55 protein-coding genes (1 of these 55 running past the window's edge) are annotated in these 56035 nt (G+C 63.7%); 26 read left to right on the forward strand and 29 right to left on the reverse strand.

All coding sequences use genetic code 11. From position 1 onward, the window contains the following. Positions 1-176: 176 nt before the first annotated feature. The 3 genes from AC0L2J_RS01260 to AC0L2J_RS01270 form a co-directional block, all read right to left on the reverse strand. Entirely contained in the window at positions 177-524 is a 348-nt protein-coding gene (locus AC0L2J_RS01260) for a hypothetical protein (protein ID WP_473386682.1), read from the reverse strand. Between the two features lie 159 nt (positions 525-683). Further along, positions 684-920: a hypothetical protein gene (locus AC0L2J_RS01265; protein ID WP_063993509.1), complete on the reverse strand. Its 237-nt coding sequence runs from the start codon at positions 918-920 to the stop codon at positions 684-686. A gap of 200 nt (positions 921-1120) precedes the next feature. Further along, the gene (locus tag AC0L2J_RS01270) at positions 1121-1927 is read right to left on the reverse strand and encodes a hypothetical protein (RefSeq protein ID WP_007607015.1); all 807 of its coding nucleotides are present in this window, start codon (positions 1925-1927) and stop codon (positions 1121-1123) included. Between the two features lie 228 nt (positions 1928-2155). Here AC0L2J_RS01270 and AC0L2J_RS01275 point away from each other — a divergent pair, with 228 nt between their 5' ends. Beyond that, positions 2156-2449 (forward strand): antibiotic biosynthesis monooxygenase, encoded by a 294-nt coding sequence (locus AC0L2J_RS01275; protein ID WP_007607017.1) that lies wholly within the window; start codon positions 2156-2158, stop codon positions 2447-2449. A gap of 207 nt (positions 2450-2656) precedes the next feature. On the opposite strand, the gene AC0L2J_RS01280 is transcribed toward AC0L2J_RS01275, so the two are convergent. Next, positions 2657-4102: a helix-turn-helix domain-containing protein gene (locus tag AC0L2J_RS01280; RefSeq protein ID WP_007595129.1), complete on the reverse strand. Its 1446-nt coding sequence runs from the start codon at positions 4100-4102 to the stop codon at positions 2657-2659. A gap of 231 nt (positions 4103-4333) precedes the next feature. On the opposite strand from AC0L2J_RS01280, the gene AC0L2J_RS01285 reads away from it, so the two are divergent. The 3 genes from AC0L2J_RS01285 (at position 4334) to AC0L2J_RS01295 (ending at position 6954) form a co-directional block, all read left to right on the forward strand. Continuing rightward, positions 4334-5965 carry an isocitrate lyase gene (locus AC0L2J_RS01285; protein WP_473249330.1) on the forward strand — a complete coding sequence of 544 codons (1632 nt, stop codon included), beginning with the start codon at positions 4334-4336 and terminating at the stop codon, positions 5963-5965. A 30-nt stretch (positions 5966-5995) separates the two neighbouring features. After that, positions 5996-6202 carry a DUF4170 domain-containing protein gene (locus AC0L2J_RS01290; RefSeq protein WP_007595122.1) on the forward strand — a complete coding sequence of 69 codons (207 nt, stop codon included), beginning with the start codon at positions 5996-5998 and terminating at the stop codon, positions 6200-6202. 197 nt (positions 6203-6399) lie between these two features. After that, positions 6400-6954 (forward strand): hypothetical protein, encoded by a 555-nt coding sequence (locus AC0L2J_RS01295; RefSeq protein WP_473386685.1) that lies wholly within the window; start codon positions 6400-6402, stop codon positions 6952-6954. Between the two features lie 32 nt (positions 6955-6986). On the opposite strand, the gene AC0L2J_RS01300 is transcribed toward AC0L2J_RS01295, so the two are convergent. Further along, the gene (locus AC0L2J_RS01300; RefSeq protein WP_473386687.1) at positions 6987-7868 is read right to left on the reverse strand and encodes a metallophosphoesterase family protein; all 882 of its coding nucleotides are present in this window, start codon (positions 7866-7868) and stop codon (positions 6987-6989) included. Between the two features lie 80 nt (positions 7869-7948). Here AC0L2J_RS01300 and AC0L2J_RS01305 point away from each other — a divergent pair, with 80 nt between their 5' ends. From AC0L2J_RS01305 to AC0L2J_RS01325, 5 genes are all read left to right on the forward strand, one after another. After that, on the forward strand, positions 7949-8440 hold the full coding sequence (locus AC0L2J_RS01305; protein ID WP_007607028.1) for an NUDIX domain-containing protein: 492 nt from the start codon (positions 7949-7951) through the stop codon (positions 8438-8440). 62 nt (positions 8441-8502) lie between these two features. Next, positions 8503-9450 carry a glycosyltransferase family 2 protein gene (locus tag AC0L2J_RS01310; RefSeq protein ID WP_473386690.1) on the forward strand — a complete coding sequence of 316 codons (948 nt, stop codon included), beginning with the start codon at positions 8503-8505 and terminating at the stop codon, positions 9448-9450. 67 nt (positions 9451-9517) lie between these two features. Beyond that, the gene (locus tag AC0L2J_RS01315; protein WP_473249335.1) at positions 9518-10033 is read left to right on the forward strand and encodes a GNAT family N-acetyltransferase; all 516 of its coding nucleotides are present in this window, start codon (positions 9518-9520) and stop codon (positions 10031-10033) included. Between the two features lie 37 nt (positions 10034-10070). Then, positions 10071-10748: a methyltransferase domain-containing protein gene (locus tag AC0L2J_RS01320; RefSeq protein ID WP_473386693.1), complete on the forward strand. Its 678-nt coding sequence runs from the start codon at positions 10071-10073 to the stop codon at positions 10746-10748. A 31-nt stretch (positions 10749-10779) separates the two neighbouring features. Further along, positions 10780-11937 carry a hypothetical protein gene (locus tag AC0L2J_RS01325; RefSeq protein ID WP_231171094.1) on the forward strand — a complete coding sequence of 386 codons (1158 nt, stop codon included), beginning with the start codon at positions 10780-10782 and terminating at the stop codon, positions 11935-11937. Positions 11938-11959: 22 nt separating this feature from the next. Here the strand turns inward: AC0L2J_RS01325 and AC0L2J_RS01330 are convergent, their stop codons facing one another. The 7 genes from AC0L2J_RS01330 to AC0L2J_RS01360 all read right to left on the reverse strand — a co-directional run bounded on the left by AC0L2J_RS01330 (position 11960) and on the right by AC0L2J_RS01360 (position 23039). Next, complete coding sequence (locus tag AC0L2J_RS01330; RefSeq protein WP_473386696.1) at positions 11960-14347, reverse strand: TonB-dependent receptor; 2388 nt, start codon at positions 14345-14347, stop codon at positions 11960-11962. 148 nt (positions 14348-14495) lie between these two features. Then, positions 14496-14900: a DUF2946 domain-containing protein gene (locus AC0L2J_RS01335; RefSeq protein WP_473386881.1), complete on the reverse strand. Its 405-nt coding sequence runs from the start codon at positions 14898-14900 to the stop codon at positions 14496-14498. 224 nt (positions 14901-15124) lie between these two features. After that, complete coding sequence (locus AC0L2J_RS01340; RefSeq protein WP_473386698.1) at positions 15125-16171, reverse strand: alpha/beta fold hydrolase; 1047 nt, start codon at positions 16169-16171, stop codon at positions 15125-15127. 44 nt (positions 16172-16215) lie between these two features. Beyond that, a complete protein-coding gene (locus AC0L2J_RS01345; protein WP_473386700.1) occupies positions 16216-18279 on the reverse strand; it encodes a hypothetical protein in 2064 nt (687 codons plus the stop codon). A gap of 7 nt (positions 18280-18286) precedes the next feature. Further along, positions 18287-21100: a DUF4159 domain-containing protein gene (locus tag AC0L2J_RS01350; protein WP_473386701.1), complete on the reverse strand. Its 2814-nt coding sequence runs from the start codon at positions 21098-21100 to the stop codon at positions 18287-18289. After that, a complete protein-coding gene (locus AC0L2J_RS01355) occupies positions 21097-22041 on the reverse strand; it encodes a DUF58 domain-containing protein (protein ID WP_473386703.1) in 945 nt (314 codons plus the stop codon). The genes AC0L2J_RS01350 and AC0L2J_RS01355 overlap by 4 nt, the downstream gene beginning before the upstream one ends. Beyond that, positions 22041-23039, reverse strand: coding sequence for an AAA family ATPase (locus AC0L2J_RS01360; RefSeq protein ID WP_473386704.1), 999 nt, complete (start codon positions 23037-23039; stop codon positions 22041-22043). The genes AC0L2J_RS01355 and AC0L2J_RS01360 overlap by 1 nt, the downstream gene beginning before the upstream one ends. A 280-nt stretch (positions 23040-23319) precedes the next feature. On the opposite strand from AC0L2J_RS01360, the gene AC0L2J_RS01365 reads away from it, so the two are divergent. From AC0L2J_RS01365 to AC0L2J_RS01385, 5 genes are read left to right on the forward strand one after another with little or no spacing between them, the layout of a single operon-like run. Continuing rightward, on the forward strand, positions 23320-23931 hold the full coding sequence (locus tag AC0L2J_RS01365; protein ID WP_007607043.1) for a DUF1285 domain-containing protein: 612 nt from the start codon (positions 23320-23322) through the stop codon (positions 23929-23931). Then, positions 23928-24599 carry a CoA pyrophosphatase gene (locus AC0L2J_RS01370; protein ID WP_007607044.1) on the forward strand — a complete coding sequence of 224 codons (672 nt, stop codon included), beginning with the start codon at positions 23928-23930 and terminating at the stop codon, positions 24597-24599. Before AC0L2J_RS01365 ends, AC0L2J_RS01370 begins: the two co-directional genes overlap by 4 nt. Continuing rightward, positions 24596-24859 (forward strand): DUF6111 family protein, encoded by a 264-nt coding sequence (locus AC0L2J_RS01375; RefSeq protein ID WP_473386707.1) that lies wholly within the window; start codon positions 24596-24598, stop codon positions 24857-24859. Before AC0L2J_RS01370 ends, AC0L2J_RS01375 begins: the two co-directional genes overlap by 4 nt. A gap of 9 nt (positions 24860-24868) precedes the next feature. Then, entirely contained in the window at positions 24869-26125 is a 1257-nt protein-coding gene (locus AC0L2J_RS01380; RefSeq protein ID WP_473386709.1) for a CCA tRNA nucleotidyltransferase, read from the forward strand. Next, on the forward strand, positions 26122-26889 hold the full coding sequence (locus AC0L2J_RS01385) for a sulfite exporter TauE/SafE family protein (protein ID WP_473386711.1): 768 nt from the start codon (positions 26122-26124) through the stop codon (positions 26887-26889). The genes AC0L2J_RS01380 and AC0L2J_RS01385 overlap by 4 nt, the downstream gene beginning before the upstream one ends. A gap of 35 nt (positions 26890-26924) precedes the next feature. Here the strand turns inward: AC0L2J_RS01385 and AC0L2J_RS01390 are convergent, their stop codons facing one another. Beyond that, a complete protein-coding gene (locus AC0L2J_RS01390; RefSeq protein ID WP_063993495.1) occupies positions 26925-27260 on the reverse strand; it encodes a nuclear transport factor 2 family protein in 336 nt (111 codons plus the stop codon). 129 nt (positions 27261-27389) lie between these two features. Here AC0L2J_RS01390 and AC0L2J_RS01395 point away from each other — a divergent pair, with 129 nt between their 5' ends. Continuing rightward, positions 27390-30956, forward strand: a complete 3567-nt coding sequence (locus AC0L2J_RS01395) for a LuxR C-terminal-related transcriptional regulator (RefSeq protein ID WP_473386713.1) — start codon at positions 27390-27392, stop codon at positions 30954-30956. A gap of 71 nt (positions 30957-31027) precedes the next feature. On the opposite strand, the gene AC0L2J_RS01400 is transcribed toward AC0L2J_RS01395, so the two are convergent. After that, positions 31028-31984 carry an AraC-like ligand-binding domain-containing protein gene (locus AC0L2J_RS01400; protein WP_156526791.1) on the reverse strand — a complete coding sequence of 319 codons (957 nt, stop codon included), beginning with the start codon at positions 31982-31984 and terminating at the stop codon, positions 31028-31030. A 188-nt stretch (positions 31985-32172) separates the two neighbouring features. On the opposite strand from AC0L2J_RS01400, the gene AC0L2J_RS01405 reads away from it, so the two are divergent. The 4 genes from AC0L2J_RS01405 to AC0L2J_RS01420 all read left to right on the forward strand — a co-directional run bounded on the left by AC0L2J_RS01405 (position 32173) and on the right by AC0L2J_RS01420 (position 35682). Beyond that, complete coding sequence (locus tag AC0L2J_RS01405; RefSeq protein ID WP_473386715.1) at positions 32173-32574, forward strand: hypothetical protein; 402 nt, start codon at positions 32173-32175, stop codon at positions 32572-32574. Further along, positions 32571-33167 carry a TetR-like C-terminal domain-containing protein gene (locus tag AC0L2J_RS01410; protein WP_007607062.1) on the forward strand — a complete coding sequence of 199 codons (597 nt, stop codon included), beginning with the start codon at positions 32571-32573 and terminating at the stop codon, positions 33165-33167. The genes AC0L2J_RS01405 and AC0L2J_RS01410 overlap by 4 nt, the downstream gene beginning before the upstream one ends. Positions 33168-33537: 370 nt before the next feature. After that, complete coding sequence (locus AC0L2J_RS01415) at positions 33538-34560, forward strand: L-dopachrome tautomerase-related protein (protein ID WP_473386718.1); 1023 nt, start codon at positions 33538-33540, stop codon at positions 34558-34560. A 39-nt stretch (positions 34561-34599) separates the two neighbouring features. Further along, on the forward strand, positions 34600-35682 hold the full coding sequence (locus tag AC0L2J_RS01420) for a two pore domain potassium channel family protein (protein ID WP_473386721.1): 1083 nt from the start codon (positions 34600-34602) through the stop codon (positions 35680-35682). Between the two features lie 89 nt (positions 35683-35771). On the opposite strand, the gene AC0L2J_RS01425 is transcribed toward AC0L2J_RS01420, so the two are convergent. Then, complete coding sequence (locus tag AC0L2J_RS01425; RefSeq protein WP_473386725.1) at positions 35772-35987, reverse strand: hypothetical protein; 216 nt, start codon at positions 35985-35987, stop codon at positions 35772-35774. A 256-nt stretch (positions 35988-36243) separates the two neighbouring features. Between AC0L2J_RS01425 and AC0L2J_RS01430 the strand changes: the two genes are divergently transcribed. Then, complete coding sequence (locus tag AC0L2J_RS01430; RefSeq protein WP_473386727.1) at positions 36244-37317, forward strand: TauD/TfdA family dioxygenase; 1074 nt, start codon at positions 36244-36246, stop codon at positions 37315-37317. A gap of 108 nt (positions 37318-37425) precedes the next feature. Here AC0L2J_RS01430 and AC0L2J_RS01435 read toward each other — a convergent pair whose 3' ends face one another. The 12 genes from AC0L2J_RS01435 to AC0L2J_RS01490 form a co-directional block, all read right to left on the reverse strand. After that, positions 37426-38046 (reverse strand): invasion associated locus B family protein, encoded by a 621-nt coding sequence (locus AC0L2J_RS01435; RefSeq protein WP_473386729.1) that lies wholly within the window; start codon positions 38044-38046, stop codon positions 37426-37428. Next, entirely contained in the window at positions 38043-38915 is an 873-nt protein-coding gene (locus tag AC0L2J_RS01440; RefSeq protein ID WP_473386883.1) for an alpha/beta hydrolase family protein, read from the reverse strand. Before AC0L2J_RS01440 ends, AC0L2J_RS01435 begins: the two co-directional genes overlap by 4 nt. A 39-nt stretch (positions 38916-38954) precedes the next feature. Continuing rightward, a complete protein-coding gene (locus AC0L2J_RS01445; RefSeq protein WP_473386731.1) occupies positions 38955-39272 on the reverse strand; it encodes a hypothetical protein in 318 nt (105 codons plus the stop codon). Between the two features lie 63 nt (positions 39273-39335). Beyond that, positions 39336-40292: an HAD family hydrolase gene (locus tag AC0L2J_RS01450; protein WP_473386885.1), complete on the reverse strand. Its 957-nt coding sequence runs from the start codon at positions 40290-40292 to the stop codon at positions 39336-39338. A gap of 127 nt (positions 40293-40419) precedes the next feature. Beyond that, positions 40420-42144, reverse strand: coding sequence for an arylsulfatase (locus AC0L2J_RS01455; RefSeq protein ID WP_473386734.1), 1725 nt, complete (start codon positions 42142-42144; stop codon positions 40420-40422). Between the two features lie 33 nt (positions 42145-42177). Beyond that, the gene (locus AC0L2J_RS01460) at positions 42178-43101 is read right to left on the reverse strand and encodes a formylglycine-generating enzyme family protein (protein WP_473386736.1); all 924 of its coding nucleotides are present in this window, start codon (positions 43099-43101) and stop codon (positions 42178-42180) included. Positions 43102-43479: 378 nt separating this feature from the next. Then, the gene (locus AC0L2J_RS01465) at positions 43480-43680 is read right to left on the reverse strand and encodes a YodC family protein (RefSeq protein WP_473386739.1); all 201 of its coding nucleotides are present in this window, start codon (positions 43678-43680) and stop codon (positions 43480-43482) included. A 367-nt stretch (positions 43681-44047) separates the two neighbouring features. After that, complete coding sequence (locus AC0L2J_RS01470; RefSeq protein ID WP_473386741.1) at positions 44048-44794, reverse strand: HAD family hydrolase; 747 nt, start codon at positions 44792-44794, stop codon at positions 44048-44050. Next, entirely contained in the window at positions 44791-45678 is an 888-nt protein-coding gene (hemF, locus tag AC0L2J_RS01475; protein ID WP_473386886.1) for an oxygen-dependent coproporphyrinogen oxidase, read from the reverse strand. Before hemF ends, AC0L2J_RS01470 begins: the two co-directional genes overlap by 4 nt. A 16-nt stretch (positions 45679-45694) precedes the next feature. Beyond that, positions 45695-46060, reverse strand: a complete 366-nt coding sequence (locus tag AC0L2J_RS01480) for a 6-pyruvoyl trahydropterin synthase family protein (RefSeq protein WP_007607071.1) — start codon at positions 46058-46060, stop codon at positions 45695-45697. Positions 46061-46078: 18 nt separating this feature from the next. Further along, the gene (gene queE / locus AC0L2J_RS01485; protein WP_473249356.1) at positions 46079-46711 is read right to left on the reverse strand and encodes a 7-carboxy-7-deazaguanine synthase; all 633 of its coding nucleotides are present in this window, start codon (positions 46709-46711) and stop codon (positions 46079-46081) included. Positions 46712-46729: 18 nt separating this feature from the next. Next, positions 46730-47188, reverse strand: a complete 459-nt coding sequence (locus tag AC0L2J_RS01490) for a tRNA (cytidine(34)-2'-O)-methyltransferase (RefSeq protein WP_007607073.1) — start codon at positions 47186-47188, stop codon at positions 46730-46732. A 289-nt stretch (positions 47189-47477) separates the two neighbouring features. On the opposite strand from AC0L2J_RS01490, the gene petA reads away from it, so the two are divergent. The 6 genes from petA to AC0L2J_RS01520 all read left to right on the forward strand — a co-directional run bounded on the left by petA (position 47478) and on the right by AC0L2J_RS01520 (position 55187). Next, the gene (petA, locus tag AC0L2J_RS01495; protein WP_007595042.1) at positions 47478-48008 is read left to right on the forward strand and encodes a ubiquinol-cytochrome c reductase iron-sulfur subunit; all 531 of its coding nucleotides are present in this window, start codon (positions 47478-47480) and stop codon (positions 48006-48008) included. 62 nt (positions 48009-48070) lie between these two features. Further along, complete coding sequence (gene fbcH / locus AC0L2J_RS01500) at positions 48071-50143, forward strand: cytochrome b/c1 (protein ID WP_007607075.1); 2073 nt, start codon at positions 48071-48073, stop codon at positions 50141-50143. 138 nt (positions 50144-50281) lie between these two features. Further along, entirely contained in the window at positions 50282-50956 is a 675-nt protein-coding gene (locus tag AC0L2J_RS01505; protein ID WP_007607077.1) for a dienelactone hydrolase family protein, read from the forward strand. A gap of 116 nt (positions 50957-51072) precedes the next feature. Further along, positions 51073-52224 carry a DMP19 family protein gene (locus AC0L2J_RS01510; RefSeq protein ID WP_473386747.1) on the forward strand — a complete coding sequence of 384 codons (1152 nt, stop codon included), beginning with the start codon at positions 51073-51075 and terminating at the stop codon, positions 52222-52224. A gap of 249 nt (positions 52225-52473) precedes the next feature. Then, positions 52474-54639: an anthranilate synthase component I gene (locus AC0L2J_RS01515; protein ID WP_473386749.1), complete on the forward strand. Its 2166-nt coding sequence runs from the start codon at positions 52474-52476 to the stop codon at positions 54637-54639. An 8-nt stretch (positions 54640-54647) separates the two neighbouring features. Beyond that, positions 54648-55187, forward strand: a complete 540-nt coding sequence (locus AC0L2J_RS01520) for an adenine phosphoribosyltransferase (RefSeq protein WP_007595035.1) — start codon at positions 54648-54650, stop codon at positions 55185-55187. 20 nt (positions 55188-55207) lie between these two features. Here AC0L2J_RS01520 and AC0L2J_RS01525 read toward each other — a convergent pair whose 3' ends face one another. After that, a complete protein-coding gene (locus AC0L2J_RS01525; protein WP_063996637.1) occupies positions 55208-55540 on the reverse strand; it encodes a GIY-YIG nuclease family protein in 333 nt (110 codons plus the stop codon). Between the two features lie 85 nt (positions 55541-55625). Further along, positions 55626-56035, reverse strand: the 3' portion of a protein-coding gene (locus AC0L2J_RS01530; protein WP_063993484.1) for a hypothetical protein. 259 nt of this gene lie beyond the right edge of the window; only the last 410 of its 669 coding nucleotides appear in the window; its start codon lies off the right edge, out of view — the gene reads right to left on this strand; it ends in the stop codon at positions 55626-55628.

Genomic DNA, 56035 nt, shown 5'->3' on the forward strand with positions numbered 1-56035 from the left:
GCCCGGCCCCACCCCCCCCGGTGGGGGGGGGGGGGGGGCGGCCGCCCCGGGGCCGCCACGGGTGAGGGGTATCTCTCCGCGCTTGAGTCTGCTGCAGTTGGATTCGCGGAAACAACCCCTCATCCGGCGCTTCGCGCCACCTTCTCCCACAAGGGGAGAAGGAAGAAAGTGCGCGCCTACTTCGCCTTCTTGGCTTTGGCCTTCTTGGCCTTCTTCACCGGCTTCTCCTTGGCAGCCTTCTTCTCCACCTTCACTGCGACCGGCGTGCTGGCGGCGATCCGCATCGAGCGCGCGTAGCTGTCGGCGACGTTGTCGGCGGACATCTGCAGGCGCTTGGCGGCGGCAATGGCCTGCTCCATGGTGGCTTTGGCCATCATCTTGAAGCGGTCGCCGGTCTCCTTGCCCTTGGCCTTGGCCGCAAGGCCGTTGAATCGATCCCGGCGCTCCTTGGCGCGGGTCATCAGGCCCGTATGCAGCTGTCTGGCCAGTTGCCGGATCACGACATCCAGGTCGGCGTCCGCCATGTTGTTCTATCCTCTTCGAAAACAGTATCGATGCGGGCGGACTATGCAGATCGGGCCCCACCTTGGCAATTCCCGGCCACGCGTCATCCGCAGCTTCCGGTGACCAAAACAAAAAAGCCGCGCTGTTTGCGCGGCTCTTTATCAGTCGATCCTGGCCGTTCAGTAGTCGTAGCCGGGATGGCCGGGATAGTATTGCCGATTGCAGGCCCTGCGGCCGCGGTCGTAGGCAGCGGCATCGCCATGGGCGAGAGAGCTGACATATTTCAGGCAGCGCACGTAATTGTCGTTACCGAGCCAGTCCAGGCTACCGGCGGCAGCGGGGGAGATCTGGGCGGAGCCCACGAGCGTCGTGACGGTTACAAGGGCGGCGATAGCGGAGAAGGCGAGCTTTGTCATGATGGCATCTTTCCACTTGAGGCTGCCTGATGCAGCCCTCATGAACTTGACGATGCCAGATACGTCATCGGGCGACTGTGCCGTCTGTCACACGGCCTGCCAATTCTCAGCTCGAAAAGACAACTCTCAGCTTGAAAAGAAAACGGGCCGCGTTGTTGACGCGGCCCTGGTGTGTTCGGCGCAGGCGCGCCTTGTCTGTCTTACTTCAGCGAGGCGACCGGGCCGCTCGAGGCTGCCGGATCGGGGTCGAAGCCGAACACGCCGACCAGATATTTGTAATAATCCGGCAACTTCTCCTTGAGCGCCTCGCGCGACTTCGGGTCGTGGAATTCGCTCTTCCCGGCCAGGAAGATGCTGGCGGTCACCGCAAAGAATTCCATGTGATTCTTCAGCGCATAGGATTCCTTGGGCAGGAGATCCTTGGACTTTGCGTAGGCGTAATAGCCGATCACGCCCTTGTTGGCGTAGCCGTCCGGCAACAGCCGCGCGTGGTAGGCGTGCAGCAGCTCGTGCAGCAGCACGGCTTCCTTTTCGTACCGCATCATGTCCGGCCGCAGCATGATCACGCCGAGGCCGGAATCGACCGCGAGGTCGACGGCGTTCGGATTGCTCCAGCGCTGCTTGTTGGGGTCCCAGACCGTCAGCGTGCGGGGAGCGGTGCGCTGGATATCAGGCGTGACCCGGCCGTAGCACGCGGTCGCGGCGCCTTCGTCGAGGCAGGCCAGCTCGCTGGCGATGATCGGGACGGTGCGGAAGAAGCGCAGCACGCGCGGCGAGAGGCCGGCAGCCTCGACCACGTCGATCTGGCTCTTCACATTCTCGGTGAGCTTGTCGACATCCTTGCGGTCGGAATTCTCCGAGAGGTCGAACATGTAGCCGCGGTAGCTCTGGAAGCCCGGCGGTAACGCCTGCGCTGCGCCGGCGGACGCATCGAGCGGCCCGGCATGGGACGGATTGGCAAAGAGCGCGCCGACAACGGTCGCGGTCAGCAGCAACGCAATGCGCATGATGAACCCCCTGATGTCACTTCACGCGGCAGAATAAGCCGCCGTTGTTTGCGAAAAGTGAGTGGGGCGAGACTAAGGCAGCGATGTTGAGGCGTGCTTAATCGATGGTTGCAGATCGCGGAAGTGAATTAGTGCCGGGTTAACCAAGCGTGGATTGTCCGCGCGCTTCGGCGTAGCATGCGATCCGGGTACCAGGCCCCACACCAGATAGCCGGAAGGGAGGATGCCATGTATGCCGCCATCCGTCAGGCCAAGGCGAAAAGCGGGAGCGCCGAAGAGCTGGCGCGCCGTATCAAGGAAGGCGCCGTTCCGATCATCAGCGACGTCGACGGCTTCCGCGCCTATTACGTCGTCTACGCCGGCGACGACACGGTCACGGCGATTTCGATCTTCGACAAGTTCGAGCAGGCGGAGGAGGCGAACAGGCGTGCGATCGCCTGGATCGAGAAGGATCTGGGCGCACTGCTTGCAGGCGACGCCCGCGCCGCCGCGGGGCCGGTGATCGTGCATACGCTGGCGTAGGGATTGGGCGGATTGTTGCTTCCCCGATGTCGTCCTGGCGAAAGCCAGGACCCATTACCCCAGCGAGTCGTTGTGGCACGAGATCGTAGTTACGAATCTTCGCCAAACTCGCTTCCGGGGTAATGGGTCCTGGATCTGCGCTTCGCTTGTCCAGGACGACAGCGGAGTGAATGGCGTGCGCTTGCCACTCAGCGCGCAGCCGTCCCCTTACAACTCCCGTGCATTCGAGAACGCGAACGAGCTCACCCGCCGCGTCGTCTCATCCAGGATCAGCGTGCGCGTGATCGGCGGCTCGGCGCGCTGGGCGCAGTTTTCGCGCTCGCAGAGACGGCAGTTGACGCCGATCGGCGTGCCCTCCGTTTTCTCCAGATCGATCCCGGCAGCGTAGACGAGGCGCGCGGCGTGACGGATCTCGCAGCCGAGGCCGATGGCGAAGCGCGGCTGCGGCAGCGGGTGCGGCGCGACGGGGCGGCGCACCATCTGCGCGATCGAGAAATAGCGCGTGCCGTCCGGCAGCTCGATCACCTGCTTCAGCAGGCGATCAGGCGTGTCGAAGGTCGAGTGCACGTTCCACAACGGACAAGTGCCGCCGAATTTCGAGAACGGGAATGTGCCCGATGAAAATCGCTTCGAGACGTTGCCCGCATTGTCGACACGAAGCAGGAAGAACGGGATGCCGCGCGCGTTCGGCCGCTGCAGGGTGGTGAGCCGATGGCAGACCTGCTCGAAGCCGGAATTGAAGCGCTGCGCCAGCAGATGGATGTCGTAATTCAGCGCTTCCGCCGCGGCCAGGAAAGCCGGGTAGGGCATCATCACGGCGGCCGCAAAGTAGTTGCCGAGCGTGATCCGGAACAGGCGGCGCGGTGTGTCGTCGAGCGGGCCGGCGCGGCCGATGATGGTCTCCAGATGCTGTGCGCATTCAACCAGGCCCAGCTGAAAGGCGAGCTGGAACGCGCGGCCGGGCGGGTCGACCAGCTCGGAGATCAGGAGCTGGCGGCGGTGGCGGTCGAAGCGCCTCAGCGTTTCGCGCATCACGTCCACCGGCATGATGCGGGTCTGGATCGAATGCTTCTCGCGCAGCCGTGCCGCGAGAGCCGCGTAAAGCTCTTCGGCCGGCACGTTCAGTTCGTCGCGCAGAGTCTCCGCGGCCTGCTCGAGTTCCGGAAAGTAGTTGCGGTTGGCCTCGATCAGCTCGCGGACGCGCTCGACCGGATTGGCCTCATAGCGGGTGCCGACGTCGCGATCGGCCATTTGTGCCGCGGCCAGCGTCTCGCCCTGCCGCGCCTCGGTATAGGCCGCATAGAGCCGTTGCAGCGCGTGGGTGACGCCCGGGCAGAGCTCGGCGAGGTCGCGCAGTTCCTGCTTGGGAACGTCGATCTGGCGGAACAGCGGGTCGGAGAAAATCTCGTTGAGTTCGGCGAAGAAGCGGTCCTCGTCGGCGGTCGCGAGGTCGCGCAGGTCGAGGTCGTAGGTTTCGGCCAGCCGCAGCAGGATCTGCGCGGTCACCGGACGCTGGTTGCGCTCGATCAGATTGACATAGCTCGGCGAGATCCCGAGCCCCTCGGCGATCTGGGTCTGCGACAGCCCCAATTGCTGTCGGATGCGCCGGAAGCGCGGGCCGACAAAGAGCTTCTTGCTGGAACCGGCGGGCATTTTCAGGTCTCCAGAAGAGGGCATCAAGGACAGCCTTGCTGACCTGTTTAATTTACAAGATTTACAAAGTGACATCTATTACAAGTACCGATGTTACATGACATCACCATTCAAATACAAGCCTACTGTACGAGCTGAGCTTTCTCGCGTTTAGCTTCTGACACGCATCTCGCAATGCATTGTCAAGAATGTCGATGGCTGGTCGCCATCGCCGGTGAAAGGATCAGGCACATGAATTACCAGCCCCGCGGCATCAGCACCCTCCAGGCCCCCGCCTCGTATCAAAGTGAGGTCGAGGCGGCCCGGTCGCTCCTGGAGACCCAGCCGACCTGGAACGGGGTGTCGGCCGAGGCCGTCGCCCGCATGCGCCTGCAGAACCGCTTCAAGACCGGCCTCGACGTCGCCCGCTACACCGCGGCGCTGATGCGGGCCGACATGGCCGCCTATGACGGCGATCCCACCAAGTACACGCAGTCGCTGGGCTGCTGGCACGGCTTCATCGCCCAGCAGAAGCTGATCTCGGTCAAGAAGCACTTTGGCAAGACCGATCGCACCTATTTGTATCTGTCCGGCTGGATGATCGCGGCGTTGCGCTCCGAGTTCGGCCCGCTGCCCGACCAGTCGATGCACGAGAAGACCTCGGTGCCGGCGCTGATCGAAGAACTCTACACCTTCCTGCGTCAGGCCGATTCGCGCGAGCTGAACGATATCTTCCGCAACCTCGATAAGGCCCGCAAGGAAGGCGACAAGACCCGGGAGAAGGAGTTGATCGAGAAGATCGACAACTTCCAGACCCATGTCGTGCCCGTCATCGCCGACATCGACGCCGGCTTCGGCAATGCGGAGGCGACCTATCTGCTCGCCAAGAAGATGATCGAGGCGGGTGCCTGCGCGCTCCAGATCGAGAACCAGGTCTCGGACGAGAAGCAGTGCGGCCACCAGGACGGCAAGGTGACCGTGCCGCACGAGGTGTTCCTGGCCAAGATCCGGGCCTGCCGCCACGCCTTCCTCGAACTCGGCGTCGAAGACGGCATCGTCGTGACCCGCACCGACTCGCTCGGTGCCGGCCTGACCCAGCAGATCGCGGTCAGCCACAAGCCCGGCGACCTCGGCGACCAGTACAACAGCTTCCTGGATTGCGAGGAAGTGACGGCGGAGAACGCCCGCAATGGCGACGTCATCATCAACCGCAACGGCAAGATGATGCGTCCGAAGCGGCTGCCCTCCAATCTGTATCAGTTCCGCCCGGGCACCGGCGAAGACCGTTGCGTGCTGGACTGCATCACCTCGCTGCAGAACGGCGCCGACCTGCTCTGGATCGAAACCGAGAAGCCGCATATCGAGCAGATCGCCAAGATGGTCGACCGGATCCGCAAGGTGGTTCCGAACGCCAAGCTCGCCTACAACAACTCGCCCTCGTTCAACTGGACCCTCAACTTCCGTTGGCAGGTCTACGACGCGATGAAGGAAGCGGGCAAGGACGTCAGCAAGTACAATCGTGCCGAGCTGATGAAGCCGGAATACGACGATACGCCGCTGGCGAAGGAAGCCGACGAGCGCATCCGTACCTTCCAGGCGGATTCGGCCAAGCGTGCCGGCATCTTCCACCACCTGATCACGTTGCCGACCTACCACACGGCGGCGCTCTCGACCGACAATCTGGCGAAGGAATATTTCGGCGACCAGGGCATGCTCGGCTATGTCAAGAACGTCCAGCGCGCCGAGATCCGTCAGGGTATCGCCTGCGCCAAGCATCAGAACATGGCGGGCTCCGACATCGGCGACGACCACAAGGAATACTTCGCCGGCGAGGCTGCCCTGAAGGCGGGCGGCGCCCACAACACGATGAACCAGTTCGGCTAACGCATCACGCTAATCGACAGGAGACTGACAATGACCAACAGCAATTTCTGGGTGATCGGTGGCGAGTTCGGTTCGATGAACTTCCACAAGCTGGTGGAAGGTTCGGCCCAGGTGCAGGGTCCGTTCAAGACCCGCAAGGAAGCCGAGGACGCCTGGCGCTCGGTCTCGGAAGAGAACCGCCACAAGGCCGGCGTCCGCTTCTCGATCGTGGAAGAGCCGTCGCGGGTCTCGGCGTGAAATCTGACTAACATGCCAATCTGAATAAGAAGACGTCCAAGGACGGAGGGTCCCATCCGGCGCAAGCCGGGTGGGACCGTCTGTTTTTGGCACAGGTGAAAGATTTGTGGGCGCCGTAAGTCACTGGAATTGTAGGCCCTTTGCGGACACTTTGGTTGCTGATAGGTTAATCCCGCCAAGTGAGGACGAGGCCGCCAATGTCAGAGCCCGAGACCAGCGGGATCCATCCCAGCCAGCCGCGCCCGGTGCGGCTGCGCGATGCGTTGTTGCGCGCGCGGATCGAGGCCGCCGACCGGACCGGCGTCGTCGTCGATTTGCGCGATGCCGAGGTGGCGCGGCTCGAGATCCTCAACGATTCGCTCGATCCCCTGTTCGCGCAGGTGCCGGACCAGATCGACCTGTTCGATCGCGGCATCAGCCAGGGCGATACGCCCAGGCTCTGGATCGATGTCGTCGCGCACATCGTGATGGGGCGCGACAAGCGGATGTACCGGTTCGTGCAGGACACCCGCTTCGGCCGCATCGTGCTCGCCGAATCGCACGACACCGCTGTCATCGTCGAGGCCGTGACCGACTACGTCGCGCGCCGCATGATCGAGCGCGAGCATGCGATGGTGGTCCCGCCCGAGCCGAAGCCCGAGGTCGCACCGCCGCGGCGCCGCTCGCGCCTCTGGCCGTTCGCGTTCGGATTTTTGCTCGGCGCCGCCGCGCTGTTCGGCGTTGCCGTGCTCGCGGCCCTGCGCAGCTGGTGACCTCTCGTAGCCCGCAATGACGGCGAACTAAATTAGATCAACTTCACATGCTTGATCTGCCCGATCTGAAGTCCAGTTCCCACGCTCCGCACCGTCTGCTCGCAACGCCAGCCGGTGTTGTCCTTCTCGATCGTGAACAGATTGTAGGCCGCAGCCGGTGTGTGCCCGTGCGCGAGCGACGAGGCCGAGGGCACGCCGATTGCGGGAATGTTGCCGTTGGGGCCTTCGAACCACATCGTCGAATGAATGTGGTCGTGTCCGTGCAGGATCAGCTCGACGCCGTGGCGTTTCAAAAGCGTCAGCAGTTCGGCCGAGTCGGTCATGCGCTTGTGGCGCGCGCCGGACTTCAGCGGATGATGCACCAGCAGCACGCGAAAGACGTCCTCGGCCGCGAGCCGTTCGAGCACCTCTTCGAGCGACGCGAGCTGCTCGCGTCCGAGCGTGCCTGTCGCCATCAACGGCAAGGTGGGCACCGCCGTGGACAGGCTGATCAGCGCGAGCGGCCCGCGCCGGCGCAGGCTCGGAAAGCCGATACGGCCGTCGTCCCCTGCAAGATAGGGCGCGAAGGTTTCGCCGAAGCGATGAGAGGTGGCGCGAACATAAGCGTCGTGATTACCGGGAATGGTGGTGACGCGATCGGGCGGGCCGACGCCGTCCAGCCAGGCGCGCGCCGGCGCGAATTCCGCCTCCAGCGCCAGATTGACGAGATCGCCCGTGACCGCGATGTGGTCGGGAGCTTGCGCCTTCACGTCGGCGACGAGTGCGTCGAGCACCTCGCGGCGCTGGTACTTGTGACGGTTGCGCGTCCAGTTCACGTAGCCGAACGCGCGCTTGCCCGCGAGCTCGATCCACCGCGGCTTCGGCAGCGGCGGCAGATGCGGGTCGGACAGATGGGCGAGCGTGAAGGGGGCCATGGGGGGCGATTGCCTCGCTATTCGCCCGCTGTAATGGCAAGGTCGCAGGCCCGGTGCAAGCGGGGCATCAAGGGAGTCCGATGGCGGAAGGTCTGAACAGCGTCCGACGCAGATTCGAGCCGCTGCTGCGGCGAATCTTCCACGCCTATTTCCTGCTGGTCCGCGGCATGACGCTCGGCGTCCGCGCCGTGGTGCTGGATGCCGACACCAGGGTGTTCCTGGTCAGGCACAGCTACGTCACGGGTTGGTATCTGCCCGGCGGCGGCGTCGATCTCGGCGAGACCATGGAGCAGGCGCTGCGGCGCGAGCTCAAGGAGGAGGGGGATATCGATCTCACCGGCGATGCCGTGCTGCACGGCATCTTCCTCAACAGTCACGTCTCCCGCCGCGACCATGTCGCGGTCTACGTCGTCAGGCAGTTCAAGCAGGATCGCCTGCCCGCGCCCAACCGCGAGATCGCCGAGTGCGGGTTCTTCGCGGTCACCGCGCTGCCCGAGGGGACCACGCCCGGCACGCGGCTGCGGATCGCGGAAGTCCTTCACGACAGGCCGCGGATTGCGACGTGGCGATGATGGCTGCCTGTGCTAGTAAATCGCCGCGCTTGCGGTGTCGGCGCATGGACGAGGGATGAAGATTGTCTCAATCGACGAGGTCATGGCCATTTCGGGTCGCCGTGCTGGTGCCCTGCTACAATGAGGAAGCCGCCGTCGCGACGGTCGTCGCCGATTTCCGCAAGGCACTGCCTGCGGCCGAGGTCTACGTGTACGACAACAACTCAACCGACCGCACCGCGGCGGTCGCGCGCGAGGCCGGAGCGATCGTGCGCAGCGAACGGCGCCAGGGCAAAGGCCACGTCGTGCGCCGCATGTTCGCGGACATCGAGGCCGACATCTACGTGCTCGTCGATGGCGATGCGACCTACGACGCGCCGAGCGCATCGCGCATGATCGATCAGCTCATCGATGAGCATCTGGATATGGTTGTCGGTCTGCGTATCGATCAATCGCAAGCCGCCTACCGGCGCGGTCATCGCATAGGCAATCGGCTGTTCACCGGTTTCCTGGCATCGACCTTCGGCCACGCCTTCAAGGACATCCTGTCCGGTTACCGCGTGTTCTCGCGCCGCTTCGTCAAGTCGTTCCCGGTCCTGTCCGGCGGTTTCGAGATCGAGACCGAGTTCGCGGTCTATGCGCTGGAATTGTCGCTGCCGGTCGCCGAGGTCGAGACGCCCTATTACGCGCGCCCGGAAGGCTCCTTCTCCAAGCTCAATACCTGGCAGGACGGGTTGCGCATTTTCAACACGATGCTGAAGCTCAACCGGTCGGAGCGGCCGCTGCGCTTCTTTTCGGCGATCGGCATCGTCCTCGCACTGCTGTCGATCGCTTTCGGGCTGCCCGTGGTGATCACCTTCCTCGAGACCGGCCTCGTCCCGCGCCTGCCGACCGCCGTGCTCTCCATGGGGCTGATGATCATGGCGCTGCTTTCGGCTTCGTCGGGGCTCGTGCTCGACACCGTGACGCGCGGCCGGCGGGAAATGAAGATGCTCGCCTACCTATCCCAACCGCCGCTCGGGCGGACCTGAAATTGCCTCCGGGGCCGGGCGCAATCGTATGGACCGCTGCCCTCCAAGGTGATATCCCGCCGACGCGATGAACGATCTCTCCCTCACCATCCGGTCGGAAGCCGCCGGCGATGCTCAGGCAATCGAGCGGCTGCACGAACGCACCTTCGGACCCGGCCGCTTCGTGCTCAGCGCGTACCGCATCCGCGAGCATGTGGATCATGTGCTCGATCTCTCCTTCACCGCCCGCGTCGGTACGTTGCTGGTCGGATCCGTCCGGCAATTGCCGATCTGCGTCGGCGACACGCCGGCACTGCTGCTCGGGCCCTTGACGGTCGAGCCTCCGTTCCGCAGCCGCGGCGTCGGCCGGCTGCTGCTCGAGCGCGCGCTGAAGGATGCGAAGGCGCAGGGCCATCGCCTGGTGCTGCTGGTCGGCGACGAGCCCTATTACAGCCGCGTCGGCTTCAAGCAGGTCGCCAAGGGCCGCGTCACGATGCCAGGCCCGGTTGACTACAACCGGCTCCTCGTCATCGAGCTGGTCGAGGGCGCGTTCGAAGGTGTGTCGGGGCCGGTCGGTCCCGACTGGAGCAAGACGCGAACCTGACGCGCCATCGCTTCGAAGCTCACATGAAGGTAGGGCAGTGCCGGTCGATCAGCAATATTACCGGGAAGTGGCGTCCGGGAGCACGGCGGAAAAGCTGTTGATCGCGGCGCGCGACCGCATTTTCCAGGATTTCATCGCCCGGATGCAGCCGTCTGCGGCGGACGAGATCCTGGATGTCGGCGTGTCCGACGTGATTAACGACGGCGCAAACGTGCTGGAGCGAAGCTACCCGCATCAGCACAAGATCACGGCCTGCGGGCTCGGCGAAGGAATAGGATTCAAGGCGGCTTTTCCGCGTTGCCGTTACGTGCAGATCGAACCGAATACAGGGCTGCCGTTCGACGACAATGCGTTCGATGTCGCGACGTCCAATGCCGTGCTCGAGCATGCCGGCAGCCATGGCAATCAGGTGCTCCTGGTCGCGGAGCTTTGCCGCGTCGCGCGGCGGGTGTTCATCACGGTGCCCAACAGGTTCTTTCCGGTCGAGCACCACACGGCCATCCCGCTGGCGCATTATCTGGACGGCACCTTCAGGATCGCCTGCACGATCGCCGGCAAGTCGGAATGGACCGACGAGCAGAACCTGATCCTCATGACGCGAAAACGGCTGCTGGGGCTCGCCGCCAAGTCTTCCATCTCTAAGTCAGCGACGGTGGGCTACACCGGTTTGTCGCTCGGCCCGCTATCGTCCAATCTCTATCTTGCATTCCGCTGAAGCAGCGACCTCCCGCCCCAGCATGATCCCGATGAAGAAAATCCACACCAGCAAAGCCGTATTCGCCGTGTTGTTTCTCGCGGTGCTGGTCGGCCATTTCTGGACCATGATGCGATGGAACGAGGCTCGCGGCGTCTATGACGACATCTGCTACCTCAGGCAGGCGCATCTGTTCCAGCGGTTCGGACCGGTGGAGGGCTTCGACACCAGCCTCACCCGCGACGACGATGGCTATCAGAAAGCAAAGCTGAAGGAGATCGGCTACCCGGACTGGAACGATACGAGTGCTGCGCCCTGTCACAATCTGATGCCGGCCACGGGGAAGGTCGTCATTCAATACCCGCCGGGTGTCGGCCTTGTGTTGGCGTTGTTTCCGCCGGGTCACCAGGTGGTGCCCATGTACATGCTGGCGACCGTTGTCGTCCTCGGCTTGGCGCTGTTTGCGCTTTCTCTCGCGCGCAGCATGAGGTCGGTCTTGATGGCCGGGACTTTCGGCTGTCTTGCGATCTACCTGATGGTCAATCCGGTCAAGGCGAGCTATTCGATGGCCCCGACCGTCGTCGTGTGCGCGCTCGCTGGATGTCTCACGGCGCGATGGCTGGCGGGCCCACGATTTCAACCGAATATCTGGCTGCTGGCGCCGATCGGTTTTCTGCTCGGATTGACCGTCGATTTTCGGTTGGCAAATCTCTTCCTGGCGTCCGGCTACGGCGTGCTTCTCCTCGTCGCGTTCCTTGCGGAACGGACGATGTCCCGGTTCTTGCAGGGGGCCGTGTTCGGCGTCGCATTGCTGGCCGGCGTGATGCCGACCATCGTCTCTTACGCCGTCAACGCCGGCAGTCCGTTCGCGTCGACCTACGGCAACAACCCCGATGTCAGGCCGCTGGATTTTTCGTTCGTGGTGGTCCGGGACTATCTCGCCGACCCGCTCCAGACCCTGCTGATCGTGGTCGGAATTGCAGGCTCGATCTGGCTGTTGCGGCAGGCGAACGGCACGCGTCGCGTCGCGCTGCTCACGATGGCCAATCTGGCGCTCAACCTCGCCTTCTTCTTCACCTATCCGATCGCGACGCCATATTACACGATCCCCATTTCTCTCCTGACATTGTGGACCCTGCTGTTTGCCGTGCTGTTTCAGGAGGCGGCAGAGGACGCCCCTGAAGCAGCAGCTTTGGCCAACGCGCGATGAAGTTCGGCCAGCTATCGCGCTTTCAGAACTTGAAGTTCGCAAAGGCCCGCACGCCGATGCCGGGCATCAACACCTCGTCCTTGGTGTACGACACCGAATTGCGGATGTTTTCGTTCAACAGATTGTTGCCGACGAGGCCGAGCAGCATCTCGCGCGCGCCGAATGCATTCGGGTTGAGCTTGGTCTTGTAGCTGACCTCGGCCTTCAGCAAATTGTAGCCTGCCGTCGGCGTCTCCGCGATCACGGCGACGTCGTTATGAGCGAATGCGTGCAACAGGTTGATGCGGGCAAGCCAGTTGTCGTCGCGCCAGAACACGCCGCCGCCCAGCCGCACCGGCGGAATGCGCGGCACATTGGTGCCGTCGGTGAAGGTGGCCCGGACCAGGTCGAACTGGTTCTCGATGCCCCAGATGCCGCCCTGGAATGCACCGACGTCGAGCTGCGACTGGAATTCGCCGCCGCGGAAGTTGGCATTGCGTTGTGAGTAGACCGCCTGGTTCAGCTCTGCATCGGGCGCGCCGCAGGAGGCAAAATCGCCGTCGCACATCACGCCGGTAAGGCGGCGATAGATGAAATTGTCGAAGTGCGTGTAATAGGCGGTCGCCTCGAACCGGAATGGTCCGGTCGCCTTGCGCAAGCCGATTTCGACCGACTTCGCGGTCTCGATGGTGAGGTTCGGATTGCCGATGTCGAAGGTCGCGGTCGCATCATGGCCGCCGCGCGAGAACAGTTCGGCGGGCTTGGGCGCACGCTCGACATATTGCGCGGTGATGCTGCCGACCATGCCGCCCGGCAGGTCTTGCAGCAAGCCGATGCTGCCGCTCTTCGGCGTGAACGACGGATTGCGGACGGCGCTCGTTTGCGGCGTACCGTCGGGCAGGAAGTCTGTGGGGAAATCGGGCGTCGACCCGTGCAGTTCGACATGTTCGATCCGGCCCGCGATCTGCGCCCTGGTCTGTTCGGTGAATTTGAACTCGTTGAAGACGTAACCCGCGACCCGGTAGTTCCGGTTCGGGTCCCACAATCCATTGAATAGCGCGCCGGGATCATCCGGGCTTGGCGCGGTCAGCTCCTGGTGGCCCGCCTGGAAGCCGAACGCCGTCGTCACCTCGGCGAAGCGCGCGTTGAACGGCATCAGCTGCACTTCGGTGCGGAGCTCCTGCTCCTTGTTGGTGAAGGTCTGCCGCACGCCATCCGTCGTCGGGTCGGTCGTGTCCGCGAGCCCGATCTCGTTGTGCCTGTAGTCCGTCGCGCCGGCCCAGAAACGGACCGCATCGATCGCGGCGGCGTCGGGATGGTACTCGCCCTTGACGTTGATCTTGGTCTGGTGGCCGTCGATCCGCGTGTTGTGGTCGGCGCCGTCGATGCCGGGGATGTGGTAGAGCGCGTCGTTCTGCGTGATCGCCGCACCGATATAGCCTCCCTGGAAAAAGTAGGAGCCGCCGATCGAGGCGCCGTCCGAGCGCGTCGCCGAATTGGGCTGGCGGCCGTTGGCGACGGTCCGCGTCTGATCATTCAGATACGGGTAGCTCGGAATGCTGTAATCGGTGGTGTTGCGGCCGTAGACGTCGGCATGGAAGGCAAAATTGCCGCCGCCGGTGTCGAGCAGCACGCCGCTCTCGACGCCGCGATCGACCGAGCTGAACGCGCTGCGCGTTTCAGCGGTGACGCAAGGCGACGTCGCGGCGCTCGCGAGCGGCGCCTTGGTGGGCATGCCGTAGGCCTGGAACGATGGCGCGCAGGAGGGCAGCGCGTCCGGAATGCGGTTGTTGGTGGCGCTGACGACGCCGCCGATCGAGGTCGAGCCGTAGCGCAGCGCAGCCGGCCCGCGCACCACTTCGACCTGGTTGGTCGCGAGCGGATCGATCGGGACGAAATGGTCCTCGCCGAGATCGGAGGCGCCGCCGGCATTGGTGCCGTTCTCGACGATGCCGACGCGGTTGACGTCGAGCCCCCGGATGATCGGCCGGCTGGAGGCGCCGGGCGCGAAGCTCGAGCCGGTGATGCCGGGTTTCGAGAACAGGAGGTCGCCGAGCTGGCCGCCGCCCTCGCGGCGGATCTCCTCGTTCGGCACCACCGTGACCGTCGCGAACTGGTTGGTCACGATGGGCAGCACGCCCTGCTGAGGTGCGGCGGCGGTAGCCGCTGCCGCCGGCGTGGCTTCCGCCGCGGGCTGGCGGCTGCGCGATCGTCCGGTGTGGGCGACGCGGACCGGGCTGCGGGTCGGCACCACGGCTCTACGCACGATCGGGCTTGGCGCCGTCACGGTGACGGCAGGGATTTCCGTCGACGACTTATCCTGCGAAGGCTGTTGTACAGGTTCTTGGGCGAGCGCGGATGTGGCGGCGGCGCCGAGCAGGAGCAGGCTTGCTCCGGCGAGATGCTGCACGCGTCGCAATTCAAATGACATGGTCTTGATTCCAGTCAGGCGCCGTCCGCATGATGGTCTGCTGATCGGCGGCGGCCTGCCGTCGCTGCACGACGGAATTCGACTTCAACTGCTCCCGGGTACGCGCCTGAAAGCGGCGAGCCCGAGCGTGATCAAGCGTTGTTGGAAGTCAGGACGCGGGAGGGGCGCGGGGCTGGAATGCCGTGCCGGCCGATTTCAGGTGGACGAATTCGGCGTCGGTGGTGCGGTAGAGCAGCTCGATCGCCTGCGGCAGCAACAACACAGGCGGCGCCGCGAACATGACGGTGCCGGCCATCGCGACCAATGCGCAGATCGCGCAATTGTCCTCGCCCGGGTGCTCCCGGTCGGGAGCCCGCGGCGATTGCCGCTCGACCGCGGCGCGGTCGATCGAAGCCAGTCCTTGGTTGCTGTCGGTCTGCTGCAGCGAGGACTGGGCGAGGGGAGCGGCCTGGGCGAACCAGTGGCTGTGGCCGAACGTCAGCGCGAACTGCACCAGCATCGCGAAGATCGCGAGCCGGGCGCCGTGCCTGATATTCGACCGGAACCACTTCATCTGGAAACGCCACCCCACATCGCGAGGGATCATCCCCTGATCCTGCGATGTTATAGTGTAACATCGCCCGATCGGTCAGTGGATGTCAACCGCTGTCAAGCCGACCCGAGCGGGCCGGCTCCTCGCTGTGTCGTGCGGGCAACTGAAAGATCTAGGCTGAGGACCTATCGAATGGCTTACGGGGACGCGATTGATTGACTCAGTGCCAGCGCGAGGAGGCGGCATCAGATGTTTTTGCTCCGGAGCCAGGTGCGGATGGCCTCGATGAGTTCTGCCTTGCGCTCCAGCGGCAGCCAATGCCCCGCGGGCAGGCTCGTCACGGTCAGGTCCGGGCAGGCGGCCCGCATCGGGTCACCTTGGCGATTTCCGGTGATGCTGCAGATCTGATCAAAGTCGCCGTTAACGAACAGCACCGGCTGCGACAGGCGGCCGCCACTGGGTGCCTTGCGCGCATAGGCGATGTTGGCGTCGTCGTTCAGGTACCACGCGCAGGATGGGCGGAAGCCATGATCCTTGAACGTCTGCACCAGCACCTCGAAGTCCGCCGGCGGCCAGAGAGCCGGATCAGGCTCAGTCGGCGGGGCGCGGTGCGCGGCGCCAAAGCGCCCTCCATTGCGCGTGACCATCGCATTCGGCGAAACCTTGCCGATGCCGGCGGGGTCGCCTGGCCGAAAGATCGACGCCAGCGATGCTGCCAAATCTGCATCGAGATCGGCGACTGCCGCCTCGAAGTGCGTGGCGTAGTAACGGTAGTAATCCCATTGGCCATCCGGATATTGGTCAAGCGGATAGATCGTTCGGTCGACCAGCGGGACGACTGTGCGCAGGGCGTGCCCGTCGGGTTGATACGCCAGCGAGGTCAGCACGACTCCGCGGCTGCGCTTGGGCTGATGCGCGACCAACTCACCGACCACAACACAGCCCCAGTCGTGGCCAACCCAGATCGCAGGCTTGCCGCCAAGGTGATCATGGAGTTCGGCCATGTCCGTCACGATTTTCTCGATGGTATAGGCGTCGTTGGCTGCAGGGGTGGAAGAGCCGCCGTAGCCGCGCAGATCGGGAGCGACGCAGTGCCACCCGTCGGCGGCAAACGCCTCCATCTGCGCGCGCCACATCAAACTGATGCTCGGCCAGCCATGGACGAAGATCATCAACGGTCCGTCTGCCGGCCCGCACTGGATGTAGCGCGTTGTCTGACGAGGCGAGCTGAACGTGCGCTGGTCGAGCGTTCGTTCGGCTCCAGAACCGATCGGTTGAAGTGGGTCTGTCATGATCGAGTAACTCCGCGTGAAGCGAAGGGAGGCGCGTGAGCCGCCTAGCGCCCTTCGCGCATCCACGTCGCAGCAAACGCGCCAAGCAGCAGCAGCAACCCGATCAGGCCGGCAAAGATCGGCAGCACGCCGACGCCCCTCACGACGCTGGCGTCGCGCATCCGCACGCCCATCCAGCCGTCACCGTGGAAGACGCTCGCCGAGCGGACCGGCAGGATGCGCGGCAGCTCGACGCTGGCGCCGTCGACCACCCGCACGGCGTCACCGCCGGTGGCCTGGGTCAGCGGCTTCAACGTCTCGGTGGTGGAGGTGACTTCCGAAAACTCCTTCGGATTGGTCGGGCCGACATTGATCAGCGCCTTCAGCGTGCCGTCGGTGGCTTGCCACAGGCCGAGCTCGCTCGCCGGCAGGCTAGCGCGCCATTCGCCGGGATCGCCGGCTGCAAGCGTCAGGTCGCGCGACACGCCCGACGGCGAGGTCACGCTCACCGGCTGAACGCTGTCCGCCATGGTCTGGCGCACCACCACGAGATTCTTGCCCTGCACCTGCAGGCGCAACGCTTCCTCGTCCAGATCGGGCTGCTTCATCAGCCAGTGCGACATCCGCCGCAACAGGTCGAGATGCGGGCCGCCGCCTTCATAGCCGCGCGCCCACAGCCAGATGTGGTCGGAGAGCAGCAGCGCCACGCGGCCCTCGCCGAAACGCGACAGGAACAGCAGCGGCTTGCCGTCGACGCCCGTCATGACGGGCGGGTTGACCGCATTGCGGGTATCGACGGTGCGGAAGAACCGGCTCCAGCGCGGCGGCTCGGAGGCCGAACCCTCGAGGCCACGCGTGACGGGATGGCGTTTGCCGACGTCGGACAGATGCGCGTAGAACGGCTTTTCCGTCACCCCGACCGGTTCGGCCGGCAGCACCGAATCCAGCGGCGTGCGCCAGATGCTGGTGTTGGAGGCGTAGTCAGGGCCGGCCGAGACCAGCACCGCGCCGCCGGAACGAACGTAGCGTGCAATGTTGTCGAAATAAGCGATCGGCAGCACGCCCTGGCGGGCATAGCGGTCGAAGATGATCAGCTGGAATTCGTTGATCTTCTGCTGGAACAGCTCGCGGGTCGGAAACGCGATCAGCGACAATTCGTTGATCGGCGTGCCGTCCTGCTTCTCCGGCGGCCGCAGAATGGTGAAGTGGACGAGATCGACGCTGGCATCGGACTTGAGCAGGTTGCGCCAGGTGCGCTCGCCGGAATGCGGCTCGCCCGAGACCAGCAGCACGCGCAGCTTGTCGCGCACACCGTCGATGGCGACGACGGCACGGTTGTTCACCGGCGTCAGTTCCCGCTCGAGCGGCGAGGCCTCGATCTCGACGATGTTCGGCCCGGAATGCTTGATGTCGACATCGACGCTTGCGCTCTGGCCGCTTCCCAGCGTGCGCTCGTTGATGACCTCGCCGTCCCTGCGGACCGTGACCTTGGCGCGCTCGCCGCTGACGCCCTGGTCATCGAGGCGGTAGGTGATGGTCTGGGGCTGCCCGACGATGCCGAAGCGCGGCGCCGCGATGACCGCGATACGGCGGTCGCGCTCGTCTTTTTGCCCGGTGACCAGCGCGTGCACCGGCGCCTGGAAGCCGAGCCCGGCGGCGTTGGCCGGAATGTCGTGAACGCGGCCGTCGGTGATCAGGAAGGCGCCGGCGACGCGGTCGACAGGCACGTCCGACAAGGCCGAGGCCAGCGCGCCGAACAGCTTGGTGCCGTCGGTCTCGCCGTCGGCCTGTCCGGCATCGACGACGCGGACCTCGAGCCCCTTGATCTTCTTCAGGCTGTCGACCAGCGCTTCCTGCGCCTGAGCGGCCTCGCGATTGCGATTGCCGAAATTCTGGCTCGGGCTCTTGTCGACGACGATCGCGGCGACAGAGGTGAGGGGATCGCGGTCCTCGCGGGTGAAGGAGGGATTGGCGAGCGCCAGCAGGAACAGCGCCAACGCGGCCACGCGCACGGCAGCGCCGCGCGCACGTGCCAGCAGCAGCACGAGCGCGATGACGACGATCGCGGCCAGCGCGAGCCACAGGACGATCGTGGGAACCAGCGGCGTGAATGCGATGCCGTAATTCATATAGATCCTATTGCCCCAGCCGTTCGATCAGGGCCGGCGCGTGCACCTGATCGGCCTTGTAGTTGCCGGTCAGCGTGTACATCACAATGTTGGCGCCGGCGCGGTAGGCGAATTCGCGCTGGCGGGGGTCGCCGCCGGTCACCGGCAGCATGGACTGGCCGTCGGGCCGCACGGCCCATGCGCCGGCCAGGTCGTTCGAGGTGATGATGATCGGCGAGACGCCGTCGCCGCCGCGTGCCGGCCGTTGCGCGCCATCGTCGTCGTCGTCACGCGGCAAGGTCTCGACCCAGGTCTGGCCGGTGGTGAAGCGGCCGGGAAAGTCGCGCAACAGAAAGAAGGTCTTGGTCAGCACGTGCTCGCGCGGCACCGGCTCCAGCTCGGGCACGTCGAGCGAGGACAGGATCTCGCGGAGCGTCTGCATGGCGGGGGTCTGCGCGGCGCCGTTCGCGCCGGGCGGCGCTTCGACGGCGTCGCGGGTGTCGAACAGCACGGTGCCGCCCTGCTTCATGTAGACGTCGATCTTGTTGATGGCGTCCCGCGACGGCTTTGGCGCGCCCGGCACGATCGGCCAGTAGATCAGCGGGAAGAAGGCGAGTTCGTCGCGCGCCGGGTCGACGCCGACGGGATCGCCGGCCTCGAGCGCGGTGCGCTGCGCCAGAAACAGCGTCAGTCCCGATAGCCCGGCCCTGACGATGGAATCGACGTCGGCATTGCCGGTCACGACATAGGCGAGGCGGGTCTGCGACACCGCCTTCATCGCGAACTCGTCGGACGCGCTGTCCGCGTGCGACGGCGTCGGCACGAACGAGGCGAGGCCTGCGAACACCAGCCCGAAGACGATCATCGCGGGCGCGGCGCGGCGGCGCAGCAGCGCGGCAAGGCCGCCGCCGAGCACCGCGACGATGATGGCGTCGATCAGGAACAGCGCGAGCGCCGTCGACAGCAGCCAGCCGCGCAAATCCTGCGGTTCGGCATTGGTGTAAGTGGCGCGGCGGGCGCGCAGGCTCGCGGTGTTCAGGGCTGCGATACGGTCGGCGCTGGCAAGCGTGTTCACGGCGAGCGGTCCTTCTGCCGGACCATAGAAGCCTGGCGGATGATCGGGTGTGGCGCGGTCGCGATAATCCGCGGGCAGCGGCTTTGCGGCGGCCGGCGGCGGACCGAAGGCGCCGAAGCCGTCGAGGATATGCAGCGGCGCCACCGTCTCGGCGGTCCCTTCAGTGGCAACGCCTGCCCCCGGCTTGGCGGTATAGCCGGACATGTCGACGACGCGCCGCAGGATTTCAACGAAGGTGCCCGACATCGGCAGATCCGACCAGCGCATGTCGGCGCTGACGTGGAACAGGCTGACCACGCCCTTGCCCCGATGCTCGCCGGTTACCAGCGGCGTGCCGTCTTCCAGCGACGCCCAGCTCTTGGTGGCGAGCACGGCGTCGGGCTCGGCCAGCACCTGGCGGCTGATGGTGACGTCCTTGGGGACCACCACGCCGGCAAACGGACCGTCGGCGGCAAAGGAGGCCAGATGTTGCGGCTTTTCCCAGGTCAGGCTGCCGCCGAGCGTCCGGCCGCCCTTGCGCAGCTTGACTGGGACGAGATCGTCCTCGGCCTGCGCCAGCCGCGGACCGGCGAACCGCACCAGCACGCCGCCCTGGTCGATCCAGGCATTGAGACGCTCGCGGATTTCAGGGGCGATGGTGCCGACATCGGCAAGGATGATCATCGGCAGCTTCTGGTCGAGGAACTGCGTGATGCCCTGCTGCGGCGAGCCCTTGTCGGCAAGCCTCACGTCGGCGAACGGCGCCAGCGCGCGGGTGAGATAGAAGGTCGGCGCCAGCAGCGGCTGCGCGGTCTCGCTGGTCGAGCCCGAGACGATGCCGATGGCGCGGCGGCGCCAGCGCTTGTCGAGCAGCTGCACCGCGCCGGCGGAGCGCTCACCGGCGATTTCCAGCCGCGTGATGTCGTTGCGCAGCTCGACCGGCAGGTCGAACGAAGCTTCGGTTTCCTTGTCCTGCGGGCCGAACGAATAACGGGCCTCGCCGATCGGCGAGGCCTTCTGGTCCAGCGCGCGCACGGTGCCGATGGCGATGCCGCTGTCGGTGCGCAGCACCTTCACCGTCATCCTGGCTGCGGCATTCTCTGCCGCGACCAGCGCCAGGACTGAGGAGGTGCCGCCTTCGAACACGGTCAGGCTGCGATCGCCGATGGTCTTGCCGAGGCCCGTCACGAATTCCTCGCCGCGACCGGTGTCGACGCTGTCGGAGAGCCAGGCGATCTCGCAGTCGCCGGTCGCTTTCAGGAAGCGATCGATGGCGGTCAGGGTCTCGACGCGCTCGATCGAATACGGCTTTGGCGTCAGCTGCCGCAGCGCGACGCGCGCGGCGCCCGCCGGCATCAGGGTGATATCGCGGTTCGGCTCGGACAGCGGCACCAGCGCAATCGCACGGCGGTCGTTCTCGGCACTGGCGATCAACTCGTCGGCGGCCCTGATCCGGATGTCCCAGTTCGATGCCGCGCTCCAGCCGTCGTCGAACATGATCATCAGCGGCGCCTTGCTCGTGGCCGCGCCCGTTTGCGGATTCCAGATCGGGCCGGCGGCGGCGAAAATGACCAGCGCCGCAGCCAGCAGCCGCAATGCGGTCAGCCACCACGGCGTTCGCGACGGGGTCTCTTCGCGCGGTGCGATGTCGAACAGCAGGCGCGTCGGCGGAAACTCGATGCGGCGTGGCCGCGGCGGCATCACGCGCAACAGCCACCACAGCACCGGCAGGCTGACGAGGCCGATCAGGAGCAGCGGTTCGGTGAAGGCGAGCGGCAGTCCCATCATGCGGCGGGCCCCGCCTTGATGGTCGTGGTGCGGGCGCCCGATTTGCTCACCTGCATGCCGGCATGCAGGAACAGCAGCAGCTCAGCGGCAGAGCGGTCGGTGGCGCGGGTCGTGAACAGCCAGTCGAGCTTGTTGGTCTCGGCGCGGATCTGGTCGCGGTGCAGCGCGAGCCGCGTGGTGTAATCCTGCGCCCAGCTCTCGGCGCGGCCGGCGGTGATCACGCCGAATCCCTCGGGCTCGACGAACTCGACGCGGCCGGAATACGGGAATGATTCCTCGGCGGGATCGACGATTTGCACCAGCGTGCCATGCGCACCGGAGCCGGACAGGCCGGCGAGCGTGGTCCTGATCTCGGAGATCGGCGACCAGAAGTCCGACAGCACGATCGTCTCGGCCAGCGCCGCGGGCACGAAGGATGGCGGCAGGCTCAGGCGGTCGGCATCGTCATGCAGCATCGCCTGTGCCATCTTGTCGATGACGCTGCGGCTCGCGGTCGGTGCCATCAGCCCGGGAATGCCGACGCGCTCGCCGCCGGAGACCAGCAGCTCGGCCAGCGCAAAGGCGACGATCAGCGTCCGCTCGAGCTTGGATTCGCGCGCCTGCTTTGAAGCGAAGGCCATCGATGGCGAGCGGTCGGGCCAGATCCAGACTGTGTGCGAGGCTTCCCATTCGAGCTCGCGGACATAGAGAAGATCGTCACGCGCCGAGCGCCGCCAGTCGACGTGCTGCGACGGCTCGCCGGAGACGAAGCGGCGGTACTGCCAGAAATTTTCGCCGGAGCCGGCGCGACGGCGGCCGTGCAGCCCGTGGATGACATTGGCGGCGATACGGCGGGCCTCGAGCACCAGGCGCGGCAGCGAAGCGGCGAGCGTGCGGCTTTCGCCATCGGCACGTCGGATCGCGATGACCTCCTTTGCTGCGTGCCCGTTCTCCGCCGCCATCAACCGATCCGTGTCTTCAATTGCCGGATCACGTCCGGAATCGTGCGGCCTTCGGCGCGCGCCTGGAACGTCAGCGCCATGCGGTGCTTCAGCACGGGCTCGGCGAGGTCGAGCACGTCGTCGATCGAGGGCGCGAGGCGGCCGTCGATCAGCGCGCGTGCGCGCACCGCGAGCATCAGCGATTGGCTGGCGCGCGGGCCCGGTCCCCAGGCGATGAACTTGCTGGTGTCGCCGCCGTCCGGACCCGGACGGGCCGAGCGCACCAGCGACAGGATCGCCTCGACCACGGAATCGCCGACCGGCAGGCGCCGGATCAGTCGCTGCGCGGTGATGAGTGCGTCAGGTGTCATGGCGCCCTTCGCCAGCGTTTCGTCGGCGCCGGTGGTTTCGAACAGGATGCGGCGCTCGGCGTCGCGGTCGGGATAGTCGACGTCGATCTCCATCAGGAAACGGTCGAGCTGGGCTTCAGGCAGCGGATAGGTGCCTTCCTGCTCCAGCGGGTTTTGCGTGGCGAGCACGTGGAACGGCTTCGGCAGATCGTGACGCGCGCCGGCAACGGTGATGTGCTGCTCCTGCATCGCCTGCAGCAGCGCCGACTGCGTGCGCGGGCTGGCGCGGTTGATCTCGTCGGCCATCAGCAGTTGCGCGAACACGGGGCCGGAGATGAAGCGGAAGGCACGCTTGCCGGAGGTGCTCTCGTCGAGCACCTCGGCGCCGAGAATGTCCGAAGGCATCAGATCGGGCGTGAACTGGATGCGCTTGGCATCGAGGCCGAGCGTGACGCCGAGCGTCTCGACCAGCTTGGTCTTGGCGAGGCCGGGGACGCCGATCAACAGCGCATGGCCGCCGGAGAGGATGGTGACCAGCGTGTTCTCGATCACGCGATCCTGACCGAAGATGACGGACGCGATCGCATCCTTTGCCGCGCGAATCTGGCTCGACACCTGCTCGGCCGAACGGACGACACCGTCTTCGAGCTTCTCGACACTCTCCGCCATCCGTTAGCTCCTTCAGCCTGCCATGCGGCTCGCTTGCGTCGTCATGTCATCACGTCCTCAACTCAAGACGCGGGCCCTATGCTAGACTTGCAGGAAGGCCATGTATTCGTTGAATTAACCTATCCCCACCTTATCGGCTTAGGGATATGTAGGGCATCACGAAGTGGCGACCTCCACACCGGACAAATGCGGGGTGGAACCGAGCACCCGGATACAACATAAACCTGCACCAATCGTGCCAAATGACCGATCGTGCCAAATGACAAAGTCAGGGCAAACCATGGCGAACCAAGGGCAGAGCGCCGATCGCGGTCTCGAGGGGCTGACTGCCGCTGCCAAAACTGCTGCCGATGCCGAAGGTGCCAAAAAGGGCCTGCCTCCGGTGCATTTGTGGAATCCGCCGTTCTGCGGCGATCTCGACATTCGAATCGCATCCGATGGTACTTGGTTCTATTTGGGGACGCCAATCGGCCGTCATGCCTTGGTTCGCCTGTTCTCGACCATCCTGAAGCGTGAGGGCGACAAGCATTTCCTCGTCACGCCGGTGGAGAAAGTCGGCATTCGCGTCGATGACGCGCCGTTCATGGCGGTCGAGATGCAGAAGGACGGCGAGGACAACCACCGCGTGCTCCGCTTCCGCACCAATGTCGACGACTGGGTCACCTGCGACGCCGCGCACCGGCTGCGCTTCGAACAGGCCAAGGACGGCGGGCTGACGCCCTATCTGCATGTCCGCGCCGAGCTCTGGGCCAAGGTCACCCGCGCGCTCTATTACGATCTGGTTGACATGGGTGAGGAGCGGATGGTCGATGGCCAGCCGATGTTCGGTGTCGAATCGGCCGGCGAATTCTTCGCCATGGCCGATGCGGAGCAGGTGAGGGCCGCGCTTTGAACAAGCCTATCTCCAGGAACGATCCCGCCGTGATCGGTGCGGCCGATTTCTTCGCCCGCTCCACGGCGCGGCTCGGCTTCGACGTTCCGCCCGGTCTCTACGATCCCAACATCATTCCGGCCTCGGGCGATCCCGGCACCGACAAGATGCTCGAGATCATCGCTCGCGAGCAGCCGGTGCGGCCGGCGGCGGTGTTGATCGCGGTGGTCGATCATCCCGAGCCGACCATCCTTCTGACGCAGCGTTCGGCGCATCTGAACGACCATGCCGGCCAGATCGCCTTTCCCGGCGGCAAGATCGACGCGATCGACCGCTCGCCGCTCGATGCGGCGCTGCGCGAGGCCGAGGAGGAGGTCGGGCTGTCCAGAGACTTCGTCGAGCCGATCGGCTATCTCGATCTCTACGGCACCGGCTTCGGCTTCCGCATCCTGCCGACGGTTGCCAGGGTGCGCCCGGGTTTTGAGCTGACGATCAACCATTCCGAGGTTGATGATGCGTTCGAAGTGCCGCTATCCTTCCTGATGAACCCGGCCAACCACCAGGTGCATAGCAAGGAATTCCGCGGCATGGAGCGGTCCTACTACGCGATGCCGTTTGCGGAACGCTACATCTGGGGCGCGACGGCCGGCATGCTGCGTGTGCTCTACGAGCGGATCTATTCATCATGATCAGACCGATCCTGACCGAGATCGGAATCTTCCTCGTTCCCTTTGCCGTCTATGCGCTGTTCCTCGCCGCCACGCGCTCCGGCCTGTTCGTGCAATCGTCCTGGCCGATCACCATCGTTGCGCGGCTCATGCTGGCGGCGCTCGTGCTGGTGATCGCGGGGCTGATCGGCTTTGCGCATTACTCCGGCGCCGCGCCGGATTCGACCTATGTCCCCGCCCATATCGAGAACGGCAAGCTCGTGCCGGGCGTGGAAAGATAGGGCCGGCCGATGAGCGCGGTGCCCATGCTCGCCGATGCGCCCTGGCTGATTTCGGGCGGGACAGCGCGCGTCCTGCAAATGCTCAACGCGGATGGCGAGGAGGCGCGGGTGGTCGGCGGCGCCGTGCGCAACGCGCTGCTCGGCCTCGTGCCCGGTGACATCGACATCGCGACCACGGCGCTCCCGCATGAGGTGATGCGGCGGGCCAAGAGCGCCGGCATCAAGGCCGTGCCGACCGGCATCGACCACGGCACCGTCACCCTCGTCATCGACGGGCAACCGTACGAAGTCACGACGCTGCGTGAGGATACCGAGACCTTCGGCCGCAAGGCCACGGTCGCGTTCGGCCGCGACTGGGTGAAGGACGCCGAACGCCGTGACTTCACCATGAACGGCCTCTCGGTCGATTGTGACGGCGTCGTCCACGATTATGTCGGAGGCATCGCGGATGCGGCCGCGCGTCGCGTGCGCTTCATCGGTGATCCCGACCAGCGCATCGCCGAGGATTTCCTGCGCATCCTGCGCTTCTTCCGCATCCACGCCGCCTTTGGCGCCGGCGATCCCGACCGCGACGGCTACCTCGCCTGCATCCGGGGACGCGCGGGCCTGGCGAGCCTGTCAGCCGAGCGGCTGCGCATGGAGATGCTGAAGCTGCTCGTCGCTCAGGGCGCTTCTGCCGCCGCGCTCGCCATGGCGGACGGTGGATTGCTGCAAGCGCTGACCGGCGGCGTCGTCTACACCGGGCCGCTCTCGGCGATGATCGCGATCGAGCGCGAGCTTGGCCTCACCGCAAGCAGCACGCGGCGGCTCGCCGCGCTGACGGTCGCGGTGACCGAAGACGCCAAGCGCGTCGCCACGCGCCTGAGGCTCTCCAATGCGGAAACCAAGGCGCTGGATTCGATGGGACACCGCTGGTGGCGCCTGGCCACCAAGGGCGAAGCCGATGCGCGGCGATTGCTCTACCGGCTCGGTGCGGAGCGCTATCGCGATCGCGTGTTGCTGGGCTGGGCGAGAGCCGGCGGTGACGCCGGCTCGTCGCGATGGCGTGAACTTGCCGAGCTGCCGCAGCGCTGGACTGCGCCGAAATTTCCGCTGCGCGCCGCCGACTTCATCGCGCGCGGCATGGCGGAAGGACCCGCGCTCGGACATGTCTTGACGCTCGCCGAGGACGCTTGGCTTGCGGCGGATTTTCCCCTAGAGGAGGCCGCAATCGCTTCCATCGCCGATCAAGCTGCGGCACGAATCAGCCGCGACGAGAGAACGTGACCATCGTCTCAGGCTTCGCCGACATCTCGATTTTTCAGCTCCTGCTGGTCGCGTTGATGGCGTTGTTTGCTTCGATCATCGGTGGTCTCGCCGGCTACGGCACCGGCGCCTTGATGCCGCTGGTGCTGGTCCCTCTCGTCGGCGCCGAGCCGGTGGTGCCGATCATCGCGATCTCCGCGATCTTCACCAATTCCAGCCGAGCGATCGCCTATCTCCGCTATGCCGATCGCCGCCGCGCGCTGATCGTGCTGGCCTGCGCGGCATTGACGACCGCGCTCGGCGCCTACGGCTATACGCGGCTGACCAATGCCGGCGCGGCACTGGTGATCGGCTCCATGCTGATCCTGAGCGTGCCGCTGCGCCGTGTGCTCCGCCGCCGCCAGGTCAAGATCGGCGACACTGGGCTTGCGGCCGGCTCGGTCGGCTATGGCGTGCTGGTCGGCGGCACCTCCGGCTCCGGCGTGATCCTGCTGTCGCTGCTGATGGCCGCGGGGCTCGAGGGCGCCGCCGTGATCGCGACCGACGCGATGATCTCGCTCGGCACCGGCCTCATCAAGATCTCGGTGTTCGGCCTCGCCGGCGCCGTGACCGCGCAGGTGCTCGCCTTTGCATTGCTGATCGGGGCCATCGCGATTCCCGGCGCGTTCCTGGCCAAGGCCTTCGTCGAGCGGATGCCGGTGCACATCCACACCGCGATCCTCGACGTCGCCGTGATCACCGGCGGGCTGGTGATGATCTCGGCCGCGGCGAGGCAGCTCATCTAATCAAGTCGCGTCCCGCTGGCGGCTTGAATCACGCCTCAGGCCTGGTGTGAGGGACTGCACTCCAGTTCCTTGATCCTGCCGGCGGCGTCAAACGCCAAGAGTGCACTCATCACGCCGGCACTGGTGATGTACGAGATAATCGTCCCGTCGTTCTTCCAGGGATTGAGGTCATCCAGCGTGCCTGCCGGATATTTTCGGAGGTGATCGACCCAATAGGCGCGCAGTGCCTCGCGCCCGGTGATGGTTTGGTGGCCGGCACAGCCGCAGTGCACAACGGCATTGTCGGCATGGAGCTCCAGGATCGCCTCGATATCGCCCGCGCGATAGGCATCTAGCCAGTCGACAGCAACGGCCATGGGGTCAAAGGACATATTTTTCACTCACATGCGTCCAAATCTGGTGTGGGCTCGGGAACCGCCGAGCCTCCTATGATTTTAGTATCCCACCCGGCCACGGCCATATGCCGAAGGACATAGAGGACCGGGCCGAGGGCAAGATCGATGTTGGACGCGTCCGCCAGGCAGGGGATACTCAAGCCCATCCGGGTTTTGCTCGTCGATCCACAGCCGATCGTTTTGCAGGGACTGAGGTCGGTCCTCGGGACGCAGCCGGACTTCGACGTTGTCGCAACGTCCGGCGATGGGAAAAGCTGCCTCGAAGCAATTCGGAATTTGACACCCGACGTCGTGCTTCTTGCCGACAGGGTGCCGGATCTGACGGTCTCCGAGATCCTCGCGATCGTGAAAGCTGAGAAGCTCTCCACGCGCCTGGTGTTCTTCACCGAGTCCGACACCGACCACGATCTGGCTTCCGCTATCGCAGCCGGCGCCTGCAGCGCAATTTCCAAGTTTGCCTCTCCCGCCACGATGCTGCGATCACTGCGGGTGATGACGAAGAGCGGTGTGGCACTGGCGAAGTCCGATCTCTCGGCAACCGGCAAGGAAGCGGAGGGCGACGGCAAAGTCGAAAAGATGTTGGAGCTGTTGACGCAACGCGAACGTCAAATTGCACGACTCGTGGCGGAAGGACTGTCGAACAAGGAGATCGCGCGTCAGCTCAACGTGTCCGACGGCACGGTCAAAGTCCACCTCTACAATATTTTCCAGAAGCTTGAGATCACCAACAGAACCGTGCTCGCGACCATCGCATTGCTGCAACGCCCCTCCGGCCTGGCCGCGCTCTCCCTGGCCTTTCTGGCGCTGGCAATTGCGGACGAACTCAAGGCGTCCGAAGCGAACGACATCTTCCCGGATGACAACGGCGTCGGCCACGCGGACGAGCACGCGGGATACGAGCACGCCGCGTATGAGCCCTGGAAAAAAGGCATTCTCCGGCACCTCGTCGTCTGGGAATCCGGCGAGACGCCCACGCAAGCCCAGAGAGACTTGTTCGCCAAGGCCGCCCAGATCACGCACCCGGCGGCGGCAATGGAACCGCTGCGCACGGCCGAGCAATCCGGAGGCGCGACACCATGGACACACCACGCTCCTGCCGGATCGAGCGCGCCCGATCTTCCTGCGCGCTTGCTGCGAGAAGCAATCGACATACAGATCGGTGACGACCCGGCCCCGGAACATCAATTCCCGCGGCTTCTTTCCAATGCGATGTCGATGCACGGAGGATCTGGCAACTTTGCTATTCTCACCGGTGCGTTGATCTACGCACTGCAGGACCCCCATCTCGCCGCCCAGGCGCATGACCTCCGTGAAGCCTCGAGCGACAGCATCCTGGCGGTCACCCAAGAGAGTGCGACCACAAAACTGGCCGCGATCAGCCATGCTGCCGCCAATCATGACGACCATTCAGCCCCAAGTTTCCTTTCGCGCGATGTCCACCTGTCTTCCGCCGTTGTGACCGCTGGACACGACAATGCCGCTCAAGAAGGCGCTCTGGTTCAAAAGGGCGCGGGCGATGCGGGTGACAATCTCCACAAACCTGTTGGCGCGGACCTTGGTCACGATCCCAGTATCGGCGTAGGCGGCAACGTTGAAAACGTAGTTTATCGTTCCCCGATCGACTCCAAGTCGACAGCTTCCGACACCGTGTTCGACTTCGCATCTGGGCCGGGCAGGATCAATCTTGCGGCTTTCGGAGCGCTTGCCTGGCTGCATATGACGTCGGCTGCCAAGTCTATACCGCCACATACACTCGCCTGGGTCTACGACTCCGCAAGCAACGAAACGATCGTCTATGTGAATGCGACCGATCGTATCCTTGATATCGGCGATCGCAGCCTGCTGGAAATCCATCTGGAAGGAATCGTATCCATTGCGGAGGCGGATGCCGCCTCCGCAATGGATGGCGCGGCTGTCGTGGCCACCCTGGAGCAGCTCGAAGCAGTGCTGATATCGGCGACCGAAACCGATGAGGCAGTTTCGAGCAAGGACCATGTCCACACCAGTATCGAGGGGGGCGAGAGCTCGCTCGGGACGGCTGGAGCCTGGGCCCTTCTGGCCAATAACGGCTCGGGTTTCCAGTTCGGGCAGGGCCGGACCGGCTTGGGAACGTCGACGAGCCTCGGGAGTTCCACCGACGCGTCGGCGGATGCAACAGAGGAGAGCGATGGTGCGTCTGCCGCGTCGGCGCACGCATCATCCATCGAGCCTGCTCATAGCGCGACAGCCCCGGCAGCCGCAAATGTCACATCCAACAATGGTCCGGCCAATACGGGCGCTGGCTTTTCATCGACTGCACCGAACGAGATCGGCCAACCCAGCGTCGTAACGGCAGACAACGCCGGCCACGGCAACTCGCAGCACGCTCCGGACCCATCGACTGATGGCTCCAAGCCGGGCAACGGCGTCGGCAATGGCGCCGAGCATCACGACAAGGGCCCGGAGGCTCCGGGAGGGTCAGCGAAGAAGGCAGAACCAGACGGCGCGGAACACGGCAAAGCCGGGCACTCAAACGCACCGGACGCAGCCGATATCGATCCGGGCGCCGCAGCGGCAGCCAGCGCGGGTCATGGCAACTCAAAGCACGCTTCGGAGCCGGGGTCTGCAAAGGCGGCAGCCGACGAATCGACTGAAGCTGGCTCCAAACCGGGCAAGGGCGTCGGCAATGGCGCCGAGCATCACGATAAGGCCTCGGAGCCTGCGGGCGGGGCAGCGAAGAAGGAGGAGCCAGCGGGCGCGGAACACGGCAAACCCGGGCACTCAACCGCACCGGACGCAGCCGATATGGATCCGGGCGCCGCAGCGGCTGCCAGCGCAGGCCACGGCAACTCGCAGCACGCTTCGAAGTCAGAGTCTGCAAAGGCGGCAGCCAGCGAATCAACTGAAGCTGGCTCCAAATCGGACAACGGCGCCGGCAATGGCGCCGATCATCATCACGCTTCGGCTTCTGATGCTGCGCACGGACCTGCGAAGACGGCAGAACCAGGCGGCACGGAACACGGCAAATCCGGGCACTCGAGCGCTGCAAACGCACCGGACGCAGCTGAGACCGATCCGGGCGCCGCAACGGCCGCCAACACGGGCCATGGCAATGCGCAGCACGCTTCGGAGCCGGACTCTGCAAAGGTGGCATCCACAGAATCGACTGAAGCTGGCTCCAAGCCGGGCAACGGCGTCGGCCACGGCGCCGAGCATCACGCTTCGGCTTCGGAGCCTGCGGGGGCAGTGAAGACGGCAGAACCAGCCACCGTGGACCACGGCAACTCGGAGAACGAGTTACACTCAACCTCTGCAAACGCATCGCAAGCAGCCGATATCGGAGAGCCAAGCGTCGCAAGCGGCGGTAACCCCGCACACGGTAACTCGCAGCACGCCGCGCAATCCGCTGCAATCGCATCAGAAGACGCACACCCCGCCAAAGCTGCGTTGGGGACCGGCGGCCTGGACCAAGGACCGGTGTTCCGCTTCGATAGCGGCGCAACTCCTTCTGCTCTCGTTACGGTCGTTGAGCTGAAACAGCTCAATGATCTGCTCGATCCGCACGTTCCACCTGGTCAAGCGGAGGACCTCGTCAAGATCGTCCCTCATGCACTGAGCGGACACGCGGACGATCACGGCAATAACGGCGCGCACCAAGCCATTGTACCTGCGCATCATGATTTGCTGATTTGAACTGTGACCGCGACGGAGGCGATGATCTCGCTCGGCTCCGGCCTCGTGCCGCAAGCTGAGCGAAAGCTTGTCTACCCTTTTCGGTGAGAAAGCTGGTAGTCGCTGGGCGACATTCCATAGACTTTCTTGAAGCATCGGCCGAAGTGCGTCAGGTCGGAGAACCCCCACCCGAATGCAACCTCGCTCACGCTACGCCGCAATTGAACAGGTTCTTCGAGAGCCTGCCGACACTTTTCAAGCCTCTCCCGCAAGATCAGGCGCCCTATGGAAGTATCCTGCGAAGCGAGAATGTTGTTTGCGTAACGGACACTAAGGCCCACGGCATCGGCGACCGACTGAGGATCGAGGTCGGGATCCGCTAACCTCGATTTAATCGTGGCGCGGATTTCCAGGATTGCCATTGCTTTGGTCGAGGAGATGCGGAGCGTGGTGCTCTCGACGGCTTTGGCGAGCGAGAACGCAATCAAATCCAGCATGAAATCAGCAGCCAATCGTCCGCAAACGGGGCGCACCTGTCCGGCCAGACTTGGCAGCGCTGCGCTGAAAGATGAGATCAGAGTGTCATCGGTTGCGCCCACCGGAATTTGTCGTGCGAGCATGCCGCGGGTCTTTCCTACCCGCGCCTGCAGTTCACGTCGAGGTAGCTTTAGGACCAAGGTCCTCGAATCCTCGGAGAACTTTGCTGAATAGGGGAGAGCCGGGTCGAGCAGCGTCATGTCGCCGGGATGCAGAGTGATTTGCCGTCCGTCTTGCTCCACGCTCACAAGACCGCTTGTTTCTCGACAGAAAAGCAATTGGTCGGAACTCATCCGGGAAATATGGGCCTGCGCGTGCTCCACCTTGAGCGGAGAATTCTGGAAGGCGACTAGATCCAGTGCCCCTACCGATCCGACCTCGATCTCCGCTTCGAAGTGAGCCCGCGAGTCGGGGAAAGACTCGTGCTCGACGATCTCCTTGCACGCCACGCTGTGCCAATAGTCGAAGCGATCACGAGGATGCACGTCCCTGGTCGTGAAGATGGTTTGCAATTCACCCTTCCTTAACGGTGCGGCAGCCGAACAGAAGTTCCAACCTGGCCGAGCAAAGCCGCCCCGGAACGGATAGCTTCGCGACTGCACCAGGAGCCTCGTATTGCAGGCTCTCGCGTGAAAGGAAAGAGAGCTCGCGCGAAACCGTGAAAGTACGGAAGGACGAACATCGAAGTCGAGGGGTTCCGATGCACAACCAACCAGTTCAGCGGCAGCTAAAAACCACGTCTTTCTTGCCGGCGAAGCAGCAACCACTTGTCAGAGGCGATGCCTTGAGATCGGTGACTATCGGCTTCCCGGCTCAGGTAAAACACGAACCAAAGAGAGTGCATTTCGATCCGCCACTACGTGCGCGACTTGTCGGCCCGGACGAAGGCCAGAGCACTGAATGCGAAGTCACGACGGTTTGGGACGCCGGCGCGCAGTTGCGTGTGAAGGATCCGCCGCCCGCCCAATTCGTCCTGCAGTTCGCATGGGCACCAACCGTCGTTGCGCGGTTGTGCAGGCGCACCCGCTGCAACGGCGAGGAGGTCTGGGTCGAATACATCAAGCAGCCCCCGTGCTATTCCATGAAGGATGATCAGCGATGAATACAGACATCAACGTTGGGCACTTGTTCTCGAGCCCGTGGGAGCGAAAGCTCGCAAACGACATTGTCGCCGAACTCGAACGCTGCTCAGGTGAGAAGCGGTCCAGCATTGACGAAATGCGCCGATTCCTGGCTATAAAAGGCTATCGCGATCTGCTCGGCCGATTGCAGGCTGCGTGCGAAGGCAAGCGATCTTTCGAGGCGTTGAGGGCGGCAGCACACGCGATGCGATGGTATGCGCTCGAGCGCCCGGCAATGTCCGCTGCAACGTTTCGGACTCCCACGACAGATACTGCTGAATGGCGAGAGGCATTGGAGAGCTTGCGGATGTTTATGACTCAAATCCTGTCCGAGTGCGGATTGCGCGGCACGGCGGCAGACGATGCTCTGCGAATCCTCCGCAGCCTCGTTCGCGGATTCGTCCTGCATGAAGTCATGGACTCGTTCTTCGACACACCTTCCTACGACGAGTGTTACGAGAGCGCGATCGAGATGTTCATAGCCGGTCTGCCAATACTTGCGCGCACGAACCTGAAGGTCGCGAACAGTGAAGGTGGGGATAGCAGAGATTGCGCGGTCTCGTCGCAAAAGTGAGGCAGGCGTCAATCTGTTACCCCCCCCCACGGTCCTGCGGCTGGATGCGCGGTTCTGAAACTGGAACCTCCCTGAAGGCCGGACGCGCCGAAAGCAATGGGCTGCGCCTGCTCTCAAGAACCAACGTTGACGATGCGAGCGCTAGGAACGATCGAAGCAAAGCCGGATTGGGCCCTAAACTTTTTGGAAAGGGCCTCTCATGCGTCCAATCGCGTTCAGCTCCTGCGTAGCAGTCGTGCTATCCATTTCGTCCGCGGTTCATGCGCAATCCGCAACAGAGGATATCAAGTCCAAGGCCCAGCGGCTTGTCGCGCCTCTTGTCGAAAGTCGCGACAGCCGGCTGCGATCGGTCGCAACCTTCGAGCATCAGGTGACCGGGGTTACGGTCGCCCCGGACGGCCGCATATTCGTCAACTTCCCGCGCTGGACAGAGGATACGCCGGTTTCGGTGGCCGAACTCATGCCGGACGGCTCGACCAAGCCATATCCCAATGAGGAATGGAACGGCTGGCGCAACGCGCGAATGTCCGAGGTATCGCCCAATGATCACTTCGTTTGCGTTCAAAGCGTCGTTGCGGACCGGCGCGGATCGCTTTGGGTCGTCGATCCCGCGGCTCCCAATGCCGAGAAGACCGTGAAGGGTGGACCCAAGATCGTCGAGGTCGATCTGAAGTCGAACGTTGTGAAGCGGATCTTTCCGATCGCGGCGGATGTCGCTGGTCCGGCCAGCTATCTCAACGACATCCGTATCGCCCCCGACGGAAAATTCGCCTATCTGACCGATTCCGGTTCGCCCGGCGGCCTGATTGTTCTCAACATCGAGTCCGGGCGGGCTTGGCGTGTGCTCAGCGACGATCCTTCGACCCAATTCGATCCGAGTGTCACTGTGATGTCAGATGGCCAGCCGTTGCGACGGCCGGACGGACGGCAGCCCTTGTTCAATGCCGATAGTCTGGCGCTCACAAAGGACGGCAACACCCTCTATTGGCAGGCCCTGACCGGAAAGACTCTCTACCGGATCGCCACGTCCAGCATCCAGAGTGCTGACGCGGCAGCTCACGCTCGCCCGGAAACAGTGGCAACGACGGAGCCCGTCGATGGGCTCTGGACCGGCGAACATGACGAAATCTATCTGAGCTCGATCGCCGACAATGCCGTCAAGGTCCTCAACCCCAGCGACGGTACCGTGCGACAGCTGTTGACGGATTCGCGCCTGCGCTGGCCGGACACCTTCTCGCAAGGTCCTGATGGCGCAATCTATGTCACCGCGTCGCACATCCAGGATTCGCCCTGGTTCCACATGGCTTGGACGGACAAGAACTTCACGCTGTTCAAGTTCATGCCTGAAGACGCGAACACCGTCGGGTCAAGTCGCGAGCCGAACCGGCAGTAAGCGCACGGCTCCGGAGGCGGCTTAGGACGAGGAGGACAAATGGCCCATTGGGTTGAGCCTATAGCCGGCACGCTGCTGATGGCACTGGTCCTTGCCGACGTATTCCTCACGGTTCTCTACGCACGCGCCGGCACCGGAATTCTCAGCGACCGCCTGGCCAGACTGGTTTGGCTTGCACTGCGCCGGCTTTCCTCGGCCGGCAACGGCAACCATCTGCTTTCATTCTGCGGCCCGTTGATCCTGGTCGCCTTGCTCTTCACCTGGTCGATTTTGCTCGCGCTTGGGGCTGCACTGATTGTGCACCCTCAGCTCGGGACCAGCATTACAAGCAGCAACCAGGAGACACCAACCGACTTCGTGACCGCGCTCTACGTCGCCGGAAGCAGCCTCTCGATCGTAGGCGGCAGCAACTTCGGTCCGCAAAGCACCGGAGCGAAACTGCTGTTTCTTCTGAATTCGGTGATCGGGACATCCGTCATATCGCTCACCATCACTTACCTGATGCAGATCTACGGCGCGCTCAGGAGCAGGAACTCGCTTTGCCTCAAGATTCACGCGCTTTGCGGCGAGACCGGCGATGCCGCGGACCTGCTCGCGCATCTGTTCGCAAATAACCAGTTGAGTGCGGGCTACAACAATTTGTCCGAGTTGGCCGCAGAGGTCACCGATACCAAAGAAGCTCACCACTTCTATCCCGTTCTGTTCTACTTCCGCTTCCCTGAACCGTTCTACTCCGTCTCCCGGTCGTCACTCATCGTCCTCGATGCCGTCTCGCTGATCAGAAGTGCGTTGCCAAAAAACGCCGATTGGCTCAAGCAATCCGGCGCAGTCACCCAACTATGGTCCTCCGCGTTGCTACTCCTTTCGACCCTCAATAACGTGTTCCTGCACGAGAAAGCATCGGCTGAAGCCGACGACGGGGATCGGCAGCTCTGGCAGGTCCGGTTCGACAACGCACGACGGCGGCTGCGGCAAGCTGGGGTCAGTGTCACCGACGATCTTCCGCATTCGTGCGAATCCTACTTGGAACAGCGAAGAAGGTGGGACTGTCTCGTTTGCCTGCTTGGCCATTCCATGGCTTACCAGTCCTCGGACATCGATCCGGCGATACAAAGGGTGTAAACCCCTGCCGGACTCTCGCACCTAGCTCGGTGTCGCGTCTCAGAAAAGGCGGCGCCTTCGGCGGATCAGCCTCATTGGGCGGAATTGTTTCAGGGTTGCAGCCGTGAGAGCAGACGTTGCCGATCCTGATCGCGACGTCGCTGCTCCATCCGCATCCGTTCGAGTTCGCCTTCCGCTTTGGCTGTGTCCTCGTTCTGGCGCTTCATTTCAATGATCAGCGCTTCCTGCTCCGCGAGCCGCCGCTCTCCTTCGACGACGTCGCGCTCGATCTGGCTCAGCTCATCGTATATCGCCGTCGTGTACATCGCGATCCTCGCGCGACCGTGCTGCCAAGCACGCCGCAGATTAGCTTTCGCCTCTTGCAGAGCCTTATCAGGACCGCGCGGTGCGGCCTTGTCCGTAGCGCGAGGCACATGACTTTCAACTCAACCAGCTTCGCGAACGTTCCGGCTGATGCCATTTTTTCCCAGGCGCGCTTCAGCCAAGTTGCAAACAAGCGGTCGGCACAATATCGTCGATCCGACCTCCCTATTCTGACGTCCATCCCCAGGAGCCAACACGATGAATGTGGTCTCAGTGCCCGGCGGGATTCATCGCCCTCCAGGGAAGGTCGATATCCCGTCTGCCTGGCAGGGCGCTGAGATGAAAGCCAATCCTGGTCGATGGTTGATTTCGCTTGCGGCCGGCGAGATCGCCGAACTCGAGGGCGCGGCTGAAACTTATCTTGGCAGAAACAAGAAAATCGCCGAGATCACAAAGGAAAGCTTTCCGCTTCCCCGCTTCGGCGCGCATCTGGAAGAGCTTAAGACAATGCTCCTGGCTGGCCTTGGCTTCGAAGTCATCCGCGGCCTCCCGGTGGAAAAATATAACTTGGAGTTCGCCGCTACGATCTTTTGCGGCGTGGGCGCGCATCTTGGATCGGCGCGATCTCAGAATGCAGCGGGGCACATTCTTGGTCACGTCCGTGACACCGGCGCCGATGCGAAGGATCCGAACACCCGGATTTATCAAACGTCGGAACGGCAGACATTCCACACGGATTCGTCCGACGTGGTTGGATTGTTATGCATTCGCGAGGCGATGGAGGGCGGGGATTCTCTCCTTGTCAGTACGACGACAATCTACAACGAGATGTTTGACAGGCGTCCCGACCTTGCCGCCCTCTTGTTTGATCCGATCGCGACGGACCGGCGGGGCGAGGTGCCGGAGAACGAAAAGCCATATCTTGAAATCCCGGTGCTGAATTGGCATGCGGGGTTCCTGACCGGGTTCTATCAGCGCCAGTATATCGATAGTGCGCAGCGTTTTCCCGATGCGCCGAGACTGATGCCGGCTCACGTCGAGGCGCTCGATCTCTTCGACGCGCTCGCAAATGATCCCGCGCTGCATTTCGGCATGCGGCTTCAGCCGGGTGACATGCAGTTCGTCTACAATCATGCTTTGTTGCATGACCGGACCGGATTCCGCGATTGGCCCGATGCAGGCCAGAAGCGTCATCTGTTGCGCCTTTGGCTCAGCATGGAAGGCGACCGGCCGCTGCCCGATTGTTTCAAGCAGCGCTATGGCTCGATTGAGATCGGTAACCGCGGCGGCATTATCACCAAAGATACCAGTTTGAACGTCCCGTTGGATTGACGTTCCAAGCATTCAGCGATGTCCGCGGAAGTCTCGGATTCTGAGAGTTGCTCGGCTCGCCGTCCTCACCTCGTCTTCTCGATATCGTTGAGCACCCCAGGTCTAGGTCTAGTTCCTGAGGCTCAGCGATTCGTCGAATAGCTGAGCCGGCGGCCCGCCATGGACCGACGCGAACTGATCGAGCGGAACGGCCACCGAAACCGTCAGCAGGCTCGGGTCGACGACTTCTATCGTCAAGACGCGGCCGGACCGAAGATCGCTGATAAAGCGAGGGGTGGCGGGGCCTGCGGCGACGCACGCGTTTGCAAGACACCAGCTGTATGAAAGGTGGAGCGGCTCGTTCTGGTCCACCTTCAAGGTGATACCGGATCGCAGATACATTCCGGGCGGCAGCAGCATCTGAATGCGGCCCTCGGTGGCCCCTGCGTCGATGAGATCGAACCGGATCATTTCCTGCCCGGTATCCATCACGCCGACGTTCGTTGTTCGGCATACTTTTTCCGCACGGGACACTTCGAAGCACAGCTTACGCCAGCCACTCAATCGAATGTCCCGGATATCCCGCTTTCCAAGCGGCTTGACGCCCGAGTTGATAGACATGTCGGGTTTGGTGTCCGACGCCTGTTGAGCCGAGGACCCGGTAAACTGCATGCAAGCGACCAAGATCGTGCACACCCGCGTCGCAACGACCATGAATGAACGCAGCGTCGATTTCTTGCCCCCTCTCATGGATGGGCCTCCAGAAAGCGGCTCACGATGGGCGACCAGATCGGAATGGCCTTCGGGTCGTCTATCAGGAAGTGGCCCTCATTCCCGAACGGCGGAACCAAGTGATATTCGCCTTGTCCGCCTGCGGCATTGTACGCTTCGAGCAATTTTCCCGAGAGCGCCGGACCAAAATAAGTATCGTTCTCCGTGTATATCGACAGCGTCGGGCCGCGAGCAGAAGCACCGAATTCACGCGCCGCCTCGATCAGCTTTTCGGGATTGCAGTTGTTGTTGGGCTTGCCGTCCACACGACCGCCTCGACCGGCTTCGAAGGTGATGACGGCTCGCACACCGGCCGGATTCAAAGACGAGAATGCCAAAGCGCCCCAGCCGCCGCCGGACTGGCCGACGACGATCGTTCCGGACGCAGTCGCAAGCTTTTGGCCGACGACATAATCGATCACCCACTGATTGAGCCTGGCAATTGCGATACCGGCCGTACGAAAGCTTGCGTCGGTGCATTTACCGACGTTGCCGAAATAGGTGCTGAATACGCCCTGGTCCGGCAGATCGATAGCCGAACTACCGAAGCCCGGCCGGATCGGCACGACGACGAGATGTCCGCGCCTGGCGAACCAGAAGGCGGCGTCGCGGAATTCAACCATCGGATAAAAGCTGCGCTCCCTCGGGTCCAATGTCTCGCCGTGGTTCATGACGACCAGAGGGAGCGGCGCATCGACGAGCGGTCTCACCACATAGGCGAGGACCGGGATCGGAAGCGGCAGAACAAGAAGGCGCTCATCCAGGCGCGGTTCCTGGGCATTGCAGGCGTCCGCAGAGAGCATCGCCAGGCAGGCGAATAGAGCCGCAATGCTGTTCATGATTTTCATCACGGGATGCATCTCCAGGGGACGTCCGTCCCATACATTCTACTTTTTCAACCGCATCTCTATGACGTTGATCGCAAGAAGATCGGTGTAGCGACGCTCCATTGTTTCGACGTAGTCGTCGGCAAAGTGCGGACCGCTTTCCTGCGACATCGCCTGCCAGGCTGCTTGCTTCTCGGTGCGGCACGACAATATTGCCAGCCGTGAGACCACTTCAGCAGCTTCATTGGTTTTGGCGAATCGGGCCGCCGTGGCGTCGGCACAGGCCCGCCAATTCTTGATTGCCGTTTTAGAATCTTCCTCAGCCGTCGCGGCGAAGGAGACAAAACACACGGCAGCAGCCAGCATCAGTCTGTACATCGGGTTGCTCCTCAGGTTGATCAAAGCTTCAATTGCAGTGTCACTCGCTATTCTGTCCCGTTATTAGTTGGGAGGAAAAACCGTCTTCCAGTCCCGCTTCATATCGACGACCGTCCAGCCCTTCCGAGCCGACTCGTCCAGTGCCGTGTCCAGCTTGCCGACCTTCGATTCCCGGTCGTAGGCGTACTCACGTTCGGCATCGGTATGATGGACGATTCCGGCAAAGCGGGCACCCGCGCCGGCCGTCGTCCACTGCAGCATCTGCAGGTCGCCGTCGGAGTTGCCGAAGGCGAAGATCGGCCGCCGTCCGAGGAAACGGTTGATGCCGACGGGCTTGCCTGGCCCCTCATCCACGAACTCGATCTTGGGCATCTTGAGCAGGATCGGCCTGCCACCAGGGTCCGTCCGGAACGTCACGACTCCGGACGAGCCGACCACCTGTTCGGGCGGAATGCCGTAGACTCTTTCCGTCCAGGGTCGCATGAATTCGACGCCGCCGGCCGACACGATGAAGGTCTTGAAGCCTTTGCTCCGGAGAAGCGCGAGCAGCTCCAGCATCGGCTGGTAGGTCAGTTCGGTGTAGGGACGCTTGAAACGTGGATGCCGCGCCGTCGCGAGCCAGTCGACGACCGACTTCGAGAACTCGTCGGTGGTCATGCCGCTGTGCGCGACGCCGACGATCTGCATCAGCCCCTTTTCGCCCGAGCCGGCCAGTGCCTTCATGTCTCCGTCGAGCACCGCCTTGAACGGCGGCATCGTCTTCCATTCCGGATGCTGCGGGGCCATCGCCTTGACGCGGTCGACAGCGAAGAAGCCCTGAAAATAGAACGGCTGCTCGGTCCACAGCGTGCCGTCGTTGTCGAACACGGCCACGCGCTCGGGCGCCGGCACGAAGTCCGACCCCCCCTCGGCCGTGACGCGCGCGACGAAATCGTTGATCGAGTTCTTGACCTGGCCGTCGTTCCAGGACGGCAGCGGATCGGTCTGCGCCCACGCAACGCCCCCAACGAAGCAGAGCATCCCCCCGAACAGAAAGCTTGAGACGCTCTTCCAACTCATTGTGCCACCTTCGCTGCCCCAGATCAGGAGGTGGGGCTATAAGCACCGCCTCCATCACTTGATTGATCACGACAAGTCGCGTCGGACGTCAGTTTTTCGTGGCTCCCTGCTGCAGCGCCTGCAACGCCTTCTCGACGCTCAGCGACCCGGAGACCTGGCTCGGTGGGTAGTCCTTGAAGGTCGCGAGGAACTGCCCCATCACAGTCGTTGCGGGCATCATGACCCAGAGCTTCTTGCCCCACCATTCGCCGTAGGAGGTCGATTCGGTCTGATAGCGTTCCCACGGGTCGACGCGCAGGTTGGTCACGATCGGGACGTTGGTGGAATCCTCCTTACCGGAGAACAGATTTCCGACGATGGTCTTGAAGGTGATCTTCCATTCGTCGTAGCGCACCGCCATCAGATCGGCGTTGTCACTGAAATAGAAGAACTCCCGGCGCGGACTTTCGGTCGCCTTGCCTTCGAAGAACGGCATGAAGTTGTAGCCGTCGAGGTGGTTTTTGAAGGTCTTCTCGCCCGCCTTGTAGCCGGTTAGCAGCTTCTGCTTCAGATCCGGATCGCCGCCGGCAGCCGCAACGAGGGTCGGCATCCAGTCTTCGGCCGACATGACGTTGTTGATGATGGTGCCCGGCTTGATGACGCCGGGCCACTTGGCCAGCATCGGCACGCGAAAGCCGCCTTCGTACACGGTGCCTTTTTCGCCCCGGAACGGATGGTTGCCGCCGTCGGGCCAACTGAAGATTTCGGCACCATTGTCGCTGGTGAACATGACGATCGTGTTGTCGGCCACCCCGAGTGCGTCCAGCTTGGCGAGCAGCTCGCCCACGACCCAGTCCAGTTCGGCCATCGCATCGGCGAACAGGCCGAAGCCCGTCTTGCCGTCCCACTGCTTGGAGAGGTGCGTAAAGGAGTGACAGCGCGTGGAGTTGTGCCAGAGGAAGAACGGCTTATTGGCCTTCACCGAGCGGTCCATGAAGTCGCACGAACGCTTCACCAGATCCGGCTCGATGTCCTCCATGCTCACCTTGGCGGCGGGATCCATGCCCGGATGCGGCGGCAGCGGACCCGCGTCCGTGATCTTCTGCTTGCCGACGCGGCCCCAGCGCGGATCCTCCGCCGGATTGTCGACATCGGTAGCGACGCTGCTGATGATGTTGCGCGGGCCGAACCTTTCGCGGAATTTCGCGTCCTTCGGATATTGTGGGTCGTAGGGCTCCTCCAGCGCGTTGAGGTGGTAGAGGATCCCGTGGAATTCATCGAAGCCATGAACCGTGGGCAGATATTCGTTTCGATCCCCCAGATGGTTCTTGCCGATCTGCGCCGTCGCATACCCGAGCGGCTTGAGGAAATCCACGATCGTGGGATCGGAATCCTGCAACCCCTGTTTCGCCGCGGGAAGGCCGACTTTCAGCAGGCCCGTGCGGAACGGCGTCTGCCCCGTGATGAAGGCGGCGCGTCCCGCAGTGCAGGATTGTTGCCCGTAGTAATCGGTGAATAGCGCGCCGTCGCGTGCGAGCCGGTCGATGTTCGGCGTGCTGCCGCCCATCATGCCGCGATGATAGGCGCTGATGTTCCAGATGCCGACATCGTCGGCCATGATCATGACGATATTCGGTTTGCGGCCGCCCGAGGCAGGTGCCGGCACGGGAGTTGGCGCCGCCTTCTGCCCCTGAGCCAACGCGGCGGAAGTCATCGTCGCCGCCGCCACCAGAGCCGACGAGCCCAGCAAGATGTTACGACGGGTATGGGCACGATCTTCGGTCGCCTGCAACTGCGCTTCGTTCTTGTCTTGCTCCTTGGTGTCGTCGGGCATCCTGGGCTCCTTCTCCACTGCGAGGACTGAGAGTTATTCCGCCGCCGGGGCTCTCTTTACGCAGCGAAATCCGAGGTGGCTTGTCGAGGTGTCGATGGGCTCCGCGTGACGCGCGGCCGGCCGGTAGCGCCGGCAGTAGTTCGGCGCGCACAGGTGCGAGCCCCCCTTGATGACCTTGCGCGGGATACGGATGTTCGGCTGGTTCGGATCGAGGCTCGCTTCCTCGCGACCGCCGCGCGGATTCTCAGGAATGCAGCAGGCCTTCGGCGCATCGGCTTCATGCTTCTGGGAGTACCAGTCCGACGTCCATTCCCAGACGTTCCCGATCATGTCGTGGATGCCGTACCCGTTCGGGGGAAACGCGGTCACCGGCGAGGTGCGCTCGTAGCCATCGGCCCTTAGATTCTGTCGCGGAAACTCGCCTTGCCAGGTATTTGCCATGTGCAAACCGCCGGGTGTTAGCTCGTCACCCCAGGCGAACTCGGTGCCATCGAGACCTCCGCGCGCGGCGAACTCCCACTCGGCTTCTGTCGGAAGATCCTTTCCCGCCCATCGCGCATAAGCCAATGCGTCCGAAAACGACACGTGCACGACGGGATGGTCGTCCAGTAATTTGATGTTGCTCTTCGAACCATAAGGATGACGCCAGTTGGCCCCCTTCATGAAGGTCCACCACTGGCTCCAGTCGCGTAGGCCGTTCACGGTTGGCGGTGGCACGAATACCAGTGAGCCCGCATAGAGCATGTGTGGAAGAGCGCCGGGGTAATCTTTCGGATCCGGTGGTATCTCCGCATAGGTCACGTGTCCCGTCGCGTTGACGAACGCCTTGAACTGCCGGTTCGTCACCGACGTGCGGTCGATCCAGAAGCTGTCGACCGTCACGCGATGGACGGGCGCTTCCTCGGGGTAGTGATCATCGGAGCCCATGCGGAACATGCCGCCGGAAATCCGGATCATGTCGTCAGTCCGAGCATCCTCCGACGGTCGGTAGCATTGGTCGGGACGCGGCAACGTCATTGCGGCGACAACTCCAATAACCTCGCAGCGTCATTGATGTGCGCAGCGATGGCCTCGTTGGTCAGGAACTCACTCTTGCTGGGCGCCTCCTGACAGACTGTTCCTCGAGCCTATGCAGGTCAACCTCAAATTGAAGACATATCGATGCGCATTTGCAGTTCATGCGACAAACTGCCCGCTTGAGTTGGAGGTTTGGTCGCCATCGTGGCGATGGCGGTGCAGCGATGTCCGCTACCGCACCATTGTCGGTGGATAAGCGGACATCAGGTTGGGCGGAGTCGAGCACTCCGACCTACGAGGACGCGGCCTCAGCCGCGCTTACTCCTCGTCTTCGTCGTCTTCATCTTCGTCGTCGAGCTCTTCCAGGTGCTCGAGCACCGCGAGCGGCAGCGTCTCGCGAAACAGATCGCCTTCCGCGCCCATCCAGAGACAGATCACGTCGTCGCCCTTCACGTCAGCGACGGTAAGCGGCTGCCCGCCGGATTTCAGCATGACGATATCGCCGGCTTTTAGTTCCATGGATGGTCCTTTCGGTTGATTGACGGTGAAGCTAGCAAACCGGCATGACATGCCGATCACGGGCTACTCGGTCAGTGGATGTGTTGCGGTAGCGCGTATGCGCCGGCCGGGCTGCTGAATCGATCAGAGAGCTTTAGGCCGGAGCGATCCCATCACGAGAGGCAATGGCGCCTGTTCGATGGATGGCGCAAGGGCTCTTCCGTCCCGTGCGTCGCGACCATGACACCATGCGCCTGTTTTGCCCGACGGAGCAACCGATTTTGTCAGATCCGCAGTTTGCGTTTTCCGCAAGTCTTTGATTTTGCTGCGGCCGTCTACTGTGCATGGGGTTGTTTTCGACGTTTTTGCTTGTGCACCCCGATTGCAGTCAGCCCGGCACCAGTTCTGTCAGCGAGCGGATGATGCGGTCGGGCTTGACGATCGAGCCTTCGGGCAGGCCGTCGCCATGCACGTCGATCCAGATCGAGTAGATGCCGAGACGCTGCGGCGTCACCACTTCCCATTCCAGATTGTCGCCGATCATCCAGGTATCCTCGGCGGTGACGCCGAGCGCGTCCATCGCGTGCAGATAGGCGCGCTCCTCGGGCTTGCCGAAACCGTGCTCGCCCTCGATCTGGATGTGGTGGAAGCGATGCGCCAGCTCGAAGCGCTCGACCTTGGCGCGCTGGGTGTCGGCGGCGCCGTTGGTTACCAGCGCGAGCTTGATGCCGAGCGCCTTGAGCCTGTCGATGGCGTCATGCGCGCCGGGGAAGACGAACATCTCCTCCTCGCGATAGCTGGTGAAGCGGTCGGCGAGACGAATGGCGAGCTCGTCGGCCAGGGCGCGGTGACCCGCGGCCGCGAGCGCGGCGAAACCGCCCTTGACGGTGAGGTGCCGAGCCTCGGCGAGCTTGAGCCGCCACGAAGCGTCCGCATTGGCCCAGAAGTTTTTCGCGAAAGCGAGCACGGTGCTTGCGACCAGTTGTGGTGGCAGCGGCGCGAGCTCCTCCGCGAACTCCGCTGTGATCGTGTTCCAGGCGATCTCGGGCCGCGCATAGGCCGACAGGATGGTGTCGTCCATGTCGATCAGCATGGCGCGCGGCAGCGGCCTCGTTGCGGGCTTCATCGTCGTCATGGCCACTTTACCTCCGGCGGCAGCGACGACAGGATCGAATCCACATTGCCGCCGGTCTTGAGACCGAAGATGGTGCCGCGGTCGTAGAGCAGGTTGAACTCGACATAACGGCCGCGCCGGATCAATTGCTCCTCGCGATCCTCCGCGGTCCAGCTTGTCGTGAAATTGCGCCGCACGATGTCGGGATAGATCTTCAGGAAGGCGCGGCCGACATCGCGGGTGAAGGCGAGGTCGGCGTCCCAGTCGCCGCTGTCATGCCAGTCGTAGAAGATGCCGCCGATGCCGCGCGCCTCCTTGCGGTGCGGCAGGTAGAAGTACTCGTCGCACCACTTCTTGTACTTGTCGTAATCGGCGATGCCGTTCGGCTGGGTGCAGGCCTGCTTCATCGCGGCGTGGAAGGCGATGCTGTCGGCATCGTCTTGCGTGCGCCGGCGGTCGAGCACCGGCGTGAGATCGGCGCCGCCGCCGAACCAGGCTTTTGTGGTGACGACGAAGCGCGTGTTCATGTGCACCGCCGGCACGTGCGGATTGCGTAAGTGCGCGATCAGCGAGATGCCGGAGGCCCAGAATTTCGGGTCTTCCGCCGCACCGGGAATCTGCGCGCGAAACTCGGGCGCGAATTCGCCGTGCACGGTGGAGCAATGCACGCCGACCTTCTCGAACAGGCGGCCTGACATCATCGACATCACGCCGCCGCCGCCGGCCGCGCCGGTATGATCGGTGCGCTGCCAGGGCGTGCGCTTGAAGCGGCCCGGCTCGCCCGGATACACGCTCTGCGGGGCATCGTCCTCCAGCCGCTCGAAGCTCGCGCAGATGTCGTCGCGCAGGGCTTCGAACCAGGCGCGTGCGCGGCTCTTGCGGTCTTCGATCACGCTCGGGTCCATTGTGGATGCCATTCTCTCAACCCTGCGGACCGTAATAGGTGCAGCTCTCGTTGCAACTGTCGCGGTGGATGCTGACGCGGGTGAGCTTGCCGATAGGGGCCAGCCGCTCCCAGACGAAGCGCGAGAGGTTTTCCAGCGTCGGTGTGCCCAGTGCCTCGATCTTGTTGAGGTACTTGTGGTCCAGAATCATGCGCACGTCCTCGATGGCGCGCTGGACCAGGCCGAGGTCGACCACCATGCCGGTTTTGGGATCGGGCGTGCCGCGCAGCGTCACCTCGGCGCGGAAGGAGTGGCCGTGGATCTCTTCGCTGGCGGCCCCAAACGTCGTTCCCGACAATGAGTGCGCCGCCTCGAAGCGAAACGATTTCGTCAATTCCCACATCTGTTCGAAAAACCAATCCTATCTGATACCGAGCGACTTATGCGTCTGGACGCTGAGCCGCCATTGCGGATGATTGAGGCAATAGTCGATCGCGCCCGCGGTGTTTTGGGCGACCTCGGGCCCGTCCATCGGCTGCAGCGAGAAGCGCTCGAAGGCGAGGCTCGCGAAGGCCTCCGGCATGGCGAGCGGCTGCGGATAGACCAGCTTCAGCTCGTGGCCGCGCCGGATCACCAGATCGCTGCCGCCCTTCGGACTGACGCAGATCCAGTCGAGCCCCTCGGGCGGGGCGATGGTGCCGTTGGTCTCGACCCCGATCTCGAAGCCGCGTGCATGGAGCGCGTCGACCAGCGCGGTATCGACCTGAAGCAACGGCTCGCCGCCGGTGAGCACCACATAGCGGTTGTCGGTGGAGGCTGTCCATTGCGCGGCGATGGTGTCGGCGAGTTCCGCGGCCGAGCCATAGCGCCCGCCGAGCGTGCCGTCGGTGCCGACGAAATCGGTGTCGCAGAATTTGCAGGTGGCCGCGCTGCGATCCGCCTCGCGCCCGCTCCAGAGGTTGCAGCCGGCAAAGCGGCAAAATACGGACGCGCGCCCGGCATGGGCGCCTTCGCCTTGCAGGGTCAGGAAGATTTCCTTGACCGCGTAACTCAACCGTCTCTCCTCAACATGTCAGACTTGCGGGTTCCGGAGCTGCCGCAGCGCTTCGCCTGCGGCCATCGCCGCGGTCATGGCGACATTGAGCGACCGCAGCCCCGGAGCGATCGGGATCACCAGCCGCGCGTCCGCGGCGTCGACCACCGCCTCGGTGACGCCGGCACTCTCGCGCCCGAATAGCAGGATGTCCGCCGTCTGGTAACGGAAATCGCGGTAGTCGGTCGCGCCTTTGGTGGTGAACAGCAGCAGGCGGGCGCCCTGCGCCGCCCGCCATTGCTCGAATTTCGACCAGGAGTCGTGCCTGACGATGCTGACCTGATCGAGGTAGTCCATTCCCGCCCGGCGGAAATGCCGGTCCGAGACGGGGAAGCCCGCCGGTTCGATGATATGGGCGGCCACGTCCAGACAGGCGCAGAGCCTGAGAATCGTGCCGGTGTTCTGGGGGATGTCGGGTTGGAAAAGTGCGATCTGCATGGGCTGTGCAAGGCCTATATTGGGTTCGGTGCGGGCCGGAAATGTCTCAATAAAACATCGCTGGCCGCGGAATTCGTGCATTGCACGCTCCCGCGCCGATAGCGGGCTTGCGCTCGCCCGGCAAGGGTGCCAATAGAACGATTCTGGACTGCTGTTTTCGCCTTGTTTTGGTGGGGGCACGTGAAGTTCTGCCGCCGCGGGGGGCCGCGGGCGCCGGCAGGCTGTTCTGGGGACCTTGGGGGCTCCTGGAGCGGTTCCGCCGGCTGCATAAGAAGAAAGGGTTGGAATCGTGACGACAGCGTCTTCGGCGGACCATCCGACACGCCGTGATTTCTTATTCGTTGCAACGGGGGCAGCTGCAGCAGTAGGGGGCGCAGCTGCGCTCTGGCCCTTTATCTCCCAAATGAATCCTGATGCGTCGACCATCGCCGCCGGTGCGCCGATCGAGGTCGATCTCAGCCCGGTCGCCGAGGGGCAGGACATCAAGGTGTTCTGGCGCGGCAAGCCGATCTATATCAGCCACCGCACCAAGAAGCAGATCGACGAGGCGCGCGCCGTCAACGTGGCGAGCCTGCCCGATCCGCAGTCCGACGAGGCCCGGGTCAAGTCCGGCCATGATCAGTGGCTGGTCGTGATCGGCATCTGCACCCATCTCGGCTGCATCCCGATCGCCCATGAAGGCAATTACGACGGGTTCTTCTGCCCCTGCCATGGTTCGCAGTACGATTCGTCCGGCCGCATCCGCCAGGGGCCCGCGCCCGCGAACCTGCCGGTGCCGCCGTACCAGTTCGTTTCCGACACCAAAATCCAGATCGGCTGAGCTTCGGGCCCTCGTCCGAAGCTTCGCGCCGTCTCGTCGTACTATTTCCTCAGGATCGCATCATGAGCGGACCATCCGACTACCAGCCGAGCAATCCGGCCCTGCAATGGATCGAGCGACGTCTGCCGATCCTCGGCCTCATGCACTCCTCCTTCGTGGTCTATCCCACCCCGCGCAACCTGAACTATTGGTGGACCTTCGGCGCTATCCTCTCCTTCATGCTGGGGATTCAGATCCTGACCGGCGTGATCCTGGCGATGCACTACACGCCGCATGCCGACCTCGCCTTCAAGTCGGTCGAGCTGCTCGTCCGTGACGTCAATTACGGCTGGCTGCTGCGCAACATGCATGCCGTCGGCGCCTCGATGTTCTTCGTCGCCGTCTACGTCCACATGCTGCGCGGCCTCTATTACGGCTCCTACAAGGAGCCGCGCGAGGTGCTGTGGATCCTCGGCGTCATCATCTACCTGCTGATGATGGCGACGGGCTTCATGGGCTACGTGCTGCCGTGGGGCCAGATGAGCTTCTGGGGCGCCACCGTCATCACCAATCTGTTCTCCGCCATTCCCTATGTCGGCGAGAGCATCGTGACGCTCTTGTGGGGCGGCTATTCGGTCGGCAATCCGACGCTGAACCGCTTCTTCTCGCTGCACTATCTGCTGCCGTTCCTGATCGCGGGCGTCGTCGTGCTCCACGTCTGGGCGCTGCATGTCTCCGGCCAGAACAACCCTGATGGCGTCGAGCCCAAGACGGAAAAGGACACTGTTCCGTTCACGCCGCATGCGACCATCAAGGACATGTTCGGCGTCTCCTGCTTCATGCTGCTCTACGCCTGGTTCATCTTCTACATGCCGAACTATCTCGGCGACGCCGACAATTACATTCCGGCGAACCCGGGCGTGACGCCGCCGCACATCGTGCCGGAATGGTATTATCTGCCTTTCTACGCGATCCTGCGTTCGATCCCGAACAAGCTCGCGGGTGTGATCGGGATGTTCTCGGCGATCATCATCCTGTGCTTCCTGCCCTGGCTCGATGCTGCCAGGACCAAATCGTCGAAGTACCGTCCGCTGGCCAAGCAGTTCTTCTGGATCTTCGTCGCGGTCTGCATCCTGCTCGGCTATCTCGGCGCGCAGCCGCCGGAAGGCATCTATGTGATCGCCGGCCGGGTCCTGACGTTCTGCTACTTCGCCTACTTCCTGATCGTGCTGCCGCTGCTCTCGCGCATCGAGAAGCCGCGGCCGGTGCCGAACTCGATCTCGGACGCCGTCCTGGCCAAGACCGGGAGCAGGTCGACGCCGATGGTGTCGAGCGCGATCGTGCTTGCGCTGGCGGGTGCGTTGTTTGCGGGCTCAGCCGACAGCGCGCGTGCCTCCGAAGGCAGCGACAAGCCGCCGGGCAACAAATGGTCGTTCGCCGGTCCGTTCGGCAAGTACGACCGCGGCGCATTGCAGCGCGGCCTGAAGGTCTACAAGGAAGTCTGTGCCAACTGCCACGGCCTGTCCTACGTCGCCTTCCGCAACCTCGCGGAAGCCGGCGGTCCCGGCTATTCGGTCGCGCAGGCTGCTGCCTTCGCCTCCGACTACAAGGTCAAGGATGGCCCGAACGACGCCGGTGATATGTTCGAACGCGCGGGCCGGCCGGCGGATTATTTCCCCTCGCCATTCCCGAACGAGCAGGCCGCGCGTGCCGCGAATGGTGGCGCGGCGCCGCCGGATCTGTCGCTGATCACCAAGGCGCGTTCCTACGGTCGCGGTTTCCCCTGGTTCATCGTCGACTTCTTCACCCAGTATCAGGAGCAGGGCCCGGACTACGTCTCGGCGCTGCTCCAGGGGTTTGAGGACAAGGCGCCCGAAGGCGTGACCATCCCCGAGGGGTCCTACTACAACAAGTACTTCCCGGGCCACGCCATCAAGATGCCGAAGCCGCTCAGCGACGGCCAGGTGACCTATGACGACGGCTCGCCGACCACGGTCGCGCAGTACGCCAAGGACGTCACCACGTTCCTGATGTGGACCGCCGAACCGCACATGGAAGCGCGCAAGCGCCTCGGCTTCCAGGTGTTCATCTTCCTGATCATCTTCGCCGGCCTAATGTACTTCACCAAGAAGAAGGTCTGGGCCGACTCGCACTGAGCGGCCCGAGCCGAGAATGAAGAGGCCCCCGAAAGGGGGCTTTTTTGTTGGGCACGAGAGTGTGTTGTCAGGCGCGATTGCCTATCGCGCGCTCAAACGCCAAAATGCCGCGAATCCAAAAACTCGTCGGAGGACACCATGGGAACCGCCATCACCTTCAAGCGCCCGGACGGCAAGGACGCATCGGGCTATCTCGCCAATGCCGCGCGCGGCAACGCGCCGGGCGTGGTGGTCATCCAGGAATGGTGGGGTCTGTCGGACCAGATCAAGGGCCTGTGCGACCGCTTCGCGCTGGCCGGGTTCGATGCGCTGGCGCCCGATCTCTACAAGGGCAAGGTGGTGCCGTATCACGACACCGACGCCGCCGGCAAAGAGATGAACTCGCTCGACTTCATGGACGCCACCACGCAGACGGTGCGCGGCGCCACGCAATATCTGTCGCGCAACGGCGCCAAGGTGGGGCTAACAGGCTTCTGCCTCGGCGGCGCCGTCACCATCATCGGCTCGGTGCATGTGCCGGAGCTCGCCGCCGGCGTGGTGTTCTACGGCATCCCGCCCGAGCAGGCGGCCAAGCCCGCCGACGTCAAGATCCCGCTCCAGGCCCATTTCGCCAACAAGGACGATTGGTGCACGCCGGAGCTGGTCAACGGCTTTGAAAAGGCCATGAAGGCCGCCGGCAAGTCGCTGGAGCTGTTCCGCTATGACGCCGAGCACGCTTTCGTCAACGAGCAACGCCAGGCCGTCCACGATCGCGAAGCCGCCGAGCTCGCCTGGGGCAGGGCGACGGAATTTTTCCGGAAGCATCTGGGGTAGGCTGTGCGGCGGCGCGCCGCGATCTGCGCTAGCGCCGCATCGCGTTTGAAAATCGATCACTGCAATCATAGAGTGCAGTCGCAGAGGTTTCCACCATGCGACTGCAGGAGAGCACGATGATTGTGGACGGCCGCTTGACCAAGGTTGTGGTGTCCCGCGAAGCGCTGGAGGCGGCTCGGGGCCCCCAGAAGGCCCATTATCTCACTGGCGCTGTGGTCGACTATGTCAGCCGAATTCAGCATTTCGGCGTCTACACGAGAGGTGAACTCCCGGCCGTGGCCATACAGGCCTATCATGCCGACTTCTATCTCGCTCAGGTCTGCAACGGCGGTCACAGCCAGTTCATCGGCAACACAGGGCTCGCGATGCTCCCAACGACGTCCGGCGACGCACTCGCTGGATTGGAGGCGATGGGAGCGAGCGCGCAACACCAGATCTTGCAGGAGATGATCGCCTGGGTAGAGGCACATCCCGACGAGGCTGCGCTGCAGACCGGATTCGAAAACCGCGCCGCGGCGCTCAGCGCGCTTGATAAGCGCTTCTATGCGGTAGAACGAGAGCAACCAATGATACCGCTTGCGGCCCGATGGATCGCGAACTGGCCCGAATTGCACGCCGTCGCGCAGGAGCAGTATGCTTCCGAAATCGAGCGGCTTGCGCTGCTTAACCCACATCTGTCCCACCGCCGGATCTGGCAAAGCGTTCGCCACATCAGCTTCCAGATGACTGACGATTTGCAGATCACGGTCGCGGCGGCCTGCGGGGCGGTGAGGCCTGACCCGGAGCTCAAGGTCATGGTGCTTCCAGGATTCGACACGGATGTGGAGGGGCAGCAATGCACGGCGTTCGGCGTAAGGACCAACAAGGGCTCGCGGCTATGCGTCTTTGACGAGGCGGGTGGACGACTTTATGAACTTGCGACGCCCCCTACGATAGTGGGCGCGCGGCTGTCGACTGTGGGGACTGACACGATCCAGAATTTCTTGAGAATTGCCGAGCAAAACCTTGCGGCCGAAGCGATCGACCTGCTGTTGCGGAAGTTAAGTCTGGATCCCGCCGCGGCGATCACGGCCTTGAGTGTGAGCGACGATCGAGCGAGTTGGTGTGCGGTCACAGGAGAGACCAGCGTTTTGGTCGAAACCTTTGGCGACCGCGCCCAGGTCATCGGATCTGACGGCGAGCTCGTGCTCACGGTCATGCGAGACGCAATCGAGCGTCATGCCGGCGACGCGGCCGTGGGGCGCGCCAGCCTGCAAGACCGGCGATAACGCTCGTTGCGATTTGCGCCATTTTGCCGGTCGAGCCTGCCCAGCGGCTCTTGACGTCGTTCCCGCGCCATGGTGAGTATCCGCCGATGAGCACCGCCGTCCGCCCAGCCCGTCTTTGGTGGCGCACCTCCTGAGAGGTGGCCGGTGCGATTTATTCTCCCAAAATCGTCTGAGGTCGCCCACGCAGTGCGGCGGCCTGATCGTTTGTCCTGTGTGGCGTTCCCTCGACAAGTTTCGTAAGAGGACCCCATGAACAGGACCGTCTTTGCCCTTCCGGCTCGAAGCGACTATGTGACCCGCGCGGGGCTTGCGGTCACGCGCGTGGCGGAGCAGTTTTCCGGCGGCGCCAACCGGCTCGACGATCTCGTCAACCTGCTCGACCGTCGCCGCGGCGTGGTGCTGTCGTCGGGTACGACCGTGCCCGGCCGTTACGAGAGTTTTGACCTCGGCTTCTCCGATCCGCCGCTCAAGCTCGAGACCACCGGCGTCAATTTCAAGCTGGAAGCGCTGAACGCGCGCGGGGAGGTCCTGATTTCCTTCCTGGCCGACGTCTTGCGCGAACCCTGCGTCGTGATCTCCGAGAAGACGCCCACGCGCCTTGCCGGTCATATCATCCGCGGCGACGCCCCGATCGACGAAGACCAGCGCACGCGGCGCGCCAGCGTGATGTCGCTGGTGCGCGATCTCGTCGCCGCTTTCTCCGCCAATGACGACGGGGTGCTGGGTCTGTTCGGCGCCTTCGCCTACGACCTCGTGTTCCAGATCGAGGATCTCGTACAGAAGCGCGCGCGCGAGAGCGACCAGCGCGACATCGTGCTCTACGTCCCCGACCGCCTGCTCGCCTATGACCGCGCCACGGGCCGCGGCGTCGTGCTCACTTACGATTTCGCCTGGAAGGGCAAGTCCACCGCGGGCCTGCCGCACGAGACTGCCGAGAGCCCGTATCTCAAGACACCGCGCCAGGGTTTTGCCGATCACGCGCCCGGCGAATATCAGGCTACGGTCGAGACCGCGCGCGCCGCCTTTGCGCGTGGCGATCTGTTCGAGGCGGTGCCGGGGCAGCTCTTCGCCGAGCCCTGCGACCGCTCGCCGGCGGAAGTGTTCCAGCGGCTCTGCGTCATCAACCCGTCGCCGTACGGCGCGCTGATGAATCTCGGCGAGGGCGAATTTCTCGTCTCGGCCTCACCGGAAATGTTCGTGCGCTCGGACGGACGCCGGGTCGAGACCTGCCCGATCTCGGGCACCATCGCGCGCGGTACCGATGCGATCGGCGATGCCGAGCAGATCCGCCAGCTCCTGAACTCCGAGAAGGACGAGTTCGAGCTCAACATGTGCACCGACGTGGACCGCAACGACAAGGCGCGCGTCTGCGTTCCCGGCACGATCAAGGTGCTGGCGCGCCGGCAGATCGAGACCTATTCAAAGCTCTTCCACACCGTCGACCATGTCGAAGGCATGCTGCGTCCCGGCTTCGATGCGCTCGATGCCTTCCTCACCCATGCCTGGGCCGTCACCGTCACCGGCGCACCAAAACTCTGGGCGATGCAGTTCGTCGAGGATCACGAGCGCTCGCCGCGTCGCTGGTATGCCGGCGCGATCGGGGCGGTGAATTTCGACGGCAGCATCAACACCGGCCTCACCATCCGCACCATCCGGATGAAGGAAGGCCTCGCGGAAGTGCGTGTCGGCGCCACCTGTTTGTTCGACTCCGATCCCGCCGCCGAGGACCGCGAATGCCAGGTCAAGGCCGCGGCCCTGTTCCAGGCGTTGCGCGGTGATCCGCCGAAGCCGCTGTCGGCCTTCGCGCCCGATGCCACCGGAAGCGGCAAGCGGGTGCTGCTGATCGACCATGACGACAGCTTTGTGCATATGCTGGCCGATTACTTCCGCCAGGTCGGTGCCGACGTCACCGTGGTCCGACATGTGCATGCGCTCGACATGCTCAAGCAGAAGCGATGGGATTTGCTGGTGCTGTCGCCCGGCCCCGGCAGGCCTGAGGATTTCGGGATCAAGAAGACCATCGACGCGGCGCTAGAGAACAAGCTGCCGGTGTTCGGCGTCTGTCTCGGCGTCCAGGCGATCGGCGAATATTTCGGCGGCGAGCTCGGGCAGCTCACGCATCCCGCCCACGGCCGGCCCTCGCGGGTGCAGGTGCGCGGCGGGCGGCTGATGCGCAATCTGCCGAACGAGATCATCATCGGCCGCTATCACTCGCTCTACGTCGAGCGCGACAGCATGCCGGAGGTGCTATCCGTCACCGCCAGCACCGAGGACGGCGTCGCCATGGCGCTGGAGCACAAGACCCTGCCGGTCGCCGGCGTGCAATTCCATCCGGAATCGCTGATGTCGCTCAGCGGCGAGGTGGGCTTACGAATTGTCGAGAACGCGTTCCGCCTGGATGCGCGCGCTGATTGAGAGGCACCATGACTTTTGACCACGATCTGAAGGCGAGCGTCCGCACCATCCCGGACTACCCGAAACCCGGGATCTTGTTCCGCGACATCACCACGCTGCTCGCAGATGCGCGTGCGTTCCGCCGCGCGGTCGACGAACTCGTCAATCCCTGGGCCGGCAACAAGATCGACAAGGTCGCCGGCATGGAAGCGCGCGGCTTCATCATCGGCGGCGCGGTGGCGCACCAGGTTTCGGCCGGTTTCGTGCCGATCCGGAAAAAAGGCAAGCTGCCACACACCACCGTGCGCATCGCTTACTCTCTCGAATACGGCATCGACGAGATGGAGATGCATGTCGACGCCATCCAGCCCGGCGAGCGCGTGATCCTGGTCGACGACCTCATCGCCACCGGCGGCACCGCGGAAGGCGCGGTGAAATTGCTGCGCCAGATCGGAGCCAATGTGGTCGCCGCCTGCTTCATCATCGACCTGCCGGACCTCGGCGGCGCCGCCAAGCTGCGCGCGATGGACGTGCCGGTGCGCACGCTGATGACGTTCGAGGGGCACTGAGCGGTCGCCGCTGGCGACGTTCAGATCGGCTCGGCCTTCAGCTCCGACAGCCAATGCAGCGTGCGCTCTTTGAGCAGCGCATTCCTGACATAGGCGGTCTCCTCATCCTCCAGACGCTCACATTCGCCAAACGTCAGGCCTGCCTCGCCATGCCTGTTCCAGGCAGCCTGGAGGCTACGGCAGGTGTGGCTACCCTGGCGCAGCGAGAACCAGATGCGGTTCTGGATTGTCTCGAGGTTTGGGGCTTGGCCGATCCAGGCCTCGCCCGAGGCCGCGCAGCGGACGACGTAGATGCCTGCAACGGTCTTCCGCTCCTTGTAGGCGGCGATCGCTGCTTTCCGGTTGATGGTCACGGTGAAGAGGCCTTGCTGAGGACGCTGGTGCGTCAACTCCGTAACCGCAGAGCCTCTCCGAGTCAATATTATCCGGGTAAAATATTCAGGACCGTTGCAGGATCAGGCTGAGCTCGAGCTCGCGGAAGGCGAGATAGTTCCGCCGGGTCCACTGGTGCAGCTCGGTCGAGGCATCCTTCTCCTGGCGCAGGTAGCCGGTGAAGGAGAAGTTCAGGCGGCCGATATAGGTCTTCAGGAACCCGGGCAGCGCGGGCAGTCGGAATACCCGTCCGGTAGCCATCGCGGCCGGTAGTTCACCGCGCACGATGTGCTCGTTGTCCACCGTGATCAGGTTGATCCGCGGGATCTGTTCGCGCAGCATCTCGTGGGCGCGGGCCGAGACGCGGTCGGTGTCGGCGACGAACAGGATCATCGGCGCGACGTGGCGACGCGCCGCCTCTTTCAACAGGCCGATCTCCTCCGTCATCTTGAAGAACTCGTCAAAGGCATGGAAGC

Source organism: Bradyrhizobium sp. MV1.5 (genome assembly GCF_055807615.1).

Coding starts and splice junctions, on each gene's coding strand:
- AC0L2J_RS01425 (WP_473386725.1), bottom strand. CDS start 35,987: ATGTACACGACGGCGATATACGATGAGCTGAGCCAGATCGAGCGCGAC.
- AC0L2J_RS01275 (WP_007607017.1), top strand. CDS start 2,156: ATGTATGCCGCCATCCGTCAGGCCAAGGCGAAAAGCGGGAGCGCCGAA.
- AC0L2J_RS01430 (WP_473386727.1), top strand. CDS start 36,244: ATGAATGTGGTCTCAGTGCCCGGCGGGATTCATCGCCCTCCAGGGAAG.
- AC0L2J_RS01435 (WP_473386729.1), bottom strand. CDS start 38,046: ATGAGAGGGGGCAAGAAATCGACGCTGCGTTCATTCATGGTCGTTGCG.
- AC0L2J_RS01345 (WP_473386700.1), bottom strand. CDS start 18,279: ATGAATTACGGCATCGCATTCACGCCGCTGGTTCCCACGATCGTCCTG.
- AC0L2J_RS01510 (WP_473386747.1), top strand. CDS start 51,073: ATGATTGTGGACGGCCGCTTGACCAAGGTTGTGGTGTCCCGCGAAGCG.
- AC0L2J_RS01520 (WP_007595035.1), top strand. CDS start 54,648: ATGACTTTTGACCACGATCTGAAGGCGAGCGTCCGCACCATCCCGGAC.
- AC0L2J_RS01470 (WP_473386741.1), bottom strand. CDS start 44,794: ATGACGACGATGAAGCCCGCAACGAGGCCGCTGCCGCGCGCCATGCTG.
- AC0L2J_RS01455 (WP_473386734.1), bottom strand. CDS start 42,144: ATGCCCGACGACACCAAGGAGCAAGACAAGAACGAAGCGCAGTTGCAG.
- AC0L2J_RS01515 (WP_473386749.1), top strand. CDS start 52,474: ATGAACAGGACCGTCTTTGCCCTTCCGGCTCGAAGCGACTATGTGACC.
- AC0L2J_RS01360 (WP_473386704.1), bottom strand. CDS start 23,039: ATGGCGGAGAGTGTCGAGAAGCTCGAAGACGGTGTCGTCCGTTCGGCC.
- AC0L2J_RS01420 (WP_473386721.1), top strand. CDS start 34,600: ATGGCCCATTGGGTTGAGCCTATAGCCGGCACGCTGCTGATGGCACTG.
- AC0L2J_RS01290 (WP_007595122.1), top strand. CDS start 5,996: ATGACCAACAGCAATTTCTGGGTGATCGGTGGCGAGTTCGGTTCGATG.
- AC0L2J_RS01330 (WP_473386696.1), bottom strand. CDS start 14,347: ATGTCATTTGAATTGCGACGCGTGCAGCATCTCGCCGGAGCAAGCCTG.
- fbcH (WP_007607075.1), top strand. CDS start 48,071: ATGAGCGGACCATCCGACTACCAGCCGAGCAATCCGGCCCTGCAATGG.
- AC0L2J_RS01285 (WP_473249330.1), top strand. CDS start 4,334: ATGAATTACCAGCCCCGCGGCATCAGCACCCTCCAGGCCCCCGCCTCG.
- AC0L2J_RS01505 (WP_007607077.1), top strand. CDS start 50,282: ATGGGAACCGCCATCACCTTCAAGCGCCCGGACGGCAAGGACGCATCG.
- AC0L2J_RS01295 (WP_473386685.1), top strand. CDS start 6,400: ATGTCAGAGCCCGAGACCAGCGGGATCCATCCCAGCCAGCCGCGCCCG.
- AC0L2J_RS01260 (WP_473386682.1), bottom strand. CDS start 524: ATGGCGGACGCCGACCTGGATGTCGTGATCCGGCAACTGGCCAGACAG.
- AC0L2J_RS01490 (WP_007607073.1), bottom strand. CDS start 47,188: ATGCAGATCGCACTTTTCCAACCCGACATCCCCCAGAACACCGGCACG.
- AC0L2J_RS01365 (WP_007607043.1), top strand. CDS start 23,320: ATGGCGAACCAAGGGCAGAGCGCCGATCGCGGTCTCGAGGGGCTGACT.
- AC0L2J_RS01480 (WP_007607071.1), bottom strand. CDS start 46,060: ATGTGGGAATTGACGAAATCGTTTCGCTTCGAGGCGGCGCACTCATTG.
- AC0L2J_RS01390 (WP_063993495.1), bottom strand. CDS start 27,260: ATGTCCTTTGACCCCATGGCCGTTGCTGTCGACTGGCTAGATGCCTAT.
- AC0L2J_RS01280 (WP_007595129.1), bottom strand. CDS start 4,102: ATGCCCGCCGGTTCCAGCAAGAAGCTCTTTGTCGGCCCGCGCTTCCGG.
- AC0L2J_RS01465 (WP_473386739.1), bottom strand. CDS start 43,680: ATGGAACTAAAAGCCGGCGATATCGTCATGCTGAAATCCGGCGGGCAG.
- AC0L2J_RS01405 (WP_473386715.1), top strand. CDS start 32,173: ATGCACAACCAACCAGTTCAGCGGCAGCTAAAAACCACGTCTTTCTTG.
- AC0L2J_RS01355 (WP_473386703.1), bottom strand. CDS start 22,041: ATGGCGGCGGAGAACGGGCACGCAGCAAAGGAGGTCATCGCGATCCGA.
- AC0L2J_RS01270 (WP_007607015.1), bottom strand. CDS start 1,927: ATGCGCATTGCGTTGCTGCTGACCGCGACCGTTGTCGGCGCGCTCTTT.
- AC0L2J_RS01460 (WP_473386736.1), bottom strand. CDS start 43,101: ATGATCCGGATTTCCGGCGGCATGTTCCGCATGGGCTCCGATGATCAC.
- AC0L2J_RS01315 (WP_473249335.1), top strand. CDS start 9,518: ATGAACGATCTCTCCCTCACCATCCGGTCGGAAGCCGCCGGCGATGCT.
- AC0L2J_RS01375 (WP_473386707.1), top strand. CDS start 24,596: ATGATCAGACCGATCCTGACCGAGATCGGAATCTTCCTCGTTCCCTTT.
- AC0L2J_RS01305 (WP_007607028.1), top strand. CDS start 7,949: ATGGCGGAAGGTCTGAACAGCGTCCGACGCAGATTCGAGCCGCTGCTG.
- AC0L2J_RS01445 (WP_473386731.1), bottom strand. CDS start 39,272: ATGTACAGACTGATGCTGGCTGCTGCCGTGTGTTTTGTCTCCTTCGCC.
- AC0L2J_RS01340 (WP_473386698.1), bottom strand. CDS start 16,171: ATGACAGACCCACTTCAACCGATCGGTTCTGGAGCCGAACGAACGCTC.
- AC0L2J_RS01350 (WP_473386701.1), bottom strand. CDS start 21,100: ATGATGGGACTGCCGCTCGCCTTCACCGAACCGCTGCTCCTGATCGGC.
- AC0L2J_RS01300 (WP_473386687.1), bottom strand. CDS start 7,868: ATGGCCCCCTTCACGCTCGCCCATCTGTCCGACCCGCATCTGCCGCCG.
- hemF (WP_473386886.1), bottom strand. CDS start 45,678: ATGGACCCGAGCGTGATCGAAGACCGCAAGAGCCGCGCACGCGCCTGG.
- AC0L2J_RS01265 (WP_063993509.1), bottom strand. CDS start 920: ATGACAAAGCTCGCCTTCTCCGCTATCGCCGCCCTTGTAACCGTCACG.
- AC0L2J_RS01450 (WP_473386885.1), bottom strand. CDS start 40,292: ATGCTCTGCTTCGTTGGGGGCGTTGCGTGGGCGCAGACCGATCCGCTG.
- AC0L2J_RS01440 (WP_473386883.1), bottom strand. CDS start 38,915: ATGAAAATCATGAACAGCATTGCGGCTCTATTCGCCTGCCTGGCGATG.
- AC0L2J_RS01395 (WP_473386713.1), top strand. CDS start 27,390: ATGTTGGACGCGTCCGCCAGGCAGGGGATACTCAAGCCCATCCGGGTT.
- AC0L2J_RS01410 (WP_007607062.1), top strand. CDS start 32,571: ATGAATACAGACATCAACGTTGGGCACTTGTTCTCGAGCCCGTGGGAG.
- AC0L2J_RS01325 (WP_231171094.1), top strand. CDS start 10,780: ATGAAGAAAATCCACACCAGCAAAGCCGTATTCGCCGTGTTGTTTCTC.
- AC0L2J_RS01380 (WP_473386709.1), top strand. CDS start 24,869: ATGAGCGCGGTGCCCATGCTCGCCGATGCGCCCTGGCTGATTTCGGGC.
- AC0L2J_RS01335 (WP_473386881.1), bottom strand. CDS start 14,900: ATGAAGTGGTTCCGGTCGAATATCAGGCACGGCGCCCGGCTCGCGATC.